Consider the following 57,671-nt stretch of genomic DNA (forward strand, 5'->3'; position numbering starts at 1 on the left):
GTTCTTTAAATTTCAGTCGCAGTCTGCCTCTTTATCTGCAGAATGACAATTTCTATTTGCGGGTTCCCCGCTTTATTGGAAATTTTCGCAAGATCACTCAGTCTATTTGCAGGTTTTTGAATTCTATTTGCAGTACACAGAATTCTATTTGCAGGTTCCCTCCTCTATTTGCAAATCTACCATTCCATTTGCAAAATACATCAATCTATTATTTGCAGCTGCCCCCCTCCAATTTGCACACTTCACATACATACTTCTCTCACCCCATAAAAAAGAGGCTCCCCAATGGGAGCCTCTAATTAAATAATTATTTCAGCCCAACAGATGCTACATAGCCATCCTTTCCATTAACTGAAACTTTGTACCAGCTGAAAAGGTTGTATTTATTGTTATCTTCAATAGGGCCATCCAGAATCGTGATGCGTGTGCCCTTTGCAAGCGACGTTCCAGAACCTGCAGTTGAAGGTTTATCACGGAATGTTGCAGCTCCAGAAATAACGATGCTGTCCCCTTTTTTAAATAGCTGAGTGGATGGGGTTTGTTTGTCGGTTGTATATTTCATTTTGCTGCTGAAGATAGCCTGTCCAGTTGAAGGGTTATAAGAGATTTCCAAGTCATCCTTATTAATCGCCTCAGCATCTACCTGTGCCCACTTGCTGATGTTGCTGTATACCTTCAGCTGATAAGGCTCTTCCGAGAAATTAGGATCGTTGAACTTAGATAGTCCATTGTATGCCATTATGGCAAAATACCAATTTTCCAATACCTCTTTATCCCCGTCATTTACAACAGGAATTCTGGAACCCGCATATTTCCATTTTTCTAATAGGATTTGAATTCCGGTTTCAATGTTTATGCCAATATCATATTTGGCTTTTTCCCAATTATAGCGGTCATCATGCTCATCCAGTGGCGTAACCTGCATGATTCCATAACCGTTATCAGGACTTTTAAATACTTCTCCACGCTCAGTGAATTGCTGAAATGCTCCATTTTCGGTTAAAGCGATTGCTTTCACTAATTCTGGAGGAATGCCGGCTGCAGCTGCTTTTGTTGTCAGCAGATGTTTTAAATCTTCGATTGGCATTTGCAGCTGTTTTATTTCACTTTTAATGGCATCTGTAAACATCTGCTTAGACGCAGGGTTTTTAATTTCCTGGCTCAGTTTCACTGCTGAATCGTATAAGGCTGGAACTTTTGCATGGGAAACACCAGGCTTTACTAGTTCGCGGAGTTCCCGAACCTGGTCGTTAAGAAGGGATAGATCCTTGTATTCCGCATCTTTCATGCTCTCAGGAATCTTCCCTTGGAGAGTTTCCCATTCCGTGCGCAGCTGTTTTTTATATGTCTCCTGAGGAGTTACCTCTAAGAACATTAAGATTTTCTTGGCTTCTTTTAGAACGGTTTCACTCTGTCCTTTTGCCAGTGAAGCTGATACCTGATCAAGAGCCATTTTAACGGTTACAGGATAACTTAGTTCATCCCTTAATGCTTCTGCAGATTCTTTAAAATTAGCACGAATGGCTTCCCTTGTGGTTTTGCCATAGACAGGATCCAGCAGAGCGGCTTGTTTCTTAATTTCATATGAAAGCTCATGGTAAGCCTTTACTGTTTCACTTGAGAGGATACCCTGTTCCAGCTGGCTTTGCAAAAAGTGCTTCTTTGCTTCTATTTTCTTCCCAGCGGAAATGGCATCAATATAATAAATGGCCCGCTTGATCTGAAGCTGGCTTTCATCCAGTTTCGCCAAATATGCCTGCTTTTTGCTGGAGCTCAAAGTATTTACCAGCTTGATAGCTTCACTATAAGCTTTTTTTGCGGTGTTATATTCTGCATACGGTCTGGTTACCCCATCTCCTGACCATTCAATAGAACATGCCCTTCTTAATATTTGAGAAGCTGAAACAGACTTTTGAACAGCATTTTCAATTTGAGTGATAGAAGCTGCTTCTGTATTGCTGACAGTTACAACTGCGGCAGCCGGAAAAATGAGAGATGTGGATAATAATATTTTTATACCTTTTCTATTCGACAAAATTATATCCTCCTACAAAATAAAAACTCTTGCTATTTTAATTATAACAAGAGTTTAATAGATTATTAACCGTATTTTGGAAATTTATTGTTTAACAGGAACATATTCAATATAAGATTCCATATTTGTAATATAAAGTTGAGATCCGAGGTTATATTGGCCTCCAAACTGGGTATCATAATTGTAAACACGGTATTTTTCGCCTGGATTTAGAATTCGTACAATCTTTAGCTTATTGTTTTCCGTCCGCTGCCAGAGATTGATTTTCTTTTTAACATAAACCATGCCGATTTGACCTTGTTTGACTGGAACGGCAGCAGCCATTCCCTTTACGCTTTCCTGTGGCACAACTCTCTTAGCACCTATGTATCTGCTTTTATAGTAGCTCATATCCATGCTGTTGATCATGATTCCGTCATCACTATCTGCATGTATAAATTTGTTGTCTCCCGTGTAGATGCCTGCATGTGATGCACCAGGCTTATATGTAGTGAAAAAGACAATATCTCCAGGAAGAAGTTCCCCTTTGCTGACAGACTCTCCTGTTTTATATTGATCTGCTGTTGTTCTTGGTAGCTTCACACCATGCTCACTGTATACATATGTTAAAAATCCTGAGCAGTCAAACCCTTGCGGTGTTGTTCCTCCCCATTTATAAGGAACGCCTTGCATCTGTTTTGCCAGCTTAACAATACTGTCCGGAGTTGCTTCTGCAGCACTTGCAGACTGCTGAGCAAAAATCAATGGCAATGCCAGCAATAACACCAGCGCCTTAAGTAAGACTTTTTTCATAGTATGTATCCCCCTGTGAAACTTTTGGTATATATTAATTATCAAAAAATTATGTAATTAGACTGATAATTAGATTTTATCCTATTAATAGACAAGATTCTATTTCATTTTCATAACAATATCGCGATAATATTACAAAGTTATTACAATAAACAGTGAAATCTACCGAAAGATGTAGAATTTCACTAAATACGCAAAAAAACAGACCATCTTTAAGAGATAGTCTGCAGCTTTTAGCTAAATAGCGGCCATTGACTCTGGTATTCGTCGCCCTCTATTTTTTCTAACGTTCTATATTTCAGAGGCAAAAGCGCATCTTCTGATATTTTCAAAAAACTTTTCCCGATTTCAAATGGAATGAGATCAAACTGATCTTCGTTCTCAGCAATAAAGTAGATTCCGGCCACCTTGCCTTTTTGTGACAAATCTATGTTCAGGAAAGATGGATAATAGGTATTATTATTCGCTTCCAGAATAGCCTTAGCTGTTATAGTGCCATCTTCTTCTTTTTCGATTGGATCATTGCTGATCTTCTCCAGAACCTTCGATGCCCACCCCTGCTTCTTATAACCGCCGATAATTTTAGGAGGATTCTCCTTTAATTGATTTAATAAATCCTGCATTTCTTTAGACTGTTCCATTGGTTAACAATACTCCCTCCAATGTTACGATGTTATTATACAGCCGCATTTGTATATATGAGACTAGTGTTTCATTATACCCCAATTATATAATTATGGACAATTTCAGTAATTAGAGTAGCATAATTACTAATTTTCTGCAATTTACACCCTATATTTCCATAACAAGACTATTATATATTAAACATATATACAATATTAAATTTATGGTAACCCGTCTGTAAAAACAGAGAAAAGACTGAGTTTATGCACTCAGCCTTCTAAAATCATTCATACACTGCCTGAATATGATCAATAAAGATTTGACCTCTATTTTTAAGTTCATCACTAACCTGCATGTATCTTACAGGTATTTCCAATGAATAGGGAGCTGTCAGTCCTGCCGGAATATCTGCTTCAACATATTTCCAGCCAGTCCAATTAAGGTTCTTTGTGTAATCAAGCTGAACCTCTTTGCCTGCCGCATCCTTTAACTGGCTGCGAAGCCAATGTCCTTTGTTATCGCCATAAACCCACATGCCAATTTTCTTAGGTGAACCCATGATTGGAATAGGTTCTTTCTTTAAGGCATAAACACCAGAAGTTCCTGTTGTTCCAATAAAGTTATATGCCACTTTTAGTGATTTCTTTCCTTCTTTAACATATACCGATTCAGGGGCAGCCATTACTGACTCATATCTTGCTCCCGATGCTTGCCATCCGCTTATATCGCCTTCAAAATCTTCAATGATAACAGGACCTGGATTTCCAGTGATCACTTTAATTTCAGCGGATACTTTACCATGTGAAACAGTAATTGTGCCTATTCCGTCCTTGCCGGAAGCTTTAAAAATTCCGTTTTCAACTGTTCCTAAATTATCTGATACCGTGTAAGTAAAGGCTGCAGGATCTGTTACGACCTCCTTGTCTGCATGGTAGCCGGCAGCAGGAACAGCTGCAGTTCCGTTTTTATCCACGGTGATTGTGTCCTTTGTAACTTTGATTGAATCCAATTCGTTCGTAATGCTGACAGAAACATTGCCTGAGACTTTACCAGAGGCAACCGTAATCGTACCTTTTCCAGGCATGTCTGAAGCTGTATAGGATCCATCAGAATTAAATTGGCCAATATTCGATGTCCAAATAATAGGATCTTTTAAGCTGACAGGATTATTATTCTTGTCGACACCTTTAGCAGCAATCTTCAAGTCTTTATAGGATGCACCAGCAAATAATGTGATTTCCTCAGGGTTAACCAGCAGTCTATAAAGCTCACCAGCCTGCTTGCGTGCAATGATCAGCAGGGAGTTCGAGACATTCCTCTCTCTGCCGTCAGAAGGGTTATTAACCACACTTGTTGTTGTTTCCCCCTGCTTTCTTGTCACCATTGTGGAAGAACCGCCGCCATCAAAGGTAATGGCCTCAACAGCTCCAAAGTCTTTCATAACCTTAGCCAGATCTGTAAGAGTGACTCCCTTGCTTTGGACTCTTCTTCCGTCAATAACCACTGCAAATACAGATCCATCTTCCTTAATTCCGATCGCTGTTCTTGGGTGGGCGCCTGCAATATTAAAGACTTTTGCCTCCCCGCCTTTAACCAAGTGGTAGCGTCCGCCTATTGCCTGCTGTACCCGGTCCCATTCAGGCTTATCATAGCTTGCGTTAATCGTAATGGAGTCACCGGCTTTGAGTGATTTTAAATAATCACTGCCAGCAGCATGGCCTGACAGGATGAACTCACCAGGATTAAGTGCTGCACTTCCTTTTCCGATTATCACTTCTTTTACGGTAGCAGTGACCTGGCCATTTCCATTCAGCTGCCCTGTCAGATTCGAAAGCACCACTTCAGTACCTAATTCATTCGTCATTGTATTGCTTGCGAAATAAGGTGTATAAAGAACCAAGTGGCCCGCAAATCTCCGTTTATTAACAGAATTAATCAAGTACGGCTTCTGGCCATTTGCAGACACACTAAGCAAAACTTCCGGGTTGCCGATCATTGCTTTTCCGCTGAAGCTGACACCGAAAATCGCTCTTTCATTGACTGGAGTTGTATTCGTGGTAACCAATTCACCATTATGTACAGTTAAATCAGTTGGAGCTCCATTTGAATCAAAATAATCGCCATTTACTCCTGCAATTACATATTTACCCTCGGATTCTTCACGGTGTGCCATACTGTTAACCGTTTCGAATCCGATCATTTGGTCTTTAGCCAGGGAAGTCTCAAAAGAAATCTGGCTCGTTTTTTGGTCAACATCCAGCTTGTAGATTTCCTGATTTCCTTTAGACCCTTCTACAGAAAGCTTGGACTGTGTGACACCAGGTGCAAGCACAGCTGTCTGCTCCTGGGTAACTGTTCCTAAAGTTAGTTTGGTTCCATATAATTCAGGATTCACAAGCTTAAGTTTTAGCTTTGATGGCGTTTTGTATTGAACATAGCCTTTCATGTTGGTCACAAAGTACTGGCCTCCAACACCATATTGACCGCCAAAAGCTGAATCATAACGGTAAACCCTATATGCTTCTCCAGGATTAAGAACTCTGACAAACTTCAATTTATTATTTTCCCTTTTCCATAGGTTAATAGGCTTAAGGATATCCACCTTGCCTATTTGGCCTTTAACCAGCTGCATTCCTTCCCAATATACGGAAGGCGCTGAGGCCGAAGCCTTCTTTGCAACATACGAAAAAGGGGATATGATCCCGGACAAAAACAAAAGACAGCACAATAAAATTTTCTTCTTCATTACTCTCTCCCTCTGATGTACTATTTTAACAATAAGTCTATTATACGACAAAATACCAATTATTTTCCTATGATTCTACAAAAAAGACGTAATGGTATATATTACCTAAATATATTGAACTATAGGCCTTTTTCCCACAAAAAAAAGCCTTGCCCGCCAGGACAAGACTGCATTATTGCAGGTTTTCAAAAAACACCGCCGTTAATGGTGCTTTCTTTTTAAGTAATTTTCTCGTTTCTTCATTTAAATAGTACATAGCAAAGGTTTCTGCAAAATATTCTTCTGGATAATTTTTATAGTAGGAATTATCCCCAAATAGAAGGACTCTCTCTTTCCCCCAGATTTCTTTAAAACCTTGCGCAGACGATAGATTATTATATATCAGGCTGTCAATTGTATGAGCTATTTCATGCAGTTCAAGGTTGCTGGAGCTATGGCCGTTTCCTGGCTCGCTGTAACCAATCCGTATTGCCACTACCGAAGAACCGCCAATGCCGGGAACATCATCCCAGGTTCTATTCGTTCCTTCCCATCCTCTCGGCACTTGCCCTTTCAGATAAGCGTATTCAGGAAGATTGGTGATTGGGGCAGCAGTCAGTTTAATCTTAACCCCTTTTTCCTTTAATTTTCCTAATAGAGAGATAGGTATTTTGCTGATTCTGCTTTTTATATTTGAAACCTCTGGGGACTGCTCATAGCCTTTATCAGCAATAATAAGCTGATTCACAAGTCCTTCCTGTTCAGAGTAGGACTTATGCAAGTCTGCCAGCTTAGACTTTGAAGGGGTCTCATATATAACTCTGTCTTTCATATTGGTAATATAGTAGGCTCCGCCAACCCTGTATTGCTGCCGTTCCGGAACATAGCCATATACCCTGTATTGATCTCTGGGATATAAGATGCGCACAAACTTAAGACTGCTGCCTTCCAGACGCCATAAGTTGATAGGTTTTGTGACAGTTACCCGGCCGATTTGCCCCTTAACCAACTCTGCTCCATCCCAATAGACCTTAGCAAAACTGTCTTTCGGGAATGCAACCATAAACAAAGCAGAAAATAGAAGGAACACTATAAATCTTCTATTTCGCATGTGCTGGCACATCCTTTAATTTAATAAGGTGTAAAGAAATTTTGTGTATAGTAAGGGATCGCTGTTTCCTTTTGGAACTGAACCCCTGCACCTAAATGAGTGTATTGAGCATTCAGGATGTTTTTACGGTGACCGGCCGAATTCATGAGAGCTTCATGAGCAAAAATGCTGCTTGAATAGCCCATTGCAATATTTTCACCGGCATATAAATAATGAATCCCTTCCTTTTCCATCCTCTGAAAAGGGCTTTCGTTTCTATGATTCATGTGATCAAAGAAATCATTTTCGGCCATATCCAAACTATGTTTCCGCGCCGAATTTTGGGCAGCTGTATTCCAGGTGACAGGTGCCAGTCCATTATCCGCCCTTGCAGCATTAACCAAATCAAACATTTGCATTTCCAGGCTCTTCTGAAGGCTGGAGCCAGGCGCGCCATAATGGCTGTGCTTCCGGTTCTCCAGCTTCCTTGAAATGAGCTGAATGCCAGTTACATTGCCTTTCTTATGAATATCATAGAACACAGTAATGTATGAATCTCTCTTATAATATGTCTGCTGCTTATCATTATTGACCATTACATAATTTACATTGTTTTTATTGATGTACTTTATTGGCGTGCCCAATGCTGAAGTTACCCCTGATCTGGAAGAGCCCTTAAAGATGCCAAAAATGTATAGTCTTTGGCTAGTTGAATAAATGAATTCTGCCTTATTATCCACGTACCCTATCATATAAAAATTCCGGTACTGATTATGATAAGTGTGCCAGGAAATGCCATACTCACCGAGAGATACCCGCTTTTCCTTTCCCAATTTTGCTTCAATAGATGATTTGCTGTCGCCTAGTTTAATGGAAGCACCGATGATTTCCAAGGATTCCTGTTTACAAGCAAGAGCTTTCTTTTTTGCAGCTGAAGGGGTTTCGTATTTTATTTTGGAATCCCGATTCAAGTACATGCCGCCTCCAACACTGAGCATGTCAGGCTTAAAAGCATATATTCGGTAAGTTCCCCCTGCTTTCAAAATCTTCTGCTGAACTTTTGTGCTGCCTGATAATTTATAAAGAGGTGTATCCTTCAAGACTGTTAATCTGCCAATTTGTCCGACTTTCAGTTCAGCGCCATCCCACCAGACCGGCTGGATCCCTCTTGAACCTTCACACCTTTCCGCTGCATCTGCGGATGAAAATGGAGGAATACTTATGAATATGGCAATCACAAAAAACAGGGCTGCCAAAACCTTTTTTTTACCCAAGATACACCCTCCAATTCGAAATATTCTTATTCCTATTCTAGTAGATTTAAGGTAAACAGTATAGTAAAAGTTGGGGTCCTTCCACCAGCTTCTTTCCATGATATAATGGGGACTGCACGAACATTTTGGAACAGGTGGAGAATACTTTGATTTTTAATTCCTATGAATTTATTTTTGCTTTTTTGCCTGCTGTTTGGATTGTCTATTTTTTACTGAATAGATGGCAGCTTTTCTTTATAAGAAATATCTGGCTTGTGATCAGCTCTTTATTTTTTTACAGTTGGTGGAATCCTGTCTATCTCCCATTAATTTTAATTTCCATGCTGCTGAACTACAATATTGGCACATTGCTTGGAAAGGCCGGGAGCCGGCGGGGAGCCAAACTGCTTTTGACTGCCGGCGTAACTGCCAATCTTGCAGCTTTAGGTTATTATAAATATTATGATTTTTTCATAGACAACCTTAATGCTTTATTAAGCACAAATTTTGATTTATTACACCTTGCTTTGCCGCTTGCCATCAGCTTTTTTACTTTCCAGCAGATCGCTTATCTTGTTGATGCCTACCGGAAAGAAACGAAAGAATATGATTTTTGGAAATATGCATTGTTTGTCAGCTTTTTTCCGCAATTGATTGCTGGGCCAATTGTGCACCATAACGAAATGATGCCCCAGTTCTCCAGGGAAAAAACACATAGAAGGTTTCATTACGAGAATTTCGCGAAAGGAATTTTCATTTTTTCTATTGGCCTGTTTAAGAAGGCTGTTATTGCAGATACTTTTGCTGTCTGGGCCACAGCTGGTTTTGACCAGGCAGAGGTGCTGACTTTTATCGAAGCCTGGATCGTATCTTTATCCTACACCTTCCAGCTCTATTTCGATTTCAGCGGCTATACTGATATGGCCATGGGAGCAGCGCTTTTATTTAATATCCGGCTTCCGGTTAACTTTAACTCACCCTATAAGGCAGTTAATATTCAGGACTTTTGGAAGAGATGGCATATGACGCTGACGCGTTTTTTAACCCAATACTTATACATTCCCCTTGGCGGAAATCGCAAGGGAATCTCCAGAACCTACGTGAATGTTTTTCTTGTTTTTTTCGTCAGCGGTTTATGGCATGGTGCCGGCTGGACATTCATATTATGGGGATCACTGCATGGAGCTGCATCACTTCTGAACCGTTTGTGGCATCAGCTTGGCTTTAAAATGAACAAGTTTCTTGGCTGGTTTATCACCTTTCAGTTTGTCAATTTTGCCTGGGTATTTTTCAGAGCTCAAACATGGGAAGATGCAGAAAAAGTGTTAAAAGGCATGGCCGGAATGAGCGGGTTTACATGGCCTGAACAGCTCACATCCCTTTTTGAGCCGGCAGCCGTTCAGGCTGTAGAAATACTCTCTATTAACGCTGCAACTGATACATCCCTTTTGTATATGCTTTTCATACTGGCAGGTGCCTTCGCGGTCACTTTATGGGCTAAAAACTCAGTTAGATTGATGGATCAGCTTAAGCCTTCCTGGTTTTCTGCGTTCTTCATCTGTGCATTGCTCCTGATTTCCTTCTTTAGCATGACAAGAGTCAGCGAGTTCTTATATTTTAATTTTTAGGTGGTTTATCATGAATGTTTATAAACAATGGCTGTTAAAAGTCCTGGCTGCTTTTATGATTTTAGGCTGTCTCTTCGCCATGCCGATTGCTATATTTAACTATACGGCAGATCCATTATGGCTTTTCCCGCATAAAAATGAATGGAATGATGTGCAGCAGGGTTTTAATGAAAGACAGCAGAAAGTAAACAAATTTAAATATGGGGAAGAACAGTATGATGCCCTTTTATTGGGAAGCAGCCGTTCAACTTATATAAACCAGCATGATTTTAAAGATTTGAAGGTGTTCAATTTTGCGGTAAGCTCGATGTACGCAGAGGAGTATAAAGGATATATTGACTACGCCAAGGAGATCAACGGAAAACCGTTTGAATATATTTTCCTGGGCCTGGACTTTTTTGCCACAAATAAATACCGCGAGCTCGCCGAAGAAAAACCGGAGTTCTATACAGAAGAGGCTGACAGCTATCTATACAGAATCAAGTCGACTGCATCCTTTGATACTTTGAAGAAATCTATATCTGTTTATCAATCATCGAAAAAGAATCAACCTGTATTCATAGATCATAGATTTTATAATCGTGAAAATGTGGCTATGCCTTTCCCTGTGGATGATCAATTAAGACAAGCCAGAATTGAAACGAATATCTATCAATTTTTCCAAAATAATGAACCCTATGAGTATGACCCTAAAGTAATGGAGATGCTGAAACAGCTTAAGGATGAAAACCCGAAAACCAAATTTATTGTCTACACAACACCTGTTACCCTTCCGCGTTTTGTCATTGAAATGCAGAATGAGGAATACCTGAAGGGTTATGAGCGCTGGCTTATGGATCTGACGGAAACCTTCGGTACTGTTCATCACTTTATGGATATAAACGAAATGACAAGGCATTTGCCAAACTTTATAGACTCGCATCATTTCACTCCTGATGCAGGGACAAAAATAGTTCAGGCTATTTGGAATGACAGAAACAAATATTCAGATTTTGGAGTTACCCTGAACAAAGATAATACAGAATCTGAAATTGTAAAGATTAAGAAGGAAATCAAAAAAGCAGAAACAGAAGCTTATGACTACCTAATACCCATCGGTTCGAAGAGCACACCTTATTCTTTTGTCCCGCCAAATTTCGAACCATTTTCTGCAGAAGAATGGCTTAGCCAGCTGATGCCGATGAAATTGCTCGGAATGGATGGCAATTTCCAGGTGACTGAAGGAAGTACCGGCGGCTTGGCATTAAAACCTATGAGCGAAAGCCCTAATGCGATACAAACTGGCTTCAGCCTAAAGGACATGAACATCTCTGCTTCTGAAGAACTAACTTTTATCGTTTCTCTGAAAGGAAAAACAGCCAATCCAGGTGATGTGCAATTATTCATCCAGGATCAGGTGAACGGCCAATGGGAAAGAAAAGCATATAATACCATCCCTGCTGTAGATATTTCCCGCTCCTTTAAAGTATCTAAAGAAATCAGAAAAGGCGCCGAAAATGTTATGGTTGGAATCCATTGGAAGAATGCAGATTCAGAGGATCAATGGATCCAAATAGATGCTGCTGATATTTACTAGTGAGAAGAGCCATGCTCCAACAGAGGAGATGGCTCTTTTCTTTATTGGATAATTATAGTAATGTAGGAACTGATTACTATAAGAGTATTTGGGGGAAAATATGAATCTATCCAAGTTAAAAGTCAATTACATTCTAGCCGCATCTCTCATTGCCGCACCCGTTTTCTTTTCCAGTGCAGCATACGCAGAAGATTTAACCGATCAGGAGGAGAGTATTGAATTGGATGACAGCCAGACACCTTCTCAAGAAGAAGCAGATCCATCACAATTGCTAAAAGAAGAGATAGACCCGACAATCGAAAAGATTGGGCCCCAGGTATTCCACGGAACTGCCCTGGCAGCAGCCTACGGGAAATCACCTGAAAACAAGCCCTATATGTACATCATCCAGCACGGGACTCCATCCGCTTTATCTGTCGTCAACTTGACCACTGGAAAAACCGAAAAGACTTACACACTTGAACATTCCACAAGTGCCTGGGGAATTGATGTGGATTCTGATCAAAACGTCTGGATCGGGGGAACATCAGGAGGACATATTTACAAGTATGATCCTTCCTCTAAAAAGCTGACTGATTATGGAAATAAATTAAAGCACAGCCGGGATACCTCTATCCAAGACCTGCACGCCTCCGGAGGAAGAATATACGGATCCACAGCTTATAATGGAACGGTATTTTCCTATATACCTGAAACAGGTGAAAGAAAAGACTATGGCCAAATAATAAGAGGCAAAGAATTTGCAAAAAGTGTTTACTTTGATGAAGAACAAGAGAGTATTTTCATGGGAATCGGATCTAAGGCCGAACTTATCCGCTATAATATCCGCACGAAAATCAGGGATCGTTTCCTGCCTTGGGAATACCGGATGGAGAAATACGTATCAGATATTCAAGTGGCAGGTGAGTATTTATTTGCCAAATTGGATCCAAGCCCCAAAGTGCTGGTTTTTAACAAGAACACATTAGAATTGCTTGATGAGTTTGATTCGACGTCTAAAACCGTGTCTGTAAAGTCACCCGCAGAAGAAGCTGTGTATTATACAAACAATGAAGAGCTGTACGCTTATTATTTTAAAACTCAGGAAACGGTAAAAATGGAAGTTCCCCTTGAAGGAATGAACGTTATAAATTTAGATTTTGTGGAAATGGGAACAGAGGATTATCCCGGGTACACACTGACGGGATTGTTAAGCAATAACGGGGAATATTTTACCTATAATATAGAGACCCGGGAATTTGAAATTCATCAGGCAAAACTTGCTCCACTTCCAGTCACTTTATATACAATGGGAGTGACACCTGATAGAGATAAGATCATTATTAATGGCTATATGTCTGGCGGACTCGGCCTCTTTAACATTGCAAGCGGCGAAACAGAAGAAGTGAAGGGCATCAGCCAGGTTGAATCTATGGCATACTTAAATGACAAGCTATATTTTGGAGCCTATCCAAAAGCGAGAATCCTGGAATACGATCTGACAAAACCGTTTGAAGGCCAAAGTATAAATGAAATTGCCCGTTATAAAGACCTTGGCCAAGAAAGGCCAACAGCCATGCTTGGGATTAATGAGACCAACCAGCTGTTCATAGGCACATATCCTGAAACCAGCACGGGCGGCGGACTGCTGTCTGTTTATAACCCTGAAACAAAAGAAACCATTAATTATGAAGACTATATAGAAAACCAAAGCATCATTTCACTGGTACAAGCCGGGAATCATATTTATGGTGGAACATCGGTGTATGCCAACCATGAGCATGCAAAGAGTGATGCAGTGTTATTCCGCTTTCCATCTGATTCACCTTCAGATAAAGAGGAGCTAAACTTCCCAATAAAAGCTGCCATGATTAATGCGTTAACTTCTTACGAAGAAAACTATATCTTCGGTATGGCAGACGGAAAACTGTTTAAATACGATATCGAATCCGGCCAAACAAAGCAGGTAATGATTGTACCAGCCATTTCCGGCCGCTTTAAAAATGCGAATCTGCAATTCGGAAAGGACCATTACCTATATGGAACAGTAGAAGGCGTTTTATTTAAAGCAGATCCGAAAACAATGGAAGTCACACTGATCAAAAAAGAGGGTGCCCATGACTTAGCCATCGATCAGAATGGCCATATATATTTCAGAAACGAAGCAGACATGTGGAAATACGAACCTAAATAGAAAGAAATAAAAATTCCCTGCCTACTTTAGACAGGGAATTTTTATTTCTATTGCAAGTTAACTTTCAAACTATAAGAATCCAATGTAGAACCGCCGAATGTGTCACGGACTTTGATATGGTAGACTCCTTTTTTCAGGTTAAAGTACAGCACTTCCCCATCTCCTTCAGGGTAGTAGTCTGCTTTAGCCAGCAGTTTGCCATCTTTATAAAGAGTCACAACACCATCAATTTCAGTTCCGGCATTAAATTCGATATAGCCTTTCGCTTGTTTATCTATTTTCAATTCATACCAATCTTCGTCACCGTTCGGTACACCGGCATTAAGATGCCCGGAGGCAGTTAAGAGCTTGCTGCCTGACTTCTTCATCATTAACGGCTTAGAAGGTTTGTTATTCTTCACCACAGAACCCTTATCTTCATCATTTTGGTTAACCGGCGCCACAGTCAATTCATAAGGAAGCAGGGACAATGGAGTATTGCCATCAAAATAACCGGAGGCAATGATAATATAGTTTTTATTTTTCTCAGCTTTAAATGATCCATAGGTTGCTCCGCTGTCAATTCCCTTTTCAATATACTGAATTCGATCGAATTCCTCCGGATCCAGCTTCCGGTTCTTGTTTGCATCTTCTGCGATAACCATAATTCCATAGAACGGGCTCAGCAATTCCTTTGGATATTTCGCTTTCCATTTGGCATCAACATTTTTCCTCTTCATGGATGCCCCATAAATATTTGCTGTTTTACTTTCAAGATAGAAGACATCCTGATCGAAAGGCATCGCGAGGTTCCCCTCGATTTTTGCTGAAGGAAGATTCTTTATTTTCTCCAGGCTATCGTTATCTTCATAAGGATCCTGAGGATCTTTAATCACCATTTTGGCACTAAAGCTGTACGGATCAAAAGATGTTGAACCAGTATAGTAATCTGCTCCGGCCTTAATATAGTAGCTCTCTCCAGCTTTCAGACCTGTTAGCATGGATGCATCCAGCTTCATGCTTACCCAGTCAAATTGCATATTGGTTCCAATCTGATCCAAAAAGGCATACGTGTTTCCTTCCGCGTCTGTCTCTTCCTTAATGCGGTAAATCTCCATTAAAGGAACCTGGCCTTTTTTATCGTCAAACTTAAATTCATAGATGCCCGTTTCATCCGGCACAACACTAAACCAGTCTTCATCTTCTAATGTCTGGATATAGCCTTCACCTTTTTCATCCATTTTAAAAGGCTGGGCACCCTCTTTAAGGACTTCAGTGAAATCAGGCTCAGCTTCAACTTCTTCTTCAGATGCTTCTTCTGTTTCTTCTTCCATGTCCTCAAATGCACTGCGCTGTTTTTCCAGGCCATTAACGGTTATTTCTTTTTCAGCGGCTTCCTCATCCATCATATAAGGGAATATATCTTCATCTGCCGGCAATGTTTTTCCATTAACCTGCAGTTTGTATGGAATCAGAGAAGGTTCAGGAGTCTGCTCTTCTTCAAGCAAGCCGAAGTTTAACATGAAATCATACATGCCAAAGAAATATTGATCGATTTTATTAGATACTTTTATGATATACGGTATTTCCGGCATAGCTGTAAAAGAGAGTGTTTCCCCTTCACTTTTGCTGCCCCTGTTTGCGTAGAATGCCGGCTCAATTGGGTATTTTCCGTAAAACATTTCTTCAAGAAGGGCCTTTTTCTCTTCTTCCGTAATTTCTTCCATATCAGGAGGAAAAATCTGATCCCCCATATAAACACTGATGCTTGTATCAACACCCGGCAATTTAGCTAAGTCAATTTTCACTGCCTGTTCCTCTTTAACAGTGAATTGGTAGAAATCATCATCTCCATCTTTCCCAGTTAAAAGCTCCTTGCCATATGAGTATGGCAATTCAATAGTACTCATATTGTGAATAGAATTCCCATCTTCTTCAATGCCAGATGCCTTTTCAGCGGAAAGGCTGAATTTTGATTGCCCTCTGCCCGAATCATCAAAGCTGCCATTGACATCCTTAACTCCGAAGGCAAGCGTTCCTGAAAATGGAACTTCAAACAACTTTCCTTCCTCATGGCCTTCTCTGACTTTGTTTACATCCAGCTCCACTTTCCCTTCATCGGAAACCAAAAATAATTTAAGCTTGTAATCAAATTGCTTGGCTCCGTTAAGAACAAATTGAACTAAATCGCCTTTCTCAACATCTGTTTTATACCATTTCTCCTGGAACGGGGCTGTAATCGCTCCTTTAACGGTCTGCTTCTTCTCAAGGCTTACTGCTGCTGCTTTTTCCAAAATTTCTTTTTCAGATAATTGTTGTTTTGTCAAAGCAGGCAGCTTCTTAATATCATATTGCATAGCTGCAACTGGATTAAGGAGGCCATTTCCATATACTACATCAAATCCCTTATCACCCAGATCCTCTGCTGTATGCTCCAATATATATTCAATCTGAATCGGAGTCAGGCCAGGATGCTTGGATAGAAGCAAGGATGCTGCTCCAGCTGCCATAGGTGAAGCCATGGATGTTCCGCTCATTTTACGGAAGCTTGATTTTTTTTCGTATTCATACATAGTGCTGTAGACATCTTCACCAGGAGCTACAATATCAACGGACGTGCCATATGTAGATAAAATCCCCAGTTTTTTGCTGCTGTTAATATTCCCAACACTGATGACACCTTCATAGGCAGCAGGATAGCTAAGTGAATCATCCCCTGTATTGCCTGCCGCTGCCACTACTACAACATTCTTTTCAGCAGCCTTTTTGAGCGCTTCTTCAATCAGAGGAGATCTCATAGGACCGCCGAGACTCATATTGATTACTTTTGCACCTTTTTCTACTGCATGGAGAATCCCCTGGGCAATCACATAATCTGAAGCACCCCATCCTCTGTCAAAAACATCAATCGGAAGAATTTTGGCATTTGGATTAACACCATAGCCGCCAATGCCGTTATTCTTATTGGCTGCAACAATTCCAGCCACATGGGTGCCATGATAATCAGGCGTGCCGGGGCTCATTGGATTGACTGCATTATAGCTCGGGAGCAGCTTTCCCTTTAAATCAGGATGGTTCACGTCCACACCCTGATCGATTACTGCAACCGTTACAGGGTTCTTCCCAGCCAGTTTTTGAGCCTTTTCCAGCTGAAGAAGTTCGTTCTGATATTGTTCTTTCGCTTTAGGATCCGGCAGCGAAAGCGGTTTGTAATTGACGCTTGGATAGGCGGATACCACTCCGTTCAACTTTTTGTAATTGGTTAATACTTTGCTGAACTGATTTTTATTCCTCACTTTAACAACAGCATAATTTAAATTGGAGAACTGCTTAATCAATGTTCCCCCTGCCATTTTGTGCTGTGATTGAGTGAGCGGCTTTTTAAATTTAACCACCAGAGTATCTCCGCTTAATGCAGATTCTTTTGACTGCTCCAGTTTCTTTTGCAGTGACGGCTGGTCAATTTGCACCGCCGAAATGCCCGGCACCTCTTTTCCGCTTTCTGCAGATACACCAGATGTTCCCAGCAGAGACCCGGCAGCAATGCCAATTCCTGCTGCAAGATTAATAGATGTTTTCAGCCAGCGTTCCATTCCCTTCCTCCTCATAACTGTAAAATGATAGTTGCTATCATCATATTACTATCATTTTCAATTAATAGAAAGTTTTACTATATTAATTTATTCGACAAAAAAAGAGCCGGGTTTTATAAACCCAGCTCTAATTATTAATCTATGGCTGCTCTACTGAAACAGCTTCTGCATCTTTTTGAGAGGCATCAGCTTCGGGTTCTTCTGTTGTACTGGTGTCAGCTTCCGAACCCTTTTCTGGCAGCACTTCACTTTCGGTATTAACAGCCGGATCCAATTCTTGTGAGCTGTCTTCCTGCTCCTGAACCGGATCCACTTCTGGCTGCTCCTCTGAAGGCTTTAAGGATTCATACTTTTTCAAGATTTCCTGCTTCATTTCTGTAAGCACTGCTTCAAATCCAGGCAATTCACGGTATTTTCCAGGATAAAGCTTGTTGCCTGCTTCTTTAATTTCAGCAGAACGTCTTTCAAGCCTGTTTAACTCCGCCAATTGGCTCTCAACTATATCGAGCTTATCAGCATCAAGGTTAATCTGTATTTCTTCCATAAGCATGTATCTGGAAATCTCGTAAATAACTGTTTCTTTCGTAATCTTTGCAGGCAATACATACTTTTCTGCAGCAATGTCACGTACATGAGGCCCATAAAGCTTATTAATAAACAGCCCCGCTTTCTTAATCTGGTATGAAAGCTTATGGTAAGTTTCAACTGTGTGTTCATCCAGAGTACCAGCATCTATCAATTTAATTAGCTCTGAATTCATTGCTGTCAGCTGTGCTCCGGTTTTTTCTGTATCGATAAAGACTGCTGCCCGGGCTTTATGATCATAAGCTTCCTTCAGCACTGCCATTAACCGGTTTTGATCGTTTTGAGGCAGGCCTTTCAGCAATGTTTCTGCTGAAGCAATACTTTTACTTGCATTCTGGTAGGCTTTTGCAAAGTCTGCACTTACTTTGAAATCACTTGTACTTTTTATGTTTCCAGAATAATAGGATCGGAGTTTTCTTGATTTGGCAACAGCATCATTTGTCTGGTTTGTTGCCAGGGTTACCTTTGAACTTGTTTTTGCCCCGTTTAAGCTATAGCCGATGCCTGCTACATAAAGCCCTACACCCTGGTTTTGTTTCCATATGCTTTGAAACTCTGAAAGCGGCAAGCTGGTTTCACCTGCATATCTGCCGATTTCCGGTGTAAACCCTGGAAGCTTATAGGTTGAAGTAAACCAATCAGTAAAGCCGCCTCCAGATGGTCTTGCACCCGGGTACACCAGGCTATATCCTGTCATTTTCCCTATCGTTTTGGCATATTGATGATCCCGATCGTATAAAGCACCTGTCTGATGGAATTTCCAGTAAAGAATCTGTCCGCTTGAATGGTAAGCAAGAGCAGATGCAGGCTTAATCTCATTCACAAAGTTTATAATCGCCTTCACTTCAGAAGCCGATTGCGGCTGGGATCCTTTATAATTCTTGTAATAGGGCTTTCCCGGATTGCTTTTAATATTCGCCCAGTCAGCAGGGTACTGGCGGTTCAAATCGACTCCCTTTCCATTTGCTTTCCAGCGTTTAAAATCCTTGCTCCCTGCATTCATTTTGATTAATCCAGCATGTGCACTCGAAGGAAATGCCTTTAATCCAAATTGCTGCAGTGTCACACCATCCGGATTAACCATCGGCACAAACCACATGGTGGTTCTGTTCAGATGAGTCCGCACATCCGCACCCGCTATTGTCCGTCCGCCCTTATAGGCTGAAGCGTACTGTTCAAGCATATACATGTTCAGCGTAGTAGTCATCCATTCCCTTGCATGGTGGGAACCATTAATAAATATGTTTGTCCCGCCTTTTCCAAGTGATACGGCATAAATATTTCTTCCATACTCACTTTTTCCAATAACTTTATATGTAATATGATCTGGGTATTGCTTGGCAAGCTCCACAATATCAGCCTGCATTTTTTCATAAGTATAAACTTCGGCTGGATTCACAGCTGCAGCTTCTGCCCGATGTTCCAAATGGACGAAGCCGGCAAGAACTATCAATAATGTAAATATGAATTTCTTTAAAATTTTCATCTTTTCCTCCTAATATTTTGTACATCTACTAATATACTATGCAGGAGGACAAATTTGGGGGAAATTCAGCAATTTTTGCAAAACCGGCTCATCAAAAAAATAAAGCCTGTCTAATCCGGACAGGCTTATGCAAAGGTATGCCATTTTTGAATTTTACTATTAATAAAGTTTACGTACTTCTCATCTTCCTGAAGCTCAAAAATAATCAGGGACTTTTGCATGCATTCTCTTGCTTTCTGGAACTTGCCTTGAATTTCATAGTTGTAGCCAATATGATAATGAAGCTCCCCAAGAAGATAAAGGTTATCTTTTTCAATACACCACCTGACAGCTTCCCTGCAGTACTTAATTGAATCATTGTACTTCTCAAGACGTGTGAGTGATCTTGCAATATTATAATAAAGTCTGCACAATAAGGTATGGTCATTAATGAATGGCAGCTGATGGAGATATTCTTTAGCTTCGAAATAGATTTTCAGCGATTTTTTATAATCCTTTTCTTCAAAATAGACAGAACCGATACTCAGCAAAACTTCTATTTCACGTTCAGACCAGACCTTGTCGGTATAATGAGTTAAAGCTATGGCTTTAGAAAGGATGTCAATCGCTGCTTTAGAATCCTTATGAAGCATATACTGGCAAATCCCTTTATGCCATAATAGAACCTGATAATTTTTATTGTTTTGCTGGAATAATGGATTTTTCTCTTCGGTTTTTACGATTTGTTCCATTTCCCTGTAATCTGAGTTCCTTCTTGCCAAGGTTAATTGCCTTAAGACTTCCTGTACATAATCCAGCCGGGGCGTTGTGCCAATGTCGAAGAAATAGTTTACATCCACACCAAGGCGTTCGGATATTAAATATAAAGTAGATGCATAGGGATATACATCACCCTTTTCAATTTTGCTGATCTGCGCCTGCGTACAAATCCCTTTGGCAAGCTCTCCCTGTGATAAGTTCATCAGTTTTCTAAGTTCCCTGATTCTTTGGCCAATCGCGGAAAAATTCATCCTTTTCACCCCTTTCATGTAAATATGCCTAGAGTTATATTTTTATCATTTATAAACAGGAAAAAGGATATAAGACAAAGTATACTGGTAAAATTAAAAAAATATACAAAAAATGCTTCTGTATTATTTATGTTTTAATATAGATAGTTCCTTAATTTAAACAAGCAAGGAGGAATTCTCATGAAAAAACGTTTATTAGTTATGATGGCCGTATTCACTTTTGTATTTGGAGCTGCAGGCATTACTTTTGCTGCTGGAAATAACGGCGGCGGCGGAGTTACAACTCAAGAACTTCCGACTATTTTTTAATTGCAAATGCATATCTGTTAGGATTTCAAAGGGCTTGACCCTTGTCTTATTAATCTCCAATTGGGACACTTCATCTGAAGTGTCTATTTTTTTGCAGTTAAAACTTAGTTACTGCTCAAATTCAACATGCAAACATAAATTCCCTTCTTTTATAGGATTAAGAGAAACATAATATTCTTTCAGGAATATTCCTATAGTTATAATTTTATATGAAAACCTTACTTTTTCATATTAAATATTCATTCCAATATCTAATTCACCTCCATATTTCAATCAGCAAAAGGAACTATTTTTGTTATGATAAGGGCATAAAGATGCAGGGAGGGTGAAATGGTATGGATCTTGATATGAAAATTCAGCCGAAGTTTATCGAGAACGAAAGTGCAATCATTTTTTCATTCTACTTTAGAAACGCATCAATGAAAGTTGGAGAAGCGGTTATCTATACTTGTGAAGAGGAACAAAATGAAGAATTGACACGAATGATTTATAACAGCCATGAAGAAATAACAGAGCTTAATGCTAATGCAAAAAGGAAAATGGCTTATGTAACGGAGTTAACTATACCGGAAGGATTTAAAAACCAATCGTTTACCAAAATAAAAGAATTTCTAAAAATCATCGGCATCAACACATGCGTATACCAGCATTGATGTCACAGGATACCTGATGGTCAGGGATGAGCATCAGGTATTTTCTATAAGATTATCTTCCTTCCACTTCATTAACTTGCCATTAATATAATCCGAATATTTATGATCCTTCTGAAGGTCAAAAATCAGCAAAGCTTTTTGCATATATTCTTGAGCAGAACGAAAATCCTCCGACAATTCGAAATTGTAGCCAATATGATAGTGAAGTTCTCCCAATAAAAAGAGGTTATCTTTTTCAATCCCCCAGTCGATTCCTTCTGTGCATATTTCAGTTGATTTTTCATAAAATCCTTTTCGGGTAAAAGCTCTGGCCATATTATAGAGCAGTTTAGTTTTTAATATATAATTCCGTAATTGGGGAAGATTTTTCATCTCCGTATATACACTTTCATAAATCTTAATAGCTTCATCCAGCAGATTATTCTCAAAGCAGACAACGCCTTTGCTTAAAAGAATTTCCATCTCCTGTTCCGTCCGGAATTTTTCATTAGTCAATGCCAAAGCTTCGTCAAGGGCTTGCAGAGAACGTTCAAAGTCAGAATGGACGTGGTAGAGGCATATCCCTTTATGCCAAATCAGAAGCTGCAGATATTTCTGATTTTGATAAAAAAGCGGATTCCTTTCCTCCATCTCCACGATCTCTTCCATCTCCTGATATTTAAAATTGCGACGTGCAATTTTCAGCTGTCTGGCCACTTCTTCGACATAGTCCAGCCTTGGGGTTAAACCAATATTGAAGAAATAATTCACATCAATGCCCAGTTTTTGAGATATTAAAAAAAGTGTTGATGCACAGGGAATCACTTCACCATTCTCCAGCTTACTGATTTGTGCCTGAGTGCATATGTCTTCTGCAAGCTCTTTTTGAGTGATTCTTTGTATTCTGCGCAGTTCTTTTATCTTATTTCCAATAACAGAAAAATCCAATGTTTCCACTCTCCAAAAAATATTCCAATTATTATATTTTTATTATAAATGCTTATATAACCTAGTAAAAGCTGTATTCTATTAAAATAACCAGCATTCATCAGGAATTCAGACTTTTAAGCAATATGTTTTAATTAGTTCATAAGTATTTAATACTTTCGGAAGTTCGTCACTTTACGAACATCATCCAATTCTCCAATTTATTACCGTCCGGACTGACCGGACGGTCTTTTTTTGAGTTTGGTGCTTGTTATTGGGATTTCTATTCGCAGAAATTTTCTGACTAATTGCAGGTTTTTGTTTCTATTTGCAAGTTTCAATTTTCTATTTGCAGGATTCCTGTTCTATTTGTAAGTTCTCCAGGTCTATTTGCAGGATGCGGTTCTATTTGCAACTTCACACCGCCTATTTGCAGGATTTCGGTTCTATTTGCCAGTTCACACCGCCTATTTGCAGAATCCCGGTTCTATTTGCAAGTTCTCTCTGCCTATTTGCAGAATCCCGGTTCTATTTGCAAATTTACACCGCCTATTTGCAGAATCCCCCAGCCTATTTGCAAGTTCCCCATTCTATTTGCATAGTTCATAGTTCATATTTCATCTCCATACCGCACAACTTAGCCAAAAATCCCAAAATAAAACCCCGGGCTATTCAGGCCAGGGGTTGTCCAATTATCGGGATACAAATCCTTTTAATATATACTTCCATTTTGTCTTATTTTTCAGGCTGCTGAGCTGCTTTTTACTTAAATGTTTTGTTTTGAAGGAGGTGGCTGCTTCTGTTCCATCAAAATCTTTATGGATGCCATTGTCCATAACAATCCATTCGCCTTTTTCGAGGCCATCTTTAATTTCTGTTCTCCCATTTACTTGCAGTCCGCTCTCTATTTGTCTTCTCTCAAGCTTCCCGGTATTTGAGATCACCCATAAAGATGAAGCATTTTTGTCTTTTTTTATCACTTTGGAGGGAACTGTTACTGCCCCTTCAATCTCATCTGTAACAATTTCGATATGAACCGGGGTCCCCTTTAAGATCTCTGTTGCGTCCTCATTTAACTGAACTGAGAACGGATAAGTGCTTTCCTTATTCAGAGAAACTCCGCTCTTTGGAAGGGATGCCAGGTTAATAATCGTTCCTTCCCCTTTAAAGTCCTTTGCTGAGACAAGTACTTTAAGGCCAACAGAAGTTTCCATTCTCTCATCTAATGTTAGTTCACCATTGATTAGTGAAGCATCTGAAGTAATCGTAATAATAGGATTTTCAAGGGAGCGGTCAATCTCACTGATTGTTCCTGAGAAATTGCTCTGAACGGTTACACTGCCTGGCTGATCTTCCAGATAATCCAGCTGATTTTCAGTCATTTCGAGCTCCCTTTCCAGCATGCTGACTTGCAGCTCCTTTTCATGGATGTCTCTGTCCAGACTGGAAGTCACCGCTGTTTCGCTGTCTTTCTCTTCTTCAGCAAAAATAAGCGTTCTTTTATATGTTTCCATATCATCAATATGACCTTCTAAGTCCTCTATTTGGTTTTCAAGCTTTTCTGCTTCTGCATTCAGTCTTTCTTTTTCGGCATCAAGGTCTTCAGGCTGATATTCAAACAAACCCGTTCCAGGTGTAATCGCATCTCCCTCTTTAACCAAAAACTGATTAAAAACCCCCTGCCGCTCATCATAATAGACCTGGTATTCTTCCGCAGGTGATACCACACCTTTTTTCGAAAAGGAATCTATAAGGTTCTCCTTCGAAACGGCCTGCCATTTATCTATGTATGCTGTCTTATCCACTTTGCTTCCTGGCTTTAAGGCCAAATAAAGATTTGCAGCAATAAAGATTCCTATACACACAACCAGGATTCTAAGCACCCAAGCTCTTTTCACAATAACACCGCCATTATATAAGTTTCTCAAATTCAAGATAGTAAATGGTAGATGTCATGATCCATCCAACCAGATTAACGATTATCACAATCAGCAGGATCCATTTGGGGCTTCGCGGCGAAAATGCTTTAAGATTCATATATTGGAAGAAAATTACCCAAATTTGAAAAAGTGTGATGGTGCCGGCCAGTTGAATAAGCAAACGGTTATCTGTCAAATATTGCACCATTACGCCCAAACTGAAAGGCGAGGACACTCTCTCAAGACCAAAGCTAATCTGAAGAACTAGCGTTAACGCTTTTTCGATTAATAAAACAGCTAACACAAATAGCTGCATAACCAGCAGTTTCGCAAATTCCGTATCCATTATAGTCCAATAAAAAATGGCTGGGACAAAAAAGATCAGCAGAGAAAAAACGATTCCCCATACTACTTTCCCAATGCCTAAAAATAGCTTTTTCGTTTCCAATTCCTGCTGGGATACATTTGATATTTCATTCGATACAATATCCATGCCATATCCTGTATATGCTGCCGCCAGATATAGAATGGCTCCAGCAGCCATGAGCAGCAGGAATCTTATATAAAGCCCGGTAATTTTCTCTGCTTTTGTCAATTGATAAAGGTATGTATTTGGACTTAGAATTCCTTTTATAAGCTGAACATGATAAAACATGGCTGTTTCTTCCCCCGTTAATGAACTTTCTTTTATTATATAAGAGATTGTAATAATTGCCAGTATAGAGTCGAAATTTCTAGAAATTAGTCAATTGCTCACAAGCAAAAAGAAAAAGTGCCGCTGATGGCACTTTTCCCATTCGAACTAATTCTGCTTCTGCAGGTGTATATATATTAGTCTTTCTCTGCCTGTCTCTACACCGAAAACAAAGTATACAAGATTGTCTCCCATTTTATAGATGATTTTCCAGGTCTGGTCATCTTCAAAAAATCCTTCTCTTATAAGGGATCCGGTACCGAGCCTATTTAGTACATAAAGAGGCGAGATATCGGTTACAGAGTCAACTAAATACTTGGAAACGAATATTTCTTTTCCGTCAGGCAGTTCAGTAAAATAAACGTATTTCTTTCCGTACTGATAATATCTTGAGCCTTCGAACAGTCCTTCATCAGTTGGCTCTCCCAGCTTGCTCTTTACATCGTCAATCGTATTCTTGTTAATAATAAAATCCTGCCCTTTCAGCTTTCCGTCCGCCGCATCTGTAAGGATGTCTGGTTTTATCATGACCAGATCAGCCATTTGCCGTTTCTTTAGAACCGAAGGAGTTTTGTAAAAGACATCAGAAGAGTTCTTTACATAAACGCCTGCACCTACGCCATAAAAATAGACGCCATTGATTTTTTCATAGGAATATACCCTATATGTATTTCCATTTTTGAACGTGCCGGATGGCTTGAAACTGCCATTGCTTTCTTTAATCAGCCTGCTTGTATCTTTCAGAATAGTCACCTTGCCAATTTGACCTTCTACTAATCTCGCATCATCCCAAATCACTGATGGTCTTGTATCCTTAGAGGCTGCTGAGGCTGTCTCAGAATCCCCCATAATCCCCAAAAAACCGGCAGCCATAATCATGCCTGAAATCAAAGTCTTTTTCATAACCCCACTCCTTTATTACTTATGTTTCAATAATATTACAAAAATATTACAAACGGAACCCTTATTTTGTAAAACAGGTATATACTACTATAAAAAAGAAAACTGCCTATTTGGCAGCTTCCTCATCGTTTATTTTCCATTCAATTCTTCGAGTTTCTTTTTAGACGGAGTTTCGTACTTCACATACCCTTTCATATTGGTAATGTAATGTCCGGACCCGACTCCATACTGACCGAAATAATTGGAGTCATAATTGTAGACACGGTAACTCTGACCAGGCTTTAGCACACGTACAAACTGAAGCTTGTTGTCAGCTGTACGTTTCCATAGGTTAATAGGCTTTAGAACCGTAATGCGGCCGATTTGGCCTTTGTTCATCAGTACGCCATCCCAATAAACCTTAGGTGCAGGCTTATTGTCATCTTCTTTAGGATCTTCAGGAGCTTTTGCTGTAATACGGCCTTCAACTTTTGTATTCACAGTGCCGATTTTTTGAATATAGGCAATAAGCGCTTCATCGAGTGCAGGAAATTCATTGACAATCGCACTGTCTTTGAAAGAGGTATACTCGTCACCGCCGCTTGCCATGAAGTCATTTGTGGCAACGAGATATTCTTTGTTCATATCGACAGGCACACCTTTGATCTTCATGTCCTGTACCCGATTTCCAGCTGCTTTAGATGCATCAATAACAAAAGTCAAACCTGAAACATGGGGGAAGGCTCCTTTAGTGTCAGGATATGAATTCACACCATTCTCAATTCCTGCTTTTATTTGGGAACCAGTCAGCTTTTTTGTGACAATATAGTTACCAAAAGGCAGTACCGTAATAACATCGCCTTTTGTAATTTCCCCTTCAGCGATTGAGGCACGAATTCCGCCGCCGTTGGTAATAGCCATATCTGCACCCGTCATGTCCACCATCGCATCGGTAATCAAGTTGCCTAGATTCGTCTCTCCTGCACGGACTTGTTCACGTTCTCCATCGAGTTTTACAGCCGTTTCACCAATGACTTCAGACAGAATCTCTTCCTGAGCTGTCTGAATTTCATCGATTACTTCTTTAACAGCCGGATCTTCTTCAACGGCTGCAGTTTGTTCTTTTGTAATTAAGCCGGCTGTTTTGCCCTTCAGTTCATTATTCTCAAATGTCAGTTCCACCACGCCAAGATTTTTTGTATACTCCCCAGCACTTACAATAAGTGTATCGTTTTCACCCTCCAGGCCTTCAACGAGCTTTGAGTGGCTGTGCCCATCAACAATCAGATCAATCCCAGGGGCACCCTTTGCCACTTTAATGGAAGTATCTGTACTGGACTCATCAATTCCCAAATGTGTTACCGCAATTATCATATCAACTTTTTGAGCTTTCAATTCCGCCACCATCGCCTGTGCCTCTTTTACCGGATCAGTGAAAGATAAGCCTTCAACATTTTTTGGATGCGTTTTATAATGAGTCTCTGGTGTCGACAGCCCAAAGATCCCCAGTTTCAAACCGTCAACCTCTTTTATTTCATAAGGCTTCAGAAGCAGCTCCCCATCCTGTTTGCGAACATTAGCACTTAAAAGCGGAAACAGCATTTTGTCTTTCAGCTCCATTAATCTTTCATAGCCATAGTTGAAGTCATGGTTTCCCGCAGCCATGCCATCATAGCCAACTTTATTCATCACATTAACAATGCTTTCTCCTTTGCTCAGCGTGGCAAAAGTGGTCCCGTGCAGGGTATCACCAGCATCTAAAAGCAATGTATTGGGATTTTTACTTTCATATTGCTTTACTAGAGTGGATAGTTTGGCAAATCCCATCCCATCATATTCGCCTTCAACAGCACGGCCATGAGAATCATTGGTATGAAGAATAGTGATTTTTTTTGTATTTGCGTCCGTATTCCCTTCTGCCTTAACCGCAAATGACCCGCTGAACCCGGATGAAATAACCATGGCGGATACCACGGCAATACAGCCCTTTTTCCAAATCCTCATTATAAACCTCCTGAATTTAAAGTTTATCATTACAAAAATATTATATATTAAAACTATTAAGATTTGTTTGATAGTTTGTAAAAGACGTTTAAAATTCCCATTCGACAAACCCCGCACGAAGGATGTCAGATTATTTTTATTAATTTTCAGTTAATTAAATGTTAAGATTTTGTAAAAAGCGTTTGAGGGTGGGGGAAAATGAAGTTAATAAAGAAGCATTATCCGGCTCTCCTGTCTTTAGCTTTACTGACAGGTTTTTTCAGCTTATGCTGGGCGTTTAAAACCTTATACTTTATCTATGAATTGGAGCTTAACCCGCATAAGAAACTGATATTATTATCTTCTTGCGGACTGGGATTTGCAGTGTCAGGATTAATATACTTCAGCAGAAAAAGAATCCAGGCATTTTTGGCCTTTATTATTTACCTGCTTCTCTCTTTCCTCTTATATGCAGATGTACTGTATGAACGTTATTATGATGCCATTCTTCATATCCAGCTGCTGCAGCAGGCTAATCAGCTCGGAGATGTGAAGGACTCGATTGCATCACTTGTTTACGTTAGTGATATCTGGTATTGGATAGACATCCCAGCTGCTCTTCTTGCTCTTTATGTTTTTTCCCGGAAAGAACGGAACCTGAGGAATCCTTTTATCGGATCAGCCATGTTTGCTGCCGGCGCTGCTTTTATTTTATTTGCGGCCTTTTATCCGCTGAAGGACACCTTTTCTGATCAATATAAAGTTTCCCTTACGGGTATCCTGCCAGCCCATATCTATGATCTTTCGAGAACTTACCATAACCATGCTGCAGCCAAAGAAATAACTGCTGAGGAAAAGACAGAATTGGAGATTTTGAAGGATTATTTCAAAGGGAAACAGGAACTTTTAAAATCATCTCCCTATTACGGAAAGTTTAAAGGGAAGAATATTATTGTGGTACAGGCTGAATCACTGAATGACTTTCCAATCGGCTTAAAAGTAAATGGCGAGGAAATAACCCCGCGTCTGAATGAACTAATCAGCACCAGCCACTATTACCCGAATATTTACCTTCAAATTGGGAGAGGCAATACGTCAGATGCTGAGTTTGCTGCAAATAATTCTTTATATCCAATTGCAGACATGGGGGTTTATAAAACTTATCCAAAAAATAACTTCATCTCGCTTCCGCAAGTACTAAAAAAAGAAGGTTACTCAACGAGTGCTGCCCATGGAAATTCACCGGAATTCTGGAATCGAAGATTGGCATATCCTAACCAGGGCTTCGATAACTTTTACAGTACTGAACATCTAAAAATTAGTGAAGATGAAGTAATCGGAATGGGCGTCTCGGACCGAAGCATGTTTAAACAAATGATAGATATCTATAAGGAAGAAGAAAAGCCATTTTACAGTTTTATAGTCAGTCTGACGAATCATCGGCCATTTGACTTGCCGGGTAAATATCAATCTTTGGACCTCCCTGCAGAATTTTCAGATACATTAACAGGAAACTATCTGCAGGCTACCCATTATTTTGACCGGTCAATCGGTTACTTTATTGAAAAATTAAAAGAAGAACAAATATGGGATGATACGATCTTTGTCGTCTATGGAGATCATTACGGACCTATTCCAAAAGATAAGGATGAGATTGACCAGCTTCTGGGCGTCAACTTTAATCAGAAAGAGCAATTCAATGTCCCGATGATCATTCACCATCCAGGACAGACCACAGCTGTTAAAAATGAGGTTATTGGAAGCCAGCTGGACATCTTTCCTACTCTTGCATCTCTGATTGGCACCCAACAGCAGCTTGCATATCTTGGGGCATCGCTTGATATCAAAAAAGAAGGTTTTGCCGGTTTCGCTTATGAAACGACACCATACTCGTATTATTCGGGGCCATATGATTATGCCGCTTCACATAATGGAGTATTCGAGGACGGTATTTGCACAGATACCAAAACCGGGGAAAAAGTGTCCGTTAATGCCTGTAAAAAAACGTATGAACAGCTTGTAAAGGATGTTCAGCTTTCTGAATTTCTGCTGAAAAATAATTTAATTGGGGAATTGTTTCAATAATTTCGAGGGATTCCAACAAAACCTGTGTATGACAGCGCAGAATTTGTTGGAATTTTTGTTGTTTTAATCAATTAAAAAGGCGGTATATACGTAATAACTAAAAATTGGGATTAAAAATATATAAAAAGGAGTTGTTTTTCAAATGAAAATTAAAGCAGGCAGCTGGAGTCTATTAACCCCTCAGGACAAATTGTTTATTTTGGAGGCAGTAAGCAGCCGCTCGAAAAACTGGAAACAGGAAGAGCACGCTCCATCTCAAGAATCGTATATCCAATTATCATTTGATATATAAGTGTCTGTAAATTTTTTAACTATTTCCCTATCTTTGGATGCATTATTAACAAAACGCTACTTTATGGTTAAGGTACGATAACAATCCGGACGGGCCCCTGTATTTCATATACGATGTAGTGGTAAATGAATTCCGTTACTACTGCAAGGATGTGAAAGTCATGGGCAAACCAAAAGCACATATCCAAGAGATTCATTATTTACGGGCTATTGCCTGCATATGGGTACTATTGGTTCACGTTTCAGCCTCCTTCTACTTTGAGAACGGCGAAACTTATAATGAACTTACCCTTTTCATCAATCAAATAAGCCGATTCGGTACACCTATTTTTGCTCTGATCAGCGGATTTCTGCTCTTCTACCAAACCAGGACAAGAGGCTTTACCTTAAAGAAATTTGCTGTGAGCCGTTTTACGAAAATTGGTGTACCTTTTATATTTTGGAGTATTTTCTATCTTCTATTTATGTATTTCGTTCAAGGTGCGAATCCTTTTGAATCAGGGAAAAGACTGTTCCTGATCAACTTTGTTTTCGGCAATAGCTTTTACCATCTATATTTTATGTCAATCGTTTTTCAGTTTTACCTGCTGTTTCCGCTCCTTCAGCTGTTCCGTTCAAAAAAGAGCTGGATATTTTTATTAGCAGGTGCAATCTTAGTTAATATATATTCTTTAAATGTCTATAACCCGGGACAGTTCGAAGGAATCTGGCAGGTCATTCTCAGCCAGCGCGCCTTTTTGCCAAGCTGGATCTTCTTCTTTATTTTTGGGGGATTCTTAGCTTATTATTGGGAACCGCTTAGCCAGTTCTCGAAGAAAAATAAGAAAATCTTAGGTGCGGGTGTCGTAATTATAACTGTAATGGCTGTTGTGGAATATAAAATCATCGGATCCATCCCATCAAACCGGGCGACTAATATGATTAATATCCCAATTATCACTCTGTTTATGATGGGGATTGGGGAAGATATAAGGAAGATCAACTGGCTGGAAATATGCCTTTCAAAAATTGGAAGCCTTTCAATGGCCATTTATCTCGTCCATCCGTTTGTTCTTTTAACATTCCAATCACTGGCACCGAAGAGTATTTGGAGTACTATTTACTTCCCTTTTGTTTTAGCTGTGATTCTAATAGGAACAATTGGGGTAGTTAAGGTGGTACAGCTTTTCCCTTATAATCAGTATTTGCTTACGGTGCCTAAGGTCAAGGACAAAAAGCCTGAAAAGGTAAAACGACTGAAGAAACTGGAAGCAGAATCAAATACGGCATGATCATAAAAGCCCTAATTCACAACTTGAATTAGGGCTTTTGCTTATCTGAAAATTTTGTTTGGCACTTTTACTTCCGGCATACCGGCAGCATATGGCGCGACTTCATATTCAAAGAATTTGATCGCAATACCGCTTCCTGTGAAATAGAAAGGACGCTCATTATCTATCGTGATTTCATCCAAATATTCCGGGAAAATCATTTCCCCTCTGGCAGCACGATTCTTCAAGTCAGTGATGGCATACTTCTTAATCTTGCCTCTTGCGGTGCTCGTTTTTGCCACATCAGACAACTGCAGCTCAACACCTTTGATCAGGTCAAAATTATACGAGGTTACCGTTGACATTCCATGAACGCCGCCTGTGTACATATAATCGTAAACTAAAATGCTCAGAAGATTATTTTCGTTATATTTCACCTTATAAGATACATCATAATCATAGCTGTACATCCAGTCTTCATCTTCTGGCACGTGATAGCCATAGTCATAGTAATAATCCCATCGATGCTCTTCCTCCTCATCCTCTAGATTTCGAGCACTCTCATAAGACTCTTCAAAATGGCTCTTAATAATCGCATTAATACGCTCTTTTGCGGCATTATCCACTAAACTGCTTATTTGCGGATAAGTGAAATCCCCAAATTACGAGTTTTCTATTCTTTTTGAAATATAGAAAGGGACACTCCAATATTAAAAAGTGTCCCTTAATCTATTAATATTAGCTGTTAAATACTATCTCATAACCATTTGCATTAAAGCTTTTGCCTGTTAAACTTTCCAATGTTACTTCACCTAAGTCTTGTGTACTAGTGCCTGTAACTGCAAGTATTTGCTGGGTAAGTGTAACTTGTTCTTCATTAGTTAAAGCTGCTCCATTAAAGAAGAAAAGTAACTTTAAAAAGTCTACTTGTGTTGCCGCTGTCAGTTCTGTAATATCTCTAATTTTTGTGTTTTCAGCTTCAGGTTTAACATTAACTGTAATAATATTGCCTGATTTCACAACTGTACCAAAGCTGAAATTACGGGTATTACTCTCAATTGCATCCCCTAAATCAATTGTTACTGTGATAGGAGAACCAATCGCTGAACCAGCCAAATTAACTGGAGTTCCTTCAATTACAATATTACCTCCAAGGTAAGAACGCATGCTTCCTAAGCTAACACCATCTGCTACATTTGGAATATAATTAAACTCATTTACAATACTAAATTCAGACTCAATAATTTTGTCAGCTGCTAACAAATTCGTTGTACCCAGTGCTTCCGCTTTAAGGGATGTTAACTTAATCCTTTTATCAACAGTAATACCTTTAAAAATAGTATTCGCACCTAAAGAAGATAGGTCTACTTTTATCTGATTTGCATCATTATTAATAATATCTATTAACCCTTCAGCATCTATATCAGTAATCCCAATACCCACTGCTGGTGTTACTGGATTAGTACCTGGATCTGTAGAACCGCCGCCACTATTACCGCCGCCAGCAGCAGGAGGTGTTACAGTGCCTTCACCCGGCTTCGTAACTTCACCCGGTTTATTTCCGCCAACTTCGATTCCTTCATCAGCTTTCTCGACTGTACCTTTGTTGTCGATTTCCACTTCGCCTTTTACAGAGGAATCTTTCTTCACTTCTTTAACAACAGCGCCTTTTGCTACTGAGATCTGGGAAGCAGCTTTGATGCTGATTTCTTTAACTTCAGTGCCTTCGCCGATTGCAAGGACTGCATTTTCACCCGTTACTTCAATGGCTGTTTCTGAGAAGTTGCCTTTAAGTGCAATTCCTTCAGAATCTTCTCCGCCTTTTGCTGCTATTGTAACTGTTTCAAAAGATCCGCTTTCCTTAGACTCTAAGTTGACTTTACCTTTGGCTCCAGCTTTTTCTGACACGACAAGGTTCTTCACTTTTACTCCAGTGTCAGCAACAAGGTTGGATCCATTAGCGTCATTTATAACAAGGCTGTCAGCTTCTACGCCTTTCATGTATAGGCTGTGCTCAGCAATGTCCTCTACAATAATAGCTCCGCCACTGTTGTTCACTTTATTAACCTTTACATTTTCAAGATGAACCGTACCTGCTCCCTTTGGGGAACCCAGTACTGTAAGGTTTCCGTTAATTGAAACATTTTGAAGTTTGATATGTTCATTTTCCCCAGCATATAAGTAGATAGATTTGCTGGATTCACTACCGGAAGCTGGACCAAATACGGAAGGTTTGTCAGCGTCTTTAGAATCAGCAACATATAGAGTGCCATGTTTGCTGAATTCTTTTTCGGTTTTTTCAAGATCACTTAAAGAACTTTTGATTAGTGGATTCGATTCCTTAAGGCCATTCTTAGCGGCTTCTTTAATCAGGAACTCTACATTGCCAAGATACCCGGCAGCCAACTCAGGTTTATTATCTTTTAATGCTTTTTCAGCACGATCAATTTGCATTTTAATAGAAATTGGATATAAAAGGTCTTTCAGCTGATTTTCAGCAGAATGCTTATAGAAATCACGGAATTCCTCACGAGTCGTTACTCCATAAACACGATCAAGCATAAACGCATTTTTCTTAATCTCCCACGATACTTCATGGTAAAGTTTTTCAGTCTGATCATCCACTTCGCCTTTTGCTGCTTTAGCTTTAAGTTCATTATATTTCTTCTGGATCTTCAATCCGGAACTTACAGCATCAATGTAAGCAACAGAGCGGTTAAGATATGTAGCAACATTTGCATCAAGTCTTGCTGAAAGGACTTCTTTCTCTTTTCCTTTCAATCCGGCTACTTGCTTTCTGGCATCTGCCAAAAGGGCTTTCACCTCATTGTGCATCTTCATATTTGGATACCCTACTAAATTGTTAGGATATTTTGTTTTACGGTACTCGATAGATACTTCCCATTTTAGTGCACCAGCTAACTTTTCAGCTTTTACAACCGCTTTTTCTGCAGAAGCATATGTTGCGGCAGAAGCAGGATTCGACACAGCCATCACCGAAGCAGCAACCGTCGCAGCCATTAATGTTTTAGTCATTTTTTTCTTTTTACTCATATGAACACCTCTTCAATAAATTCCTACTGTACTAAATTGTACAAAAATAGGTATATTCTCATACTATCTTATATAAATATTACCATTTGAGTAAAATCAAAACAATATGTTTATAAAAATTTACCATTTTAATATAATAATAGAAGGATACTGCCGATATACACTAAAGGTGGAAATCTGTCGTATGATGGCATATAAAAAATTATAGTAAAGAGGTTAAGACATGAAAAAAATCATAGTTTGGAGCATATCGGTACTAGCTTTACTAGCTATAATGGCTGGAGGATGGAAGTGGAATCAGCAAGTAGAAGAAACAGCTGCAGATGCTAAAGAGTCTCTGGAAATGCCGGCCAGCAAGAAAAATAATTCAAATAAACCCGGCATACCAAACGAGCAGGCTGAAGCAGAAAATGAAGAAGAGGATGAGACTGATAAATCAAGTAAGAGTTCTGACAAAGAAACTTCTTCCTCCCATTCAGACAGCGAAACTAAGCAGGGCGGCAAAAAAGAGAATGGTCAAAAAAGTGCTGATAATAAAAAATCGAATGAATCAAATGAGCTAGAAACAGGGTCTGCAGGAAATTCATCCGATCATGGCACAGCAAAACCAAATAAAAAGAACAAGTCTCTAGCAGAAATCAAAACTTATTACAATAGCCTTTTCACAGAGCTGGAAGCACAGGAAACCAGCAAAATCGATCAGCTTGTTGTGGAAGCCAAAGCAGAAATAATCAGCAAAAAAAAGCCAGCGAGCGAGCTTATCGGCAAATATCAATCTTATGCGGGACTTATGGAGAGAAATGCAGACAGCACGTTTAATACGCTTTATCAGCAGCTGCAATTCGACCTGGAATCCAATGGATATAGTTTAAATGAAGCACAGGAATATCAGCAAACATACAATGCAAAAAAACAAGAACGAAAAAGCCGGGTTATAAGTCAGTTAAAAAATCTATAACAATCCGCAAAAAGGCAGGTGAATCAGTTCACCTGCCTTTTCTATTAATTTTCCATTTCAAACTTCTGTACAAAGTTACAAGATGGGCAAGCTCTGCCCAGACTTCTATGGGTAAAGGGATCTTTGTAATAGGTTTCATCCAATCCGCATACAGAGCATTCCATTTCATGCAGTATCTCTCTTGGACCAAATAAAGCATCCAATAAAGCTTCAAAGTGCATTTTGCATCACTCCCAAACAACTTCTTATGTTGTTTATAGCAAAATCGGAGTGAGAAAATAGACGAAAATTGCGGTCTTTTTATGATTTATTTGCGACAGAATTTAACATTATATGCCCGGCATTAGATAACCTTTTTCAGCTGATCTGTTATCTCCTTCAGCAAATCTGTCAGAGTCAGGTCTTTTTCCAGCTGACCTCTTTGAAGAGCTGTTTGGAGAATCAATGCAAATTATTCAGATTTATTCATAACTTCACCTTAGAAAAAGTTATTGTTCAGTGATTTTTTGAATGCCCAAATCACTGTATTTATTCATCAAGGCATTTTCCAAAACAGGATCAGAAATCTTTGACAGATTTGACTCAAAATATAATATCCCTTTTTCAGTACCTGATTGGTTTTGCGCTGTGAGATCCTCTTTGATCTGATCCAGGACCATATTTAGTGTGACAGCCATCCTGGTTTCCTCAAGTATTTTTTCCGATGGGTCTTTATGCTGCTTAAGAACCGCGTCTCGAGTGTTTTTCCATGCACTTTATATAAATACTGAGCCTGCCTCTTGATGAGTGAAGACAATGAGTGATAAGACGCTTCCATTTTATCCAGGTCCCCTGCCCTCCTGTAAGATTCCAGTTCCCGCTGCTTCACGGTAAGTTTTTCTCCGGCAGTTATGCCATCTATAAAGATCATAGCACGCTCTCTGGTAAGTTCTATATTCTTAAGTTTTGGCAAATAGGCTTTTTTATGGGTTTCCGATAAATCAGCAAAAGCTTTCTTTGCCTGAATTAGGCTATTTCCGGTTTGATTATAGGCCGCATAGGGTTTAACAGTTGCTTTTCCTTCATAATCCACATAGATCTAGCCTACCTTATGGGCGACTTCCTTTGAAGCAAGGCCGGGAGCAATTGTTTCTTTATACACTGTATTTGCAAGCAGATTCAATAGCTTATTTCCATACTGCGGGTTCTTTTCAGCAAAATTCCACACATGCTTTAGATAGACAGATAAATCGTTGGCAGTAGTGACATTCATCCCGGCAGGATAAACCGTTTTACCGCCTAATGATTTTGCATAATTAATAAAATTGCTTTTCCCAACTTTTTCACGCAGCATAATGAATGCAATATTATCAGAGTAGACGATACACTTTTTCAGCAAATCACGGATTGTATAAGAAGTCTCCACCCGGTCCTTTTGGATGATACCGCTTCCCCCATAATAGTGATGAGAGCGGTATGTAAGCTTTTCACTTAAGTTAATTTTGCCTTTTGAAGCCAGATCATAAACAAACAAGGCTAAGGGAAGCTTTATTGTACTGGCTGCAGGCCTTATTTTGGAAGCATTATAGGAATACGCCTCCCCGGTGATCAAGTTCTCATAATAGATTGAAATATTGGGATACGCTTTAATTGACGGCTTAACATAAGAATCAAGCGTGCCTGCGGCTTTAGCCTCAAAAGCACCCATACTTTGAAAAAACAGCATGAATGCCAGTAAAAAACAAGCTGACTTCTTCATTTCCTCTCTCCGCTCTATACTTTTTAGTTCTATTAAACTATTAATTGGAAAAGTTTTCCACATAAATCTAGGGACTGTTCTCGTGTTTTGACGGTTCTCGCCTTTCATATTTCTGTGAAAAGCGATTTATGGAGGGTAGATTCTAAGACCACTTCAACAATATTCGATAAAATTTCCTTTTTTACACATATACTCTTAAAATCATTGTGATAATATGGTAAATTTGTACTATTAAGGAAAGGAGGATTAAAGGGTTAATAGTCTCAGATTCTGTAATGCACAGTTTTCCAAATCTAAACAGAACTGAGATATTCAAACTATCAATACTATATTTTTTTTGGAGGTTATATTTAGGCATGAAACGGATCTTAAGTACAGGATTTTTTGTATTTATCTTTGCATTCTTCTTTGGCCAGCTAACATTTGCACAGAGCTCCGGCATTTCTTCAGGGGTTCCGGTGAAGGGAACTTTATCATCAGAGGATGCTGAGAATACATATTATTTCTCAACGGATAAAGATGGGGAAGTTTATATAACGCTTGATGAAAGTACTGGCGGATTTTATTTGTATCTCTACAATGAGAATGGAAATAGAGTAACTTCGGATTATATCAGCTCCCGCGGCGGAAAAGCGGCTATTGATAAAAAAATTCAAAAAGGGAGCTATTATATAGTAGTAAAGCCTTATAACTGGAATGGCATCTCCAGTGCCAGCTATAAACTGAAAGCCACTTATTCTTCCAATATTAACCGCGATGCTTCCTCTTTTGAGCCAAATGATACGCTAGAAACAAGCCTGCCCGTAAAGTCAGGTGAGATTTATCAGTCAACCAGCGAATCAAATATTGACCAGGATGTATACCAATTTACAACCAATAAAGACGGTGAGATTTATATAACTTTAGACGAAGCCGGCGGCGGATACTATATGTATCTTTATGATGAGAATGGAAATAGAGAAACTTCGGATTATTTTAGCTCCAGCGGCGGTAAGAGCGTAATTAATAAGAAAGTCCAGCAGGGTACCTATTATGTGAAAATAATGCCGTATAACTGGAATGGCATCACTAGTGCCAAATATAGATTTAAAGCCACTTACCCTGGTTCCATTAACCGTAATTCATCTTCCTTTGAACCAAATGAAACATTTGAGACGGCAATGCCGATCAATTCTGGACAGAGCTACAGCTCCAGCAGTTATTCCAGCATTGATCAGGATACCTACCAAATTACAACTAATCGTGATGGAAACGTCCGAATTGCCCTGGATAATGCAAAAGGCGGATTTTATATGTATCTTTATGATGCTAATGGAACCAGAGTAAGCTCTGATTATTTCAGTTCTGCCGGCGGCACATCCGTTATCGATAGAGACCTGAAAAAAGGCACATACTATGTAAAGATATACCCTTATAACTGGAACGGCATTACAAGTGCCTCTTATCGTTTGCATGCAACGTTCCCCGCACCGGCAAATGCCTGTGACCGCTATAAAGGCGTTTCAAAGATCTGGTGGGATGGCATTGAGTTGAGGCCAGGCCAAATCGGGCGGTTAATCGTAAAGAAAGATACAACATTATTTAAATTAAACAGTGAACAAAAGTCGCCTTCCCGCACCTTAAAAGCAGGCGAATTTTACCGCATTTATGCTTTTAAACCTGGAATGCTGAGCGTCGGCGGCGGGTATTACGTGGACCGCGATGCAAAAGTCACCTATGAAACACCGAGCAAGGCAAAACTTGAAGCGGTTAGATGTATTCAGAACCGTTAAAACTGGTGTAAGCAAAGAAAGTCCTGCAGATGAAACTCTGCAGGACTTTCTTTTTGGGAACATGGGGACTGTTCCTGTGTTTTGTATTTTACTTGAAACACAGGAACCGTCCCTCTGTTTTTTCTGTTGAAGACAAAGTGGATGATGTCAAATTCTTCGTTGAGGATAAAGTCGATGATGTGAAGTATTTTGTTAGCGAGAAGGCAGATGACATGAAATACTTTGTCAGCGCCCAGCTCCAGGATCAGCTGAAATTTTTTGCGGAATGCTTTGAGCGGATTCATAATCGGCCAACATACGGGATTAAGGAAGCAAATGGCCTGATTTCGTTTGACGAGGGCTTCGATACACCTGTATTAATGGCGGACTTCGCCAGGTTTGATGAATATCGGCAGGCAGTTGAAAGTGTTCAATCAAACGTTTGATTGATTTCGGAATATCCATCAAGCACACCAAAAGATTTGATGCACACACATGGCATGTACTACTTCAGACCGTTAAAACAAATGGAAAACTCATAATCTCAATATCTATTTTTCGACCTGATATATGGCCGCTGAACAGGATACTGATGCTGTGACAGAATCAAGTACTGAAGAAGCAGCCAATACTTCCGGCACCACAGAGACGGAAAGCACAGATACTGAAACATTTGCGGAAACCGCCTCCTACCCGGACACTGATTTTTCAACAGCAGACGGTGAAGACTGGGTTCAGCTATCAGACGATGAGAAATATTTGATGGTGTCACAGGCAATTGATACCTTCAATTCATCCGGCAAGTTCGTAATTACGGAAGGACCCGAATGGTTTTTGGATGCACTAAACGCCTTTTATGGATAATGATGAATTCGTATTGTCTCTTGTTTTGCATACTGCCTGGCCTCCTATCTGGCTGCTTTTTGCAGCTCCAATAGTCCTTTATACCTATATCGAAAATATAAACTAACGGTTGAATTTTGCATAGTGCAGGAACTTCCTGGACCTGGCCATTATAAGCACATCACAGAAAAGCACTCCAGATGCCGGCATCTACAGTGCTTCACCTTATGTTTGAAATTGTTAGCGGGGCTTTTAGCAAACCAAGTAATATGTGAGTCATTACCAACGAAGAGAAAAAAGGGGTGGGTGTGGGTTTTAATTTCAAAGGAGCTTAACTGCTCAAGTAAGCTGTCTTTTGATATTGCCAATATCTCTTTCATTTCTTGCTGTCTTCTCCCATATAAAATCCTGGTCTCTTTCAAGGATTTTGAAGTGCTCTAAGACCTCTTGATGACGCAGATCACTTTTAGTTTCGAGCTCCTGCAGCTTTTTTTTCATTTCTTGCTGTTCCTTTTTCATCTCTTGCTGTTCTCTTTTCATCTCTTGCTGTTCTTGTTTCATCTCTTGCTGTTCTCTTTTCATCTCTTGTTGTTCTTTTTTAACTTCCTGCATATCAGATTGAAGACTTCCAACCATTTTTATTAATTGGGCAAGCATACTCTCCATTTTAGCTTCGTTCATTGTTCACACCTCCTTTTCTATAGTATACAACAAATCCCTTAAGATAAATGTGACAATTTCGGGGGCACAAAGGGACGTTTCTCCTGTTTCCCTTTCCCGGCAGTTATACTTTAAGCATGCTAAGACAACTTCCCTGATATTTCAATCAAACGTTTGATTGAAATATCAGAGCAGAAAAAATCAGAAAGCCTCGCCTCCTGCACACTTGGCAGGGCGCTTAAATAATTCAGTAAGTATAAAATTTAATATGATTTTTACGAAATTCTGATTCAGTCATGTCAAAATAGATTTTATATCCATTACCACTTGACCATGTAGTATCCATAATAACCCACCTATTGTTAACATATGCCTCGTTCCAGGCATGTCTTGAATCATCAAATGCAGAGTCGTGAATATTTACTCCAGGACTATCCTCAAACTGTTCGTAACCAGGACTATAGAATGAACCTCCAAGACCTGCAACTACTTTAGTTTTAATATCTAAAGAACGGAGTAAAGAGGCTGTTAAATTTGAATAACCTTCACAGACTGCTATCCTTGTGTTTAACACTGTTAGAGCTGATTGATAAGGACCTGCAGTTTTATTCCGAAATCTTTCATAATCGTAACTAATATTTTGACTAACCCAATCATGAATTGCCTTTGCCTTTTGATAATCATCAGTTATACCTTTTGTAATATCTTTAGCAAGGTTCACAATTTTTTTATTCTCACTAGGTATATCCTTTCCATTAGGCAGAAGATACACTTTTTCGCTTGTCTGAGTGGTTGTACTAAACACTCGTTTTGGGACTCTGGTTTCTGTATCAACATTGTAAATATCAACCTTGTAATGACCTTCTCCCAAAGACAAATCTATTTTCTTGCTGTATTTTCTTTCAAGTCCGAAAAAATTTGAGACCCAAGCCTTATTTTCGCTATTACATTTTGGCTTATTAAACGGCAGCCATGGATCGGGTCTACATTCACCTAAATAACTGGGAGTCCATAAGTACTTAACGGTCTTATTACCCTTGCTGGCGACTATTTCCATCCTTTTGAATGAGCCGTAGTAAACAAAGGGACGGTTCTCCTGTTTCTTGGGTGAACGTGGAAAAGCTTATCACTATTCAATCTAAAACCGATGCAGGTCTTCCTTTCTCCCATGCCTTAATTACTTCCTGTCTACCTACACTTAAAAATGTTTGAAATCAAAAAAGTTATCTTAATGCAATTTTCTAATAAATGGAGAGGAATATCGTTTGCCCTTCAAGGATTGAGGGAAAGCTAAAATTTTAATGAATAAGACTAAAAGGGGATCAATGTATTAAAGTGTGGAAAGGCCATATAACTGTTTCGCATATTGGAAAATACAAAACATTATGAGAACATATGAACCGTCCCAGTGTTTTCCCTATGGCAAATATAAAAACGCGTCTCTTTATTAAAGAGACGCATTGTTGTAATCCTTACTTCGTTGCCGTTAAAGTAACATTATATATATCCCCATCATAAAAAGCTCCTCCCCCTGATGATTTGTAGCTTTCATAATTTAAGAAATAAATTTTTAAAATGTTTACCCCCTGTAAATCTACATCAAAGTATAAAGGGTCATCTCCAGCTTCAGTAGTATATTCTTTAATTAATGTCTCATTTCCCTTTTTATCCACACTATAAAAAGTAACTCCGCCTTTATCATCACTTCCTAACTCTCTATAGGGAACTACAAGGTATCCTCTTATTTGGCTATAGTTTGAGTGAAGCATATAAGTTGTATAACCACCACCATCACCCATTCTATTCATTGGTGCAATTGTTTTATCTAAAATATTAAATTTCGCTCTTTCTTCTGTATATACATTCGTATTGTTACCCTCGTAAGGTTCCAAGTCAGAAATATCAACTTGGAAACGACATGCTACTGCTGCTAATTTCGTCTTACTCGGCGTTTCATAAGTTACTTTGGAATCCCGGTCAACATAGTAACCGCCACCAACACTTAATAAACCAGGCTTAAAAGCATAAATCCGGTAAAACTCTCCTGCTTTTAATGTACGAGATAACGTTCTTTTATCTCCATCTAGTTTAAATAATGGTGTATCTTTCTTAATGAGGAGACGTCCTATCTGCCCAGGTACTAACTCAATTCCATCCCACCAAATTTTCTTTTGTCCTTTAAACTGTTCACAAAAAAACGGATCATAGTCATCCTCTTTTGCCATTATACTTGGAGTGTATACACCAAGTAGTAAGATTAAAGAAAGCATAAAGATACTAAATTTTTTCACGTTACAACCTTCCTCCTTTTGACTGGTAATATAGTTTTATTTTACCATGAAATAGCAAGAATATAGTAAAATACTAATAATTATTAGTTATTTATACCTATAACCAGTAATTGTGTGGACTACGCAAAAATAAAGGGACAGCTCCCCCGTCCCCCCTAAGCCTTAAAAACAAGATTCAAAGAAACTCCAAAAATCCTGGCTGCCTGGCGGAGTGATAAGCCGTCGATCTCTTTGACTTTTTGCAATGCTTCATTTCTTTTTTCCTTAGGTAAACTTTTCACCTGTGCAATTTCGATTGGACCAAGCAGCTTCTTAATCTCCATCACGGCTTCTTTATCGGTTAATCTCTTTCGGTTCACCTGATCCTCCAGGCAGGTATCATTATTGAGGGTTTCATTAAATTCTTTAAACCGTCTTCGAGCGACTTTGATATCATCAGAAAACAACTTCAGCACATAATCAGCATTCAGCAAGTTTTTGGGCTGAGTGCTTTTGCCATAGTATCCTTGGCAGCTGCTCCATTCCCACTCTGCAGGCTGGTTCACCATTCCCGCTTTTACTGGATTTTGATGGATATATCTCACAACAGTAAGAAAATATTTTCTGCTTTCAACTACTTCACTTTTGAAGCGGTCCTGAAATAGATGCCCTGTTGTTCTGTACTTCCAGTTGTAGTACCCGACATAGCTGACTCCTGCCCGTTTCATGGATGCGGAAATATCTTCATTGCCCTCTTTAATAAGGAGATGTACATGATTACTCATCAGGCACCAGGCATAAATGAACAATTCACATTTCTTTTTATATTTTTTGAGAATTTCCAGGAATTTCGCCCAGTCCTCATCATCATGAAAGATCTCCTGGCGATTTGCGCCTCTCCAAATAATATGATAAATTCCCGTTTTACTTTTCTTCCTGGCTTCACGCGGCATCTCTATCACCCGTATCAATTAGATTCATATTATTTTTGCCTGCTTTCACCTGTCCGGAAATCTTGCCTGCTTCTAACATGTCTAATGTTTTCTTAGGGAACTCTCCCATTTCATCGAGAAAAAGTACCTTAACTCCATTCAATATTTTCCCATATTTTAGGTAGCTAAAAAGCCCATCAAATCAACGTTTCTCAAAGCTGAAAACCTCGATTTTAGCCATTTTATCTTCATATACTAACAAAATGGTACTATGTTATATAGATAAATCCCATATATTGTATGTTTTGTGACTTTTCAACGATTTTTCACACAATATGTTGTGGTAATCTATTAACCATTCTGACTTCCTTAACTCCATTCAATATTTTTCCATATTTTAGGTTGTTAAAAACCCCGTCAAATCAACGTTTTCCAAAACCAAAACACCCGATTTTAGCCATTTTATCTTCATATACTAACAAAATGGTACTATGTTATATAGATAAAACCCATATATTGTATATTTTCCACTGATTTTAACACAATATGTTGTGGTCATCTATCAACCATTCTCAGTTCCCCTCCACCATTCAAAAAAGTCAGCCAGCACCAGCTTCAAGTCCTAAAACGCACCCCATACACCTAGCACCAGCCAACCCAATTAGATCTGTTACTCATAAAAAAGGTACATCGTCTTCGTCTTCGTCATCCCCCGGTGATTCCTCAGAATGAACACTGCAGCGCACCTCACTATCAACATAGTGAATAACCCCATCAACAGGACAAACTTCTTCACCAAAATCCAATAAAAGCTGACCAAACGCAGCCTCCGAGTGCTCTACTCCCTCCAAATGAAGATGCCGTTCATACTGTCTCTCAACCTCTGCTGTATTCGCATTACAAACATCCCGCCTAGTCTTCTCAATAACACCGCCTATCGACAAAACCGCAATGGCAGCAAGAATCCCCAAAACAGCAATCACAGCCAATAACTCCACGAGTGTAAAGCCTCTTGAATTAATAGAAATCCCTCCATCGAAGAAGCTCGAAGAGCTCAATATTAATAATCAATAAGTCCATTCCATCCGAGTTTCTTCTATATTATATATACGTAAATTAAAACCCCGAATATAAACCCAAACAAACAGCTCGAAGAGCTGGCATAATTATCGATTACTCCCCTCCATCCAAACCAAAGCTCGAAGAGCTGCCCCCAACAACCTAAAATCAAAACTTCACAATCCTAAACCCCTCCAATTTCTCCTCCAAAAACCCAACCAGCTCATCCCTCAACCCATCATCCTGAAGCGCCATCTCAATCGTCGTCTTAATAAACCCAAACTTCTCCTCAACATCATACCTCACACCCTCAAAATCATAAGCAAACACCCGCTGGATCTGATTCAGCTTCTGAATCGCATCCGTCAGCTGAATCTCACCGCCTGCTCCCAGCTCCTGCTGCTCCAAAAACATAAAAATCTCCGGATTCAAAATATACCGGCCCATAATCGCCAGATTCGAAGGCGCAGTCCCCTGCTTCGGCTTCTCAACAAAGTGATTAACCTGATACGTCCTGCCAATCTGATCCGAAGGATCAATCACTCCATAACGATGCGTCTCCTCAGGATTCACACTCTGCACCCCGATAATCGAAGCCTGCGTACCTTCATACTCATCCATCAGCTGACGCAGACAAGGCCTCTCCGCCTGAACAATATCATCCCCAAGCAGCACCGCAAACGGCTCATCCCCGATGAACTTCCGTGCACACCACACCGCATGTCCAAGCCCTTTCGGCTCCTTCTGCCGGATATAATGAATATCCACCTTCGAAGGCTCTTTCACCTTCTCAAGCAAATCAAACTTCTCCTTCTGAATAAGATTCTCCTCAAGCTCAAAAGAATGATCAAAATGATCCTCAATCGCCCGCTTTCCCTTACCGGTCACAATAATAATATCCTCAATCCCCGAAGCCACAGCTTCTTCAACTATATATTGAATCGTCGGCTTATCGACAATCGGCAGCATCTCTTTCGGCATCGCCTTCGTTGCCGGCAGAAACCTAGTACCTAACCCCGCCGCCGGAATAATCGCCTTTCTCACTTTCTTCATACTATAACCTCCTCTAAACTTCCCAAATTCATTTATTAACCCGAAAGGGTCCATCACCCTCACACACAACCCGAAGGGTGGATATTGCTAATATTAATATTGCGCTTTCCCCCAAACAAAGCCCGAAGGGCAGCTCTCCTAAAAAGCTCCCCCTCACTCAATAAGCCCGAAGGGCGCCACTAAACCCATCCAAGGCCCCGAAGGGGACTGCCCTCAAACCTAAAATGCTCCCTACTCCACCCCAGCAGCCATCCTATTCCCCCGCCGGTTCGCCAAATTCAGCACAAACTCACTAATCTCCTCACTGCTCATATCCCCAAAATTCTCAATCAGGTAATGAACCTCATCCTCCTGATCCAAAACAGCCTTCCCAATAAAAATCTTCGGAAACACCGCTTCCTTATGAACTTCCTTTTCATTGAGAAGCTCCTCAAACATCTTCTCCCCAGGCCGGATTCCTGAGAACTTAATCCCAATCTCTTCCTCGGAATAACCCGAAAGGGTTATCAGGTTCCTCGCCAAATCAACTATCTTAACCGGCTCACCCATATCCAAAACAAAAACCTCTCCGCCGCGGGCCAATGCACCCGCCTGCATCACAAGCCTCGAAGCCTCCGGTATCGTCATGAAGTACCTCGTCATCTCCGGATGCGTAACCGTAACCGGCCCGCCAGCCTGAATCTGCTTTTTAAAGAGCGGAATCACACTCCCTCGGCTGCCAAGCACATTCCCAAACCTTACAGCCACAAACTTCGTCGCACTATGCTTATCAATCTCCTGGATCACCATCTCCGCAATGCGCTTCGTAGACCCCATCACATTCGTAGGATTGACCGCCTTATCCGAAGAAACCAGGACGAACGTTCTAACTCCGAAGGTGTCCGCAGCTTCAGCTACATTCTTCGTTCCAATGACATTGTTCTTCACAGCTTCTTTCGGATTATATTCCATCAGAGGCACATGCTTATGCGCCGCAGCATGATACACCGCATCGGGACGATGGATATCCATCACTTCAAAGATCCGTCTGCCATCCTGAATATCCGCAATAACAGGCAGTATCTCGATTTCGGTCCGATATTGATTTCTCAGTTCCATGTCAATCTGGTAAATCGAATTCTCCCCATGCCCTAAGAGAAGCAGCTTTTTCGGCTTGAATTTGCACACCTGCCGGCAGATTTCGGAGCCGATTGAGCCGCCCGCACCTGTAACGAGGATCGTTTTTCCTGTCAGTTTCTTTGAAATACTGTTAATATCCAGCTCGACTGGATCCCGTCCAAGCAGGTCTTCCACTTGAACATCCCGGAACTGGTTAAAGGACACATTTCCGAGCATAACGTCTTCGATCAGCGGCATAATGACCGTTTTTGCCCTTGTTCCTGCGCATTCTTCATAAATCCGTTTCATTTCATCCTTGCTGAGCGAAGGAATAGCAATGACAATATGGTCGATATCCAGGGTTTCAGCCATCTTTTTGATTCGTTTTGAATTCCCGACAACCGGAAGACCCAGGATATGTAATTTATTTTTCTTCGGATCATCATCAATAAAGGCAACTGGTTTGATTTCAGCATCTTTATTTTTCAGCAGCTGCCTTGCCAGCATCGTCCCGGCTGCGCCTGCTCCAATGATCATGGCCCGCTTTTGTTCAACTGCCGGCTTAATGTACCGGTCCCGGTACACCCGCCACGAAAAACGCGAGCCGCCGATTAACAGCACATGCATCATCCACGCAAGCATTAGCGCTCTAAAATAAACATTCCCAATCAACAGTTGCTGCACAGCTCCTGTCACCATAATCGACAAACTGACCGCCTTCACAATCGCTACCAGTTCCCTCACACTCGCATACTCCCAAGCCTTGTTGTACAAGCGGTACAAAGAAGCAAAAAAATGATGGCTCATCAAAAGCGTGATCGAGCTAATCAAAATCAATTCAGACTTAAAGATCTCCAAAGTTGGATGCAGTGTCAGCACACTCACATAAATCGCAGATAAAACAATCAATGAATCCAATAAAACCAAAAAAGTTAACCTCTTACCGTACGTCAATATATAACCCCCTTTAATATGAAGCTTTTATGTAAGCTGTTTTCGTAAGGTTTCTCTCTTTTTAAAAAACAAATGGCCTTTCTAAAAAAAACATATAATTTTTACAAAATAAATACTTAATGAAAACACACGTGTCATGACACATACTTTCATTAAGCATCTATCTTTTATATTAAAAATCGGGCATCTAACCCGCCCTCACACCATACCACCGACAACAGGTGTCTAAGGATAAGATGATGATCTCATCCCACAGTATGGCCGAGTGCCTCCATTGATATTGGTTGGGAGACATCACCACAACTCAAAAAACTATATTTTCCATCAAAAGAAAATTATGTATACACTATAGTAATAGTTTAAATCAGCACCCTTATAAAAATTTCAAAGGGTGCTATAAACCTTGAATAATCATAAAGAATTAGTTCATATTACCTATATAAATGCTAAAAATAATACAATAGCTAACTAAGCTATTATAAAAACAGTTAAAATAGCCCTAAAAACTTCTTAGTCTTAACCTTCTCCGGCGGCTCTTTATAAACATTCTGCCCCTGCACCAGAAGCTCTGCATTTTCTGTAAACAGAAATACCGTATCAATTCCATAGGATTGATCAACTTCATCATAAGCTTCACTCAGCCGATAAGGCCGATTGGTAAGATTATGGGCATCCGATGAAATAAAATGAGTCAGATTTGCTTCTATGAGCTGACAGGAAAATTTCTTTATCTTCTTTCCGAAATGCCCGGTGAGGCTTGAAGCAGTCACTTGTGTTAATGCACCATTATTCACAAGCCTGTAAAGAATGTCCGGCTCCTGAATGATTTCCTGATTTCGTTCAGGATGGACAATGATCGGGGTCAGTCCTTCCATCTGGATCTCATAGAGCAGTTTTTCCGTATAACGCGGGACATGGGAGGATGGAAGTTCAATGAATAAATACTGCCCGCCATTATTCAAGGTAAGAATTTCACCTTTGCGGTAGTCCTCCAGGATTTCACCGTAAATTCTGGGCTCCTGGCCGGGAAGAACCGTAAGCGGAATCTGTTTCTCTTTCAGCACTTCGTTTAACTCGCCTGTTTTCAGCAAGATGGCGTCTTTGCTATTTTCATAGCGGCCATTTTTATGATGCGGAGTTGCGATGATGGTATGAACGCCTTCCTTTACAGCCGCTTCTGCCATAGCAAGCGTGTCATTGAGGCTTTCACATCCATCATCGATCCCAAACAAAAGGTGGGTATGAATGTCAATCATGCCACACCCCTCCTTTTTTTCTAAAATTAGACAGCATTCTCCAACTACATATCATACAATATTTCCTTTTTATTGAAAATAGGTGAATTTTGTCGAATTAATTTATTTTCCACCGTAGTAATAGTAGTATTGATTATCTTTCACTTTCTTCTGGTTCAATACCACACCAAGAAGCTTGCCTTTTGCATTCAGCAGCAATTCCTTAGATTTTAAAGAAGCTTCCACTTCCGTATTCTCACTCTTGACGACCAGGATGGCTCCATCGCATTTATTCGCCAGAATCTGTGCATCCGTTACAGCCAATACAGGCGGCGTATCAAAAATCACCAGATCATATTCACCAAGCGCCTCTTCGATCATCCCATCCATTGACTGTGATCCGAGGATTTCAGCCGGATTCGGAGGGATCGGTCCGCTCGTCAGGATGGACAGATTTTCAATATCCGTTTCCACACTGGCATCCTTCAGGTTTGCCTGCTTCGTTAAAATATTGGTTAACCCTTTGTGGTTATTCTGGTGAAAGGTATAATGCATCGTTGGCTTGCGGAGATCCGCATCAATCAGCAGCACGCGCTTCCCCTGCTGTGCGAAGACTACCGCAAGATTGGCTGCTGTTGTGGATTTCCCTTCCCCCGGTCCGGCTGATGTCACCATAATCGTACGGAGATCTTCATCCACCGCGGAATATTGGATGTTCGTACGGATTGTCCGGTATTGTTCTGATATGGGTGAACGGGAATCCGAATGGGTAATTAATGAACGTTTGCTGTTTTGCTTATTAGTCTTTCTAGCCTTGAGTACCAACCGTCTCACCTCTTACTTTTTTCTGTTTTCGCGGCTTCTGAGAACCTGTTTTATCATCATTGATGGTTGTAATAATACCTAAAACAGGAAGCTCGAGCAGTTTTTCCACATCCTGTTCCGTCTTGATCGTGTTATTCATATACTCAAGCAGGAACGCCAGACCCACACCAGCCATTAACCCGACCACAAGGGCAATCGCCATGTTCAAAACCGGCTGCGGCTTTACCGGCACAGGGTTCTCAGGAAGCTCTGCAGGAGAAAGAATATGAATGTTATCAATCCGCATCAGGCTGGAAATTTCCCGCTGGAATACCTTCGCAATCTCGTTGGCAATGAGGACAGCCTCAGCCGGATCTCCATTCTGCACACTGATTGTTACAACCTGAGACTGGCCTTCCTGAGCTACATTCACACTTCCATTCAGCGCTTCAGGAGTCGTATCCAATTTCAGCTCTTCGATGACCTGGTCCAGAATATAGGGACTCTTCATAATGACATTATAGGTTTCTATATATTTGGAATCCGCATCAAACGAAAGTCCTGCCAGAGAAGCCAATTCGCCGGCCGCTGCCTGGCTGACCAAAATCTGTGTGGAAGATTTATAGATTGGCTTAATCACAAAATAACTGACAGCACCGCTAATGGCGGCCGCCAGGATGGTTATCACAAGTATTAACGTCATTCTCTTTTTCAGCGTATCAAACAATTCACGCAGGCTTATTGTCTCTTCCATAATATCCTCCAAAAGTCATGTTTTTTCGACATTTCCAGGAAATATTATATCATACAAATATTTCAATTAGTTCATTATTATAGAAAAAGATGGTGTTGGAATTATTTTCTAATAATTTATTTTATTCATATTTTTGTCTTCAATATTAGAGTCAAACTTAAAAAGGACTTCAGCCGATCTGAAGTCCTTTTTAGAATTAATTTATTTAAATGTAATGGTCAGTTCCTCCGAAATCACCCATTCAAATCCTGAATTATTGTTATCGACATGAAGGGTATACGCAATTCCGCTTTGGAGCTTGGATGCTTCTTCCGGAGGGATCGCAATGGACCAGGCATTCAGAACATCACCGTTTGTTAACACCGAATCACTGAAGAATCCGCCCGTCAGCTGGGCTTTTACAGACAATTCGCCTGGAGCGCGCAGTTCAAATTCCCAGGTTGCTTTATTCCTGAACTCATGCATTTGCTTGTAATTATAATCAGGATTCCACTCCTTTAAATTCACAACAAAAAGCTTTCCACTGCTCGTTCCGCCTTCAAGTTCCTGACGGATATTGTCCGGCAATAACGGGTCATCAATATTCATTATATGGTTAACCGTTCCGGTCTTAATATCAAACCGTTTCTTAAGTTCTCCATTAAATGTATCAAAGTACTGCACCCAGTCATTCAGCACATCTTTTTCAGTTTTTCCGAAATGCTTTTTGGCCATTTTATCTTTTTCTATCTGGCTGATTGCTGATTGATGCCAGAAGGTGTTCTTAACATCTTCCACATATTGATAAATATTTTCATAGCCGTACATTTCAGTCAAATACCAGAATAGAGAAAGAGTAATTCCATAGTTATTCCCGGATGCATTCATAATATCGTCGAAAGAATTCAGTTCATTTTCCCAAAGTAAATCTTTTTCATTGCCGCCCTGCTGCTTGGCATAGGCAATAATGCTTTCTTTTGCAGGCTGCACCATCTGTTTTCTCAGCCCATTCTTCGTATTTTCAGGATAACTGTGCAGGAAATAACAGCTATATTCTGCTGCACCTTCCATCAGCCAGAATCGGTAGTCAGGACCCCAGTAATTCTGAAATACATTTTGATATTGATGGTGCCCGATATAGGTATTCTGATCAAAATAATGGTAAATTTCGTGCTGGAGAGTAGCACGGAAATCATAAGGCATGGTACTGCCATTCATTACAATATAATAATCTCTTCCCTGATTCCGATTATCCTGATAGCCGGCAAAAGCCTGGCTGTCTTTTGGAAGCGATGTCTGTGACTCATTTGTATAGAAATAAAACCGAAGGGACGATTTCATATCTTCAAATGGCTTCATTTTCCGGACTTCAGACAGGCTGGCCATCATTTCGCCAATTTCTTCATAGGCATACCCTTCACCAAATCTATTAATATAGTCATCTGTTACATAAATTTTAATTGGGTAGCCGGTCTCAAACTTTAGTTCATATGTGTTTAAGTTTTTCAGGTCATAAGGTGCGAGTTCCCTGTCAGACACGTTTTGTTTCCCTTTGTACTCCAGTTTCCACGTCATTGGTTCTGCCGGTTCCTGGGGTTTGGGAGAGGGAGTTTCCTCTTCTGTTTCATCATTCGGGGGTTTTACCGGGGAAGGTGCAGGCTTGTACCAATCCGGATTCGCACACTTTAGATTAGAAAGCTTTCCTTTAGATGGGGTTTCATACTTCACTTTTGCATCCCGATCAACATATAAACCTCCTCCCACACTTAACATACCCGGCTTAAAAGCATAAATGCGATATTTCTCGCCTGCTTTTAGAACACGTGCGGTTACCTTGAATTCACCCTCAGGCTTATATAAATAGGTATCCCTGGCAACAGTTAAACGTCCAATTTGGCCCGGCTTCAGCTCCACACCATCCCACCAGATTTTCTGCCCCTTATTAATCCCGTTGCAGCTCTCCTCTGCTGATGCACTTATTGGAATTAATAGGATTAAACATACCAGTAATAACGTCCATAGTTTTAAGCTGCTCATTGAATTCTCCTTTAATGGTAAAATATTCATATTTAGTAGGTATTATACCATATGGATGTCACCTTTTGATGTCGGTATATTCCGTTATTTGTCGTTATTTTCACAACGATTGTTCTAGTTATAGTTCTAAAAGTCTAGTAACATAGTTATATATTCCATTTTTACAAAAAGGAGGATTCTAATTGATCAAGTTTGTTACAAAAATCTGTCTTATTTTAGCGCTTATCTTAGGTTTAGGCAGTCCTGCTTCCGCTTTCTGGGATAGCAATAAAAACGTATATTATGTAGCGCTGGGTGATTCCCTGGCAGCCGGGCAGACACCATTCGGATCTATAGGAAAGGGCTATCCTGATTTTATCGCAGCCAAATTTAAAGAAGCTGGTGTTCTGGATGGATTTGTTAAAAGCTATGCCCAGTCCGGCTATACATCCAAACAGGTCCTCGACGATATCCGCAATAATGTCACGATTGGCCAAAATGCCGGAATCCAGGCCGAGCTTAGCAAAGCGACTCATATCACCTTGAACGCCGGCGCCAATGATCTTCTTCGCCAGCTTAAGATTGACCGCACAACAGGAGCGGTTACGTTCGATGAAGCGGAAGTTCAAAAAGCAATGGCAGGTGTCCAGCAGAATTTGACAGATACGATCCTGGCCATTAAAGCGATTAACCCCACTGCAGAGATTTACATAATGGGCTACTATAATCCATTACCGCACCTTCCTGCACAAAATCAGCCGCTGCTGAATAACTCATTGACTGTATTGAATACGATTATTGAGAAGATTGCAGGAGCATCAGGTTCTAGTTATATCTCTACTTCCCAAACCATTGCTGCCAATATCGGATACCTTCCGAATCCGCAGGATGTGCATCTGAGTGAAGAAGGCTATAAAGCTGTTGCAGACCTGTTCTGGACATTTATGAACCCTGAAATGCCGGAAAAGCCTGCCCCTGAGGAACCGAAGGAAGAGGATAAAGAGATTCCCGTTGTCTACTGGGAAGGCATGGTGCTGAAAAAAGGACAGATCGGCAAACTTATGATTGATAAACCGATTAACCTATGGACTCGTGCTGACGGGAAGCTAAAAGCTGTCCGGGTACTGAAAGCAGGCGAAACTTACCGTGTGTATGGCTATGACGGGAATTTCGGCGGGCAATACAGTGTTGGCGGAGGGTATTTTGTAACGAAGATGGATGGCTATGTGAACTATAAAACGCCTTCGAAAGAGAAGCTGAAATTGGTTAATCCGTAAAATGGGAAAGGAGATGCTGTGGGGCATCTCCTTTTAATTTATATTAAAAGTTATCCTGCTACCTGTAACTCCTCTTCAGCAAAATACTATACAAATCTGAGCGATTATCCCCATTAAATGAAAAATAAACCTCATAATAGCCCAAATCGTAATACATCATCCATTGTCCGTCCATTTCGCTGATGCCTTCCCAGGATGGCTTTCCAACTGTATTTTTAATAATATAGGGCGTTAAAGGCGTCAAACCATCATTAGCCCACATGAACGCTGTAAATTCGGGATCGTCTTCCCAGCCAGTGAAATAAATATAGTTCCCAAATTGCCTGCCATACCCTCCCTCATAATACCCTTCCCATGATGAAGTTTTTTCGAAGTGATCATACACATCATTCAAATCATCATTTTTAAGTGAAAACGGCTGCCCCTTCATAACACCCTGTTTGGCCAGCTTTAGAAAATCTCCTTCATCGAAAAAGATGATTCTGGCAAGCTGATTCCGCTTCGTTTTTGAAGGTGTCTCATATTTAATAGATGAGGATTTTTTAACAAAGGCCCCTCCGCCTACTCCATATATTCCGCCATTTTGATCCTTATAGGAATAGACCCGATAGATATTTCCCTTTCGGAGAGTTTTTATCGTGATCAGTTTGCCTTTTTCATATTTGTAAAGAGCGGTATCCTGAAGGATTGTGACTCTTCCTATCTGGCCCTGAATAAGAATGGAGTTATCCCACTTTACACCGATTGGGGCATATCCCGCCTGAGCCTCTTGATTGGAGAACAGCAGTAAAGCCATTGCAAGGGAAAACATAACTAGTAATTTGCCTATCTTCATCATCAAACCTCCTGCTTATAACCTGATTCCTACTGTTATGCATATGTTTGTGTGAAGATAAAAATGCAGGAAAAGGTGCCTAAAAATATATTGAATACGCCAAATGATAGATGCCTATGAATGCTTCTTCGTGTATGATTATGACTAAAATGAGGTGAATATATGTCAAAATATGTGAAGCTATTATTGGTTTTAATTGGAATGGCCGCTCTGCTATACAGCAATCCTGCTCAGGCTGCAGACATAGACTGCAATGATATCAGAACCGGCACAAAGGTCTGGTGGGATGGCGCTGAACTTCGGCCCGGGCAAATCGGCAGAATCACGGTCCTTAAGGATGCTCCGCTCTATAAGTTAAATGGAGATCAGCTGAGCTACAGCCGCACTTTAAAAGCAGGAGAGGTTTACCGGGTGTACGCCTTTAAACCGGGGCTTTTAAGTGTTGGAGGAGGATTGTATGTGAAGCGTGATGCCCTGATCAGCTACCAGACTCCTTCTAAAACCAAGCTGCAGATCGCGGCATGTGTCTACCAGAAAGATACACAGCTGAAGAATGAAGCACAGCAGATGATTGTCGTGAAGAAATCATCCGTGAAGACAGCCGCCACTCTGCAAACCTATCAGAAACAAAACGGAAAATGGATACAGTCTTCCTCGCCTATTGCGGCAGTGATCGGGAAAGAAGGCATGGGAAAAACCAAAGAGGGAGATGCCAGGACCCCTTATGGGACCTATAGGCTTGGAACCTCTTTTGGGTGGGGCCCGAAGCCTTCAAGCATGAGCTACCCTTTTAAGGCTGTAACGTCTAATGATTACTGGGTGGATGATGCAACTTCAGCGGACTATAACAAATGGATCACATACACCGGCAATCCGAATACGCGCTGGAAATCTTTCGAAAGAATGAATCATCCTCTTTATAAATACGGCGTTGTTATTAGATATAATGAAGATCCCATTATTAAAGGAGAAGGCAGCGCCATCTTTTTGCATATCAGAACTTCCGGCACTGCTTACACTTTAGGCTGTGTAGCTATTGAGGAAAAGGAATTGGCAAAAATTCTGCAGTGGCTTGAGCCTGCTAAGAAGCCGATTATAGTAATGGAATAGAAAAGGAGAGCACTCACACGCTCTCCTTTTTCCTATTATTTAAGTCTTACGAAATCCAGGTTGGATCGGTTTCCATCTTCAAATAGGAAGTACAAATCGTAGTCACCGCAGTCGTAATACATGTACCATGTCTGCTCCATCTCATCAATGCCCTCTGAAGTCGGCACACCGACGGTCTTTTTAATGATGTAAGGTGTCAGGAAAACGAGATCGTCATTCCACCAATCAATTGCAGTCAGTTCTGAATCATTTTCTCCGCTCGTATAATAAAGATAATTGCTGTCATCTCCAAATTGTCTGCCTAATCCGCCATCTATATAGCCTTCCCAAGTTGGATACATGCCATAATAATCATACACATCATACAAATCTTCATATCCGCCTACTGCAATCGGCTGGCCCTTGAGGATTCCTTTCTTTGCAGATGCAAGGAAGCCTTCCTGGAACATGCTCAGGCGTGCAATCTGGTTCTTTTTTGTCTGGGAAGGCGTCTCATACTTAACAGAAGCCGTTTTCTTTACAAAAGCGCCGCCGCCTAGACCGTAAATTCCGCCATCACGGTCTTTATAGGAATAGACGCGGAATTCGCTTCCTTTTTTAAGCTTGCGGATTACATTAAGCTTCCCTTTTTCTTCTTTTACAAGATCTGTATCTTTTAAGATGGTTACTTTTCCGATTTGACCTTTAATCAAGATGGAATTTCCCCATTTCACACCGATTGGCGCTTCAGCTGCTTCTGCATCGACATTAAAGCCGAACATAAGCACTAATACAAACGGAATACTAAATAACCATTTTTTCATATTCATTCACTTACCTTCCATCCTATTTATACCTCAGCAAATCTGGTAATCTGCTAAGTTATTAAGCTGATTATACATTCAAATCTTTCCAGCAACAATTGTATTTTTCTTTTTTACTAGTAATAAATACCTATATTTATGTAATTTTTTCTTGAATATAGTAATTTTTACCTATATTATATTTTATATCAATCTAGTAAAGGGGATGGCTATTATTAAAAAACAGCTAATCTTGCTGATCATTTGCTCTTTTCTGCTCATGCCGTTTGCAGGAAGTGCGGTGGCAGCGGCAGACCTGAGCCCTTCTGCCTTTGCTCAAGAGAATGTCACCATGCATTCAGGTGCAAGCGATCAATACCAAGCAAAAGCACTCATTTCTAAGAGCAAGGAATTCATTATTATAGGTGAATTCACTAATTCCTTAAATGAACATTGGCTTCGTATTAAATATGACGGAGAAACCGGCTGGATCAAAGATACCGGAATCAGGAGAATGGACCTTAACGCCCAGTACTTTACCAGTTCAGCAGCTAAAACTCCGATCAGAAGAGGTGCTTCCCTATCCTATCAGCACGCAGGGGATCTAAAGCATGGAGTAATGGTAAAAATCATGGACACCTTCACCCGTGAAGATGGGGAAATGTGGGTTCGTTTGTCCGATGGAAATGTGACAGGATGGTCCAGGCTTCAGGATTTGGAGCTGTTCGAGGGAACGAGAAACTATTTAAACAAACCTGTTTTTGTTAAAACTGATACCCAAGTAAAAAGAGGAGCTTCATCCGCTGCAAAAGCAGTTTACACACTAAAGAAAGGAAAGGAGGTTACCATCCAAAGCACGCTTATTAACGGGAAAGAAGTCTGGCATCGAATAGCAGATGGCAAGAGAAGCGGCTGGGTTCCCGGTGATTCTGTTGCGAGCCAGGTGAATTATTCTGCTTACATGTATGTTAAAGATCAAAGTGCTGCT

At 40.2% G+C, this 57,671-nt stretch carries 49 protein-coding genes and 2 pseudogenes (1 of these 51 running past the window's edge); 16 read left to right on the forward strand and 35 right to left on the reverse strand.

All coding sequences use genetic code 11. From position 1 onward, the window contains the following. Positions 1–307: 307 nt before the first annotated feature. The 6 genes from BFI01S_RS06925 to BFI01S_RS06950 form a co-directional block, all read right to left on the reverse strand. The gene (locus BFI01S_RS06925) at positions 308–2,035 is read right to left on the reverse strand and encodes a transglycosylase SLT domain-containing protein (RefSeq protein ID WP_061791949.1); all 1,728 of its coding nucleotides are present in this window, start codon (positions 2,033–2,035) and stop codon (positions 308–310) included. 84 nt (positions 2,036–2,119) lie between these two features. Then, positions 2,120–2,827 (reverse strand): C40 family peptidase, encoded by a 708-nt coding sequence (locus BFI01S_RS06930; protein WP_061791950.1) that lies wholly within the window; start codon positions 2,825–2,827, stop codon positions 2,120–2,122. A gap of 233 nt (positions 2,828–3,060) precedes the next feature. Next, on the reverse strand, positions 3,061–3,468 hold the full coding sequence (locus BFI01S_RS06935; RefSeq protein ID WP_061791951.1) for a hypothetical protein: 408 nt from the start codon (positions 3,466–3,468) through the stop codon (positions 3,061–3,063). A 266-nt stretch (positions 3,469–3,734) separates the two neighbouring features. Further along, the gene (locus BFI01S_RS06940; protein ID WP_061791952.1) at positions 3,735–6,197 is read right to left on the reverse strand and encodes a phosphodiester glycosidase family protein; all 2,463 of its coding nucleotides are present in this window, start codon (positions 6,195–6,197) and stop codon (positions 3,735–3,737) included. A gap of 172 nt (positions 6,198–6,369) precedes the next feature. Next, positions 6,370–7,287 (reverse strand): anthrax toxin lethal factor-related metalloendopeptidase, encoded by a 918-nt coding sequence (locus tag BFI01S_RS06945; protein WP_061791953.1) that lies wholly within the window; start codon positions 7,285–7,287, stop codon positions 6,370–6,372. 20 nt (positions 7,288–7,307) lie between these two features. Further along, positions 7,308–8,540 carry a CAP domain-containing protein gene (locus BFI01S_RS06950; protein ID WP_235831125.1) on the reverse strand — a complete coding sequence of 411 codons (1,233 nt, stop codon included), beginning with the start codon at positions 8,538–8,540 and terminating at the stop codon, positions 7,308–7,310. A gap of 146 nt (positions 8,541–8,686) precedes the next feature. Here BFI01S_RS06950 and BFI01S_RS06955 point away from each other — a divergent pair, with 146 nt between their 5' ends. The 3 genes from BFI01S_RS06955 to BFI01S_RS06965 all read left to right on the forward strand — a co-directional run bounded on the left by BFI01S_RS06955 (position 8,687) and on the right by BFI01S_RS06965 (position 13,896). Next, positions 8,687–10,147, forward strand: a complete 1,461-nt coding sequence (locus BFI01S_RS06955) for an MBOAT family O-acyltransferase (RefSeq protein WP_061791954.1) — start codon at positions 8,687–8,689, stop codon at positions 10,145–10,147. Positions 10,148–10,157: 10 nt separating this feature from the next. Continuing rightward, complete coding sequence (locus BFI01S_RS06960) at positions 10,158–11,723, forward strand: hypothetical protein (RefSeq protein ID WP_061791955.1); 1,566 nt, start codon at positions 10,158–10,160, stop codon at positions 11,721–11,723. A 100-nt stretch (positions 11,724–11,823) separates the two neighbouring features. Next, the gene (locus BFI01S_RS06965; protein WP_061791956.1) at positions 11,824–13,896 is read left to right on the forward strand and encodes an NHL repeat-containing protein; all 2,073 of its coding nucleotides are present in this window, start codon (positions 11,824–11,826) and stop codon (positions 13,894–13,896) included. Between the two features lie 47 nt (positions 13,897–13,943). On the opposite strand, the gene BFI01S_RS06970 is transcribed toward BFI01S_RS06965, so the two are convergent. From BFI01S_RS06970 to BFI01S_RS06980, 3 genes are all read right to left on the reverse strand, one after another. After that, positions 13,944–17,468 (reverse strand): S8 family peptidase, encoded by a 3,525-nt coding sequence (locus BFI01S_RS06970; protein ID WP_061791957.1) that lies wholly within the window; start codon positions 17,466–17,468, stop codon positions 13,944–13,946. 139 nt (positions 17,469–17,607) lie between these two features. After that, positions 17,608–19,539 carry a M14 family zinc carboxypeptidase gene (locus BFI01S_RS06975; RefSeq protein WP_061791958.1) on the reverse strand — a complete coding sequence of 644 codons (1,932 nt, stop codon included), beginning with the start codon at positions 19,537–19,539 and terminating at the stop codon, positions 17,608–17,610. A 125-nt stretch (positions 19,540–19,664) separates the two neighbouring features. Next, positions 19,665–20,549 (reverse strand): helix-turn-helix domain-containing protein, encoded by an 885-nt coding sequence (locus tag BFI01S_RS06980; RefSeq protein ID WP_061791959.1) that lies wholly within the window; start codon positions 20,547–20,549, stop codon positions 19,665–19,667. Positions 20,550–20,729: 180 nt separating this feature from the next. Between BFI01S_RS06980 and BFI01S_RS24320 the strand changes: the two genes are divergently transcribed. Beyond that, a complete protein-coding gene (locus tag BFI01S_RS24320) occupies positions 20,730–20,858 on the forward strand; it encodes a hypothetical protein (RefSeq protein ID WP_256815608.1) in 129 nt (42 codons plus the stop codon). 335 nt (positions 20,859–21,193) lie between these two features. After that, entirely contained in the window at positions 21,194–21,511 is a 318-nt protein-coding gene (locus tag BFI01S_RS06985; RefSeq protein WP_061791960.1) for a hypothetical protein, read from the forward strand. Between the two features lie 33 nt (positions 21,512–21,544). Here BFI01S_RS06985 and BFI01S_RS06990 read toward each other — a convergent pair whose 3' ends face one another. From BFI01S_RS06990 to BFI01S_RS07010, 5 genes are all read right to left on the reverse strand, one after another. Continuing rightward, positions 21,545–22,438 (reverse strand): helix-turn-helix domain-containing protein, encoded by an 894-nt coding sequence (locus BFI01S_RS06990; RefSeq protein WP_061791961.1) that lies wholly within the window; start codon positions 22,436–22,438, stop codon positions 21,545–21,547. Positions 22,439–23,109: 671 nt separating this feature from the next. Beyond that, a complete protein-coding gene (locus tag BFI01S_RS06995; protein ID WP_142753066.1) occupies positions 23,110–24,315 on the reverse strand; it encodes an efflux RND transporter periplasmic adaptor subunit in 1,206 nt (401 codons plus the stop codon). A gap of 13 nt (positions 24,316–24,328) precedes the next feature. Next, on the reverse strand, positions 24,329–24,991 hold the full coding sequence (locus tag BFI01S_RS07000) for a hypothetical protein (RefSeq protein ID WP_061791963.1): 663 nt from the start codon (positions 24,989–24,991) through the stop codon (positions 24,329–24,331). 147 nt (positions 24,992–25,138) lie between these two features. Further along, a complete protein-coding gene (locus BFI01S_RS07005; RefSeq protein ID WP_061791964.1) occupies positions 25,139–25,933 on the reverse strand; it encodes a DUF4309 domain-containing protein in 795 nt (264 codons plus the stop codon). 129 nt (positions 25,934–26,062) lie between these two features. Next, positions 26,063–27,916: a bifunctional metallophosphatase/5'-nucleotidase gene (locus BFI01S_RS07010; protein ID WP_061791965.1), complete on the reverse strand. Its 1,854-nt coding sequence runs from the start codon at positions 27,914–27,916 to the stop codon at positions 26,063–26,065. Positions 27,917–28,114: 198 nt separating this feature from the next. Between BFI01S_RS07010 and BFI01S_RS07015 the strand changes: the two genes are divergently transcribed. The 3 genes from BFI01S_RS07015 to BFI01S_RS07020 all read left to right on the forward strand — a co-directional run bounded on the left by BFI01S_RS07015 (position 28,115) and on the right by BFI01S_RS07020 (position 31,542). Next, positions 28,115–29,980: an LTA synthase family protein gene (locus BFI01S_RS07015; RefSeq protein ID WP_061791966.1), complete on the forward strand. Its 1,866-nt coding sequence runs from the start codon at positions 28,115–28,117 to the stop codon at positions 29,978–29,980. Between the two features lie 142 nt (positions 29,981–30,122). Next, positions 30,123–30,272 carry a hypothetical protein gene (locus tag BFI01S_RS22965; RefSeq protein WP_156478336.1) on the forward strand — a complete coding sequence of 50 codons (150 nt, stop codon included), beginning with the start codon at positions 30,123–30,125 and terminating at the stop codon, positions 30,270–30,272. A 160-nt stretch (positions 30,273–30,432) separates the two neighbouring features. Beyond that, complete coding sequence (locus BFI01S_RS07020; RefSeq protein WP_061791967.1) at positions 30,433–31,542, forward strand: acyltransferase; 1,110 nt, start codon at positions 30,433–30,435, stop codon at positions 31,540–31,542. A 41-nt stretch (positions 31,543–31,583) separates the two neighbouring features. Here the strand turns inward: BFI01S_RS07020 and BFI01S_RS24325 are convergent, their stop codons facing one another. From BFI01S_RS24325 to BFI01S_RS07030, 3 genes and pseudogenes are all read right to left on the reverse strand, one after another. After that, entirely contained in the window at positions 31,584–31,910 is a 327-nt protein-coding gene (locus BFI01S_RS24325; RefSeq protein ID WP_328142935.1) for an RsiV family protein, read from the reverse strand. Continuing rightward, positions 31,893–32,162, reverse strand: a pseudogene (locus BFI01S_RS24330) (PdaC/SigV domain-containing protein); the annotation flags it as partial. The gene BFI01S_RS24325 and the pseudogene BFI01S_RS24330, both read right to left, overlap by 18 nt. Before the next feature lie 97 nt (positions 32,163–32,259). Continuing rightward, positions 32,260–34,575, reverse strand: a complete 2,316-nt coding sequence (locus BFI01S_RS07030; protein ID WP_061791968.1) for a hypothetical protein — start codon at positions 34,573–34,575, stop codon at positions 32,260–32,262. A 223-nt stretch (positions 34,576–34,798) separates the two neighbouring features. Between BFI01S_RS07030 and BFI01S_RS07035 the strand changes: the two genes are divergently transcribed. Continuing rightward, complete coding sequence (locus BFI01S_RS07035; protein WP_061791969.1) at positions 34,799–35,533, forward strand: hypothetical protein; 735 nt, start codon at positions 34,799–34,801, stop codon at positions 35,531–35,533. A 44-nt stretch (positions 35,534–35,577) separates the two neighbouring features. Here the strand turns inward: BFI01S_RS07035 and BFI01S_RS22345 are convergent, their stop codons facing one another. The 4 genes from BFI01S_RS22345 to BFI01S_RS07050 form a co-directional block, all read right to left on the reverse strand. After that, on the reverse strand, positions 35,578–35,754 hold the full coding sequence (locus BFI01S_RS22345; RefSeq protein WP_082804482.1) for an acyltransferase: 177 nt from the start codon (positions 35,752–35,754) through the stop codon (positions 35,578–35,580). 267 nt (positions 35,755–36,021) lie between these two features. Further along, complete coding sequence (locus tag BFI01S_RS07040) at positions 36,022–36,210, reverse strand: hypothetical protein (protein ID WP_061791970.1); 189 nt, start codon at positions 36,208–36,210, stop codon at positions 36,022–36,024. Beyond that, positions 36,195–36,605, reverse strand: coding sequence for a hypothetical protein (locus tag BFI01S_RS07045; protein ID WP_061791971.1), 411 nt, complete (start codon positions 36,603–36,605; stop codon positions 36,195–36,197). The genes BFI01S_RS07040 and BFI01S_RS07045 overlap by 16 nt, the downstream gene beginning before the upstream one ends. A gap of 6 nt (positions 36,606–36,611) precedes the next feature. Further along, positions 36,612–37,271 (reverse strand): serine hydrolase, encoded by a 660-nt coding sequence (locus BFI01S_RS07050; RefSeq protein ID WP_061791972.1) that lies wholly within the window; start codon positions 37,269–37,271, stop codon positions 36,612–36,614. Positions 37,272–37,627: 356 nt separating this feature from the next. Between BFI01S_RS07050 and BFI01S_RS22350 the strand changes: the two genes are divergently transcribed. From BFI01S_RS22350 to BFI01S_RS07065, 3 genes are all read left to right on the forward strand, one after another. Next, the gene (locus tag BFI01S_RS22350; RefSeq protein ID WP_169799735.1) at positions 37,628–39,043 is read left to right on the forward strand and encodes a PPC domain-containing protein; all 1,416 of its coding nucleotides are present in this window, start codon (positions 37,628–37,630) and stop codon (positions 39,041–39,043) included. Positions 39,044–39,096: 53 nt separating this feature from the next. Next, positions 39,097–39,468, forward strand: a complete 372-nt coding sequence (locus BFI01S_RS07060; protein ID WP_061791973.1) for a hypothetical protein — start codon at positions 39,097–39,099, stop codon at positions 39,466–39,468. A gap of 151 nt (positions 39,469–39,619) precedes the next feature. Further along, positions 39,620–39,886: a hypothetical protein gene (locus BFI01S_RS07065; protein ID WP_061791974.1), complete on the forward strand. Its 267-nt coding sequence runs from the start codon at positions 39,620–39,622 to the stop codon at positions 39,884–39,886. Positions 39,887–40,204: 318 nt separating this feature from the next. On the opposite strand, the gene BFI01S_RS07070 is transcribed toward BFI01S_RS07065, so the two are convergent. From BFI01S_RS07070 to BFI01S_RS22355, 12 genes are all read right to left on the reverse strand, one after another. Then, positions 40,205–40,546 (reverse strand): hypothetical protein, encoded by a 342-nt coding sequence (locus tag BFI01S_RS07070; protein ID WP_061791975.1) that lies wholly within the window; start codon positions 40,544–40,546, stop codon positions 40,205–40,207. Between the two features lie 226 nt (positions 40,547–40,772). Continuing rightward, entirely contained in the window at positions 40,773–41,582 is an 810-nt protein-coding gene (locus tag BFI01S_RS07075) for a transglutaminase domain-containing protein (RefSeq protein ID WP_061791976.1), read from the reverse strand. A gap of 415 nt (positions 41,583–41,997) precedes the next feature. Beyond that, entirely contained in the window at positions 41,998–42,816 is an 819-nt protein-coding gene (locus BFI01S_RS23660) for a hypothetical protein (RefSeq protein WP_174521684.1), read from the reverse strand. A gap of 155 nt (positions 42,817–42,971) precedes the next feature. Beyond that, on the reverse strand, positions 42,972–43,748 hold the full coding sequence (locus BFI01S_RS07085; protein WP_061791977.1) for a transposase: 777 nt from the start codon (positions 43,746–43,748) through the stop codon (positions 42,972–42,974). Further along, positions 43,738–43,890 carry a hypothetical protein gene (locus tag BFI01S_RS22970; protein ID WP_156478337.1) on the reverse strand — a complete coding sequence of 51 codons (153 nt, stop codon included), beginning with the start codon at positions 43,888–43,890 and terminating at the stop codon, positions 43,738–43,740. The genes BFI01S_RS07085 and BFI01S_RS22970 overlap by 11 nt, the downstream gene beginning before the upstream one ends. A gap of 511 nt (positions 43,891–44,401) precedes the next feature. Further along, on the reverse strand, positions 44,402–44,725 hold the full coding sequence (locus BFI01S_RS24550) for a type IV pilin protein (protein WP_061791978.1): 324 nt from the start codon (positions 44,723–44,725) through the stop codon (positions 44,402–44,404). Positions 44,726–44,954: 229 nt separating this feature from the next. Further along, positions 44,955–45,839: a UTP--glucose-1-phosphate uridylyltransferase GalU gene (galU, locus tag BFI01S_RS07095; RefSeq protein ID WP_061791979.1), complete on the reverse strand. Its 885-nt coding sequence runs from the start codon at positions 45,837–45,839 to the stop codon at positions 44,955–44,957. A 231-nt stretch (positions 45,840–46,070) separates the two neighbouring features. Continuing rightward, the gene (locus tag BFI01S_RS07100; RefSeq protein ID WP_061791980.1) at positions 46,071–47,891 is read right to left on the reverse strand and encodes a polysaccharide biosynthesis protein; all 1,821 of its coding nucleotides are present in this window, start codon (positions 47,889–47,891) and stop codon (positions 46,071–46,073) included. A 488-nt stretch (positions 47,892–48,379) separates the two neighbouring features. Next, entirely contained in the window at positions 48,380–49,147 is a 768-nt protein-coding gene (locus tag BFI01S_RS07105; RefSeq protein WP_061791981.1) for a tyrosine-protein phosphatase, read from the reverse strand. A 102-nt stretch (positions 49,148–49,249) separates the two neighbouring features. Then, positions 49,250–49,951 (reverse strand): CpsD/CapB family tyrosine-protein kinase, encoded by a 702-nt coding sequence (locus tag BFI01S_RS07110; RefSeq protein WP_061791982.1) that lies wholly within the window; start codon positions 49,949–49,951, stop codon positions 49,250–49,252. Next, positions 49,935–50,684, reverse strand: a complete 750-nt coding sequence (locus BFI01S_RS07115) for a YveK family protein (RefSeq protein WP_061791983.1) — start codon at positions 50,682–50,684, stop codon at positions 49,935–49,937. Before BFI01S_RS07115 ends, BFI01S_RS07110 begins: the two co-directional genes overlap by 17 nt. A 201-nt stretch (positions 50,685–50,885) precedes the next feature. Then, positions 50,886–52,700, reverse strand: a complete 1,815-nt coding sequence (locus tag BFI01S_RS22355) for a hypothetical protein (RefSeq protein ID WP_082804485.1) — start codon at positions 52,698–52,700, stop codon at positions 50,886–50,888. Between the two features lie 182 nt (positions 52,701–52,882). On the opposite strand from BFI01S_RS22355, the pseudogene BFI01S_RS23915 reads away from it, so the two are divergent. Together BFI01S_RS23915 and BFI01S_RS23920 are read left to right on the forward strand one after the other, a co-directional pair. Beyond that, positions 52,883–53,599: pseudogene (locus BFI01S_RS23915) on the forward strand (SGNH/GDSL hydrolase family protein); the annotation flags it as partial. A 9-nt stretch (positions 53,600–53,608) separates the two neighbouring features. Further along, positions 53,609–53,956: a hypothetical protein gene (locus tag BFI01S_RS23920; RefSeq protein ID WP_235831129.1), complete on the forward strand. Its 348-nt coding sequence runs from the start codon at positions 53,609–53,611 to the stop codon at positions 53,954–53,956. A gap of 58 nt (positions 53,957–54,014) precedes the next feature. On the opposite strand, the gene BFI01S_RS07130 is transcribed toward BFI01S_RS23920, so the two are convergent. Further along, positions 54,015–54,794, reverse strand: a complete 780-nt coding sequence (locus tag BFI01S_RS07130) for a DUF4309 domain-containing protein (RefSeq protein ID WP_115596815.1) — start codon at positions 54,792–54,794, stop codon at positions 54,015–54,017. 159 nt (positions 54,795–54,953) lie between these two features. Here BFI01S_RS07130 and BFI01S_RS23925 point away from each other — a divergent pair, with 159 nt between their 5' ends. Then, a complete protein-coding gene (locus BFI01S_RS23925) occupies positions 54,954–55,901 on the forward strand; it encodes a L,D-transpeptidase family protein (RefSeq protein ID WP_235831127.1) in 948 nt (315 codons plus the stop codon). Positions 55,902–55,936: 35 nt separating this feature from the next. Here BFI01S_RS23925 and BFI01S_RS07140 read toward each other — a convergent pair whose 3' ends face one another. Next, a complete protein-coding gene (locus tag BFI01S_RS07140) occupies positions 55,937–56,710 on the reverse strand; it encodes a hypothetical protein (RefSeq protein WP_061791986.1) in 774 nt (257 codons plus the stop codon). 199 nt (positions 56,711–56,909) lie between these two features. On the opposite strand from BFI01S_RS07140, the gene BFI01S_RS07145 reads away from it, so the two are divergent. Then, positions 56,910–57,671: the beginning of a polysaccharide deacetylase family protein gene (locus tag BFI01S_RS07145; RefSeq protein ID WP_061791987.1), read on the forward strand. Its footprint extends 774 nt past the window's final position; only the first 762 of its 1,536 coding nucleotides appear in the window; it begins with the start codon at positions 56,910–56,912; the stop codon falls past the right edge of the window.

The organism is Cytobacillus firmus NBRC 15306, from assembly GCF_001591465.1.
GTDB classification, from domain to species: Bacteria; Bacillota; Bacilli; order Bacillales; family Cytobacillaceae; genus Cytobacillus; species Cytobacillus firmus.

Bases quoted from the DNA above. Each gene is read 5' to 3' on its own strand.
- BFI01S_RS07015 (WP_061791966.1), top strand. From the start codon at position 28,115: ATGAAGTTAATAAAGAAGCATTATCCGGCTCTCCTGTCTTTAGCTTTA.
- BFI01S_RS07050 (WP_061791972.1), bottom strand. From the start codon at position 37,271: ATGAAGAAGTCAGCTTGTTTTTTACTGGCATTCATGCTGTTTTTTCAA.
- BFI01S_RS06930 (WP_061791950.1), bottom strand. From the start codon at position 2,827: ATGAAAAAAGTCTTACTTAAGGCGCTGGTGTTATTGCTGGCATTGCCA.
- BFI01S_RS22345 (WP_082804482.1), bottom strand. From the start codon at position 35,754: ATGCACTTTGAAGCTTTATTGGATGCTTTATTTGGTCCAAGAGAGATA.
- BFI01S_RS07115 (WP_061791983.1), bottom strand. From the start codon at position 50,684: ATGGAAGAGACAATAAGCCTGCGTGAATTGTTTGATACGCTGAAAAAG.
- BFI01S_RS07020 (WP_061791967.1), top strand. From the start codon at position 30,433: ATGGGCAAACCAAAAGCACATATCCAAGAGATTCATTATTTACGGGCT.
- BFI01S_RS24320 (WP_256815608.1), top strand. From the start codon at position 20,730: ATGAAAAAACGTTTATTAGTTATGATGGCCGTATTCACTTTTGTATTT.
- BFI01S_RS07070 (WP_061791975.1), bottom strand. From the start codon at position 40,546: ATGAACGAAGCTAAAATGGAGAGTATGCTTGCCCAATTAATAAAAATG.
- BFI01S_RS07010 (WP_061791965.1), bottom strand. From the start codon at position 27,916: ATGAGGATTTGGAAAAAGGGCTGTATTGCCGTGGTATCCGCCATGGTT.
- BFI01S_RS24325 (WP_328142935.1), bottom strand. From the start codon at position 31,910: ATGTACACAGGCGGCGTTCATGGAATGTCAACGGTAACCTCGTATAAT.
- BFI01S_RS07000 (WP_061791963.1), bottom strand. From the start codon at position 24,991: ATGTTTTATCATGTTCAGCTTATAAAAGGAATTCTAAGTCCAAATACA.
- BFI01S_RS22965 (WP_156478336.1), top strand. From the start codon at position 30,123: ATGAAAATTAAAGCAGGCAGCTGGAGTCTATTAACCCCTCAGGACAAA.
- BFI01S_RS07085 (WP_061791977.1), bottom strand. From the start codon at position 43,748: ATGCCGCGTGAAGCCAGGAAGAAAAGTAAAACGGGAATTTATCATATT.
- BFI01S_RS23925 (WP_235831127.1), top strand. From the start codon at position 54,954: ATGTCAAAATATGTGAAGCTATTATTGGTTTTAATTGGAATGGCCGCT.
- BFI01S_RS07005 (WP_061791964.1), bottom strand. From the start codon at position 25,933: ATGAAAAAGACTTTGATTTCAGGCATGATTATGGCTGCCGGTTTTTTG.
- BFI01S_RS06985 (WP_061791960.1), top strand. From the start codon at position 21,194: ATGGATCTTGATATGAAAATTCAGCCGAAGTTTATCGAGAACGAAAGT.
- BFI01S_RS07035 (WP_061791969.1), top strand. From the start codon at position 34,799: ATGAAAAAAATCATAGTTTGGAGCATATCGGTACTAGCTTTACTAGCT.
- BFI01S_RS06965 (WP_061791956.1), top strand. From the start codon at position 11,824: ATGAATCTATCCAAGTTAAAAGTCAATTACATTCTAGCCGCATCTCTC.
- BFI01S_RS22350 (WP_169799735.1), top strand. From the start codon at position 37,628: ATGAAACGGATCTTAAGTACAGGATTTTTTGTATTTATCTTTGCATTC.
- galU (WP_061791979.1), bottom strand. From the start codon at position 45,839: ATGAAGAAAGTGAGAAAGGCGATTATTCCGGCGGCGGGGTTAGGTACT.
- BFI01S_RS06945 (WP_061791953.1), bottom strand. From the start codon at position 7,287: ATGCGAAATAGAAGATTTATAGTGTTCCTTCTATTTTCTGCTTTGTTT.
- BFI01S_RS06940 (WP_061791952.1), bottom strand. From the start codon at position 6,197: ATGAAGAAGAAAATTTTATTGTGCTGTCTTTTGTTTTTGTCCGGGATC.
- BFI01S_RS06970 (WP_061791957.1), bottom strand. From the start codon at position 17,468: ATGGAACGCTGGCTGAAAACATCTATTAATCTTGCAGCAGGAATTGGC.
- BFI01S_RS07130 (WP_115596815.1), bottom strand. From the start codon at position 54,794: ATGATGAAGATAGGCAAATTACTAGTTATGTTTTCCCTTGCAATGGCT.
- BFI01S_RS06935 (WP_061791951.1), bottom strand. From the start codon at position 3,468: ATGGAACAGTCTAAAGAAATGCAGGATTTATTAAATCAATTAAAGGAG.
- BFI01S_RS06960 (WP_061791955.1), top strand. From the start codon at position 10,158: ATGAATGTTTATAAACAATGGCTGTTAAAAGTCCTGGCTGCTTTTATG.
- BFI01S_RS07075 (WP_061791976.1), bottom strand. From the start codon at position 41,582: ATGGAAATAGTCGCCAGCAAGGGTAATAAGACCGTTAAGTACTTATGG.
- BFI01S_RS07140 (WP_061791986.1), bottom strand. From the start codon at position 56,710: ATGAATATGAAAAAATGGTTATTTAGTATTCCGTTTGTATTAGTGCTT.
- BFI01S_RS06980 (WP_061791959.1), bottom strand. From the start codon at position 20,549: ATGAATTTTTCCGCGATTGGCCAAAGAATCAGGGAACTTAGAAAACTG.
- BFI01S_RS22355 (WP_082804485.1), bottom strand. From the start codon at position 52,700: ATGAGCAGCTTAAAACTATGGACGTTATTACTGGTATGTTTAATCCTA.
- BFI01S_RS07040 (WP_061791970.1), bottom strand. From the start codon at position 36,210: ATGGCTGTCACACTAAATATGGTCCTGGATCAGATCAAAGAGGATCTC.
- BFI01S_RS07105 (WP_061791981.1), bottom strand. From the start codon at position 49,147: ATGATTGACATTCATACCCACCTTTTGTTTGGGATCGATGATGGATGT.
- BFI01S_RS07030 (WP_061791968.1), bottom strand. From the start codon at position 34,575: ATGAGTAAAAAGAAAAAAATGACTAAAACATTAATGGCTGCGACGGTT.
- BFI01S_RS06975 (WP_061791958.1), bottom strand. From the start codon at position 19,539: ATGAAAATTTTAAAGAAATTCATATTTACATTATTGATAGTTCTTGCC.